Source organism: Acinetobacter lwoffii (genome assembly GCF_015602705.1).
Taxonomy (GTDB): Bacteria; Pseudomonadota; Gammaproteobacteria; order Pseudomonadales; family Moraxellaceae; genus Acinetobacter; species Acinetobacter lwoffii_E.
The window spans coordinates 2,302,300-2,359,970 of sequence record NZ_CP059081.1 but is presented as its reverse complement, the minus strand read 5'-3'; the positions used below and the strand labels follow the sequence as shown (position 1 = coordinate 2,359,970).

Here is a 57,671-nt window from a genome sequence, read left to right as displayed (position 1 = left end):
CCGATAATAATCTGGATGATCAGCTCATTTTGGAACGTGATTTACAGCGTCTGGCCGGACGTTCAAGTGATTATAAAGAAGGTGTACAAGCCTTTATGCAGAAGCGTACCCCTGAATATAAAGGATGCTAAATCATGCAACAGATCAATTTAGAGCAAGTCAAAGTTGCTGTGGTCGGTGCTGGAACCATGGGGATTGGCATTGCACAACTGGCAGCCATGCACGGGCATCCGACCTATGTGTTTGATCTCGATCGCAGCAAAGTTCAGAGTGCCTTGACTGCTTTAGAGGCGCAGCTGAGCAAGCGCGTACAAAATGGCAAAATGACCCAGCAATTGCTGGAGAGTACCTTCGCCAATCTGATTGTGGCAGAGGACATTCAGCAGCTTGCCGATGCGGGCTTAATTATTGAAGCCATTGTTGAAAAGAAAGAAGTGAAGCAAAACCTGTTTCAACAGCTGGCTGCCATTTGCCCGGAACAGACGATTTTTGCGTCTAATACTTCTTCAATTTCCATTACCGCAATTGCCTCGGCGATTCCACATCCCGAGCGAGTGATTGGTCTGCATTTCTTTAATCCGGCGCCGGTGATGAAACTGGTCGAGATTATCCGCGGACTGAAAACCTCAGCAGCGATTGCCGATGCAGTATTTGATCTGATGAAGGACTGGAACAAGGTTCCAGTGCGAGCCAAATCGACCCCCGGTTTTATCGTCAATCGTGTCGCACGACCTTATTATGCCGAGGCCTTTCGTGCCTTGCAGGAAAATGCCACCACCCCGGAACAGCTCGATTACATCATGCGCGAATGTGGCCGTTTTGCCATGGGGCCGTGTGAACTTACAGATCTGATTGGGCAGGATGTGAATTTCTCGGTCACACAAAGTGTCTATCAGGAATTTTTCTATGAGCCACGCTACCGCCCGTCCTTGATTCAAAAAGAACTGGTCGATGCCGGTTGTTATGGTCGCAAGTCCGGTCAGGGTTTTTATGATTACGCTCAGGCCAAGCCTGCACCTGTATATGAATTGCCAGTGTGTTATGCCAAGTCGCTGAATAAGCTCAAAGTCACAGTAAAAGGTGAATGGCTACATTCCTCAGTACTGATTGAACGTTTAAAACAGGCCTCTCATGTAGAGCTGAGTTTTCAGGCAGCAGAACAGAATGAAATCCTGATTGGTGACCTTTCTCTGCGATTATCGCTTGGCGAATCAGTTGAACTTACCTATCCGCATGAGCCTGTGGTGTTGATGGACTGGCATTCAGATTGGACAAATGCTCAAGCGATTCCAGTCGTTGCATCACCGGCGTGTAGTGCTGAACAGCGCCAGGCAGTGGAGCTATTCCTCATAGGTATGGATATGATACCTATTTGGTCTAAGGATCATCCCGGTCTTTATGTTATACGTAGTATTGCCATGTTGGTGAATGAAGCCTGTGAAGCAATATTGCATGATATTGCATCAGAACAAGATATTGATTCTGCTATGAAATATGGCGTTAATTATCCTTGTGGTCCATTCGAATGGGCAGATAAAATTGGATATTACACAATTTTACAAATTTTAGAAAATATGTATCGTATTTATGGTGAAGACCGCTATAGAACTAGTATATATTTAGCAAAGAAAGCGGTGCAGGGACATGCACAGAAAACTCAGCAGCAACCATTACGCGTTGCTGGCTAAAAGGAAGAATCATGGAACAGGTTTATATTTTTGATGGAATTCGCACCTCGATCGGACGCTATGCCGGTGGACTGAGCAGCATTCGTGCTGATGATCTGGCAGCGCTACCGATTCAATATCTGAAAGATCAGCATCCTGCCTTGCCATGGGCAGAACTGGATGAAGTGATCCTAGGCTGTGCCAATCAGGCCGGTGAAGATAACCGCAACGTGGCGCGTATGGCTGCTTTACTCGCAGGGTTGCCTGAATCTGTTCCAGCGCTCACCGTGAACCGCTTATGTGCTTCAGGTCTGGATGCCATTGGACTGGGAGCACGTGCCATCAAATCGGGTGAAGCACAATTTGTTTTGGCGGGTGGCGTAGAATCCATGAGCCGAGCGCCTTTCGTGCAATCCAAACCTACGACTGCCTTTAGCCGTACCCCTGAAATTTATGACACCACCATTGGCTGGCGTTTTATCAACCCAAAATTTAAAGCACAGTTTGGCGTTGACAGCATGCCGGAAACGGCCGAAAACGTCGCTGAAAAGTATCAGATTAGCCGTGCAGACCAGGACCTGTTTGCCTATCACAGCCAACAGAAAACCGCAGTAGCCCAGCAGAAGGGTATTTTTGCCGAAGAAATTCTGCCAGTAGAGGTCAAAGGTCCGAAGAAAAGCACTCTGACCATTTCCCAAGATGAGCATCCGCGCGCAGAGACGACGCTGGATAATCTGGCCGCCTTAAAAACCCCATTTCGTAAAGAAGGCGGCTCAGTCACCGCTGGCAATGCTTCGGGTGTCAATGACGGTGCGGCTTGCGTATTACTCGGCAATCAGCAATTTTCCGAGCAGTATGGTTTGCGCCCGAAAGCCAAAGTGATCGGGATGGCCAGTGCCGGTGTTGAAGCCAAATATATGGGCATTGGCCCGGTGCCAGCGGTACAGAAAGTCTTGAAACAAACCGGACTCAGCCTGGAACAGATGGACGTGATTGAGCTGAATGAAGCATTCGCAGCGCAATCGCTGGCTGTGATTCGGGAATTGGGCCTGCAAGACGATGATGCAAGAATCAACCCGAATGGCGGTGCCATCGCTTTGGGTCATCCACTGGGTATGAGTGGCACCCGTCTGGTGATTACTGCCATGCATGAACTGAAACGCCGTAAAGGCAAATATGCACTCTGCACCATGTGTGTCGGTGTCGGTCAAGGTGTTGCACTGGTTTTAGAAAATATGGATTAAACACATCATTCAATCAATGAATTAAACTGTGGTCAGGAAGACTGCGTCAGGAGTAAGAATATGAATAACAATGCAATGGAAAAAATTGAAAAAGTATCGGTTGATGAGTTACGCAGTGTTCAGCTACAGCGTATGAAAAAGACGTTGCAACATGCTTATCAGAATAGCCCGGTTTATAAAAAGAAATTCGATGATGCTGGCGTGCATCCAGACGATTTTAACTCTCTGGAAGACCTGGCCAAATTCCCGTTTACCACCAAACAGGATTTACGCGATAACTATCCGTTTGGCATGTTCGCTGTGCCACAGGAACAGATTGTACGTGTGCACGCATCTTCAGGCACCACCGGTCAGCCAACCGTGGTGGGTTATACCCAAAATGATATTAATGTCTGGTCAGATGTAGTGGCGCGTTCATTACGTGCAGCCGGCTTGAGCAGTAAAGATATCATCCAGGTGTCTTACGGTTATGGTCTGTTTACCGGTGGTTTAGGCGCGCATTATGGCGTTGAACGCTTGGGTGCAACCGTGATTCCAATGTCTGGCGGACAAACCGATAAACAGGCGCAACTGATTCATGACTTTAAACCGACAGCACTGATGGTCACGCCATCTTACTGCCTGAACATTATTGAAGCGCTTGAGAAGAAACTTGGCACAGCCAAAAACTGTTCGATTAAAACCGGCGTCTTTGGTGCAGAGCCATGGACCAATGAAATGCGCAAGGAAATCGAAGAGCGTCTGGGCATTGATGCACTGGATATTTATGGTTTATCAGAAGTCATGGGACCCGGTGTCGCGATGGAATGTCTGGAATCCAAAGATGGCCCAACCATTTGGGAAGATCATTTCTATCCTGAAATTATTCATCCTGAAACCGGTGAAGTGCTGCCAGATGGCGAACTGGGTGAACTGGTATTTACCACCATTACTAAAGAAGGCATGCCGGTAATCCGTTACCGTACCCGTGATCTAACCCGTTTATTGCCAGGCACGGCACGCACCATGCGCCGTATGGACAAGATTGTCGGCCGTAGTGATGACATGATGATTATCCGTGGGGTGAATGTCTTCCCATCACAGATTGAAGAGCAGATTTTACAAATCCAGCAACTGATTCCGAACTACCAGATTCAGATTTGCAAACAGGGACATCTGGATACATTGCATATCCGTACCGAAATGCGTAAAGATAGCAGTGACATTATGGCGCACCAGCTGGCAACTCAGCTGAAAAGCCAGATTAAAACTATGGTCGGAATCACCGTAAGTGTCGAAGTGTTGCCTGAAGGCAGTCTGCCACGCTCTGAAGGTAAGGCACAGCGCGTTTTTGATATCCGCAAGTCTGCATGAAGTACTATTGGATGATAGCCAAATGGTCTATCATCCAGTTTCTATAAGGTAAAGTTAAACGCAATGAATCCGAAATTAAAACAAATAATTGATGACTTTATTCAAACTGAAGTACTCAGCGGAACCTCATTAATCATGACCATCTTCGGTGACTGTATTTTTCACCGAGGGGGCATCATCAGTCTGGCCAGTCTGATTCAGCTCATGGATGTCTTCGGGTTTAATGAACGATCAGTACGGACTGCCGTATTCCGTCTGGTCCAAAATGGCTGGCTGATGTCTGAGAAAATTGGTCGCACCAGTTATTATCGCGTAACCGAAAGCAGCCGCCAGCGTTTTATTATGGCGGATCAAAAAATTTACAGTTTTCAGCATACCGAATGGGATCAGAAGTGGGATCTGGTGCTGCTCAGTTCAGTGGAACTGGAAAATAAACTGGTTCTGAAAAAAGAACTGGAATGGCTGGGCTTTGCCAATATCGCCACTAATGTCATGGCCTATCCGGGCTGTGATCATCAGAAACTGCAAAACCTGCTGCTGAACCTGAAAATGACCGACCAAGTCGTGGTGTTTAAAGCTGAAACTTTGCAGCTCTGGCAGGAATCCTATCCAACTGTAAAACGCATGGTTGCCACCAATTGGCCGGTGCAGGAACTGCATCAGCGTTATGAAAAATTCATTGCGGATTTCCGGGAATTCTTTCATCTGGTGGAACAGGAAGATGAACTGGATCCGGTTCAGGCTTTTCAGTTACGAATTTTACTGATTCATCAATTCCGCCGGATTTTATTAAAAGATCCAAATCTGCCTTTTGAATTATTGCCATCCAACTGGCTTTCCCTGAATGCCCGTAATCTGAGCAGTAATTTATATCAAACCGTGGTTGCGGCAGGGGATGAATTCTTTATGGAGATCGCCCGAACTTCGGAAGGTTCGATGCCGCCGGTACATCCACAATTTTATAAACGTTTTGGCGGTTTGCGACTGGAAGCTGTTAGCTAATCTAATTCTGCATTTTTAAAGGAATAAAATAATGCCGTGTTATGCCATTGATGGTGTGATTCCTGTGGTCAGCCCTCGCGCTTATGTGCATCCGCAAGCCGTTCTGATCGGGGATGTGGTGATTGAAGAGGGCGTATATATCGGGCCTTTCGCTACTTTAAGAGCCGACTTTGGCGGGATTTACATCCAGAAAAATGCCAATGTTCAGGATTCCTGTACCATCCATGGCTTTCCCGGTAGCGTCACGCTGGTCGAAGAATATGGTCATATCGGACATGGCGCGATTTTACATGGCTGTATCATTCGTAAAAATGTACTGGTGGGTATGAACAGCGTGATTCTGGATGAAGCCGAAATTGGTGAAAATACCATTATCGGTGCCAATAGCACGGTTAAAGCCAAGGCCCAAATTCCGGAAAATTCATTGGTGCTCGGTAGTCCAGCGCGGGTTATCCGTCCTTTAGAAGCTAAAGAAATCGCCTGGAAAAGCAAGGGAACGCAGGAATATATTCAGCTGACAGAACGCTGTCTTTCTTCAATGCAGGAGGTCAGTCCTTTAACAGAAGTCTCCACAGACCGGCTCAGTTACAAAGCGTTTAAGGCAGATTATCAGATCAAGCAGAATGGTTTGATGACTGAGTCAAGAACATGATTCTATCGAATAGATGAATTCTGCATTTTAAAAAAATGAAATGACTGAAACCAAATTCCAACTGCATTCCTTGACCGGCTATTTAGACTGAAATAAAACTGGTCTGGAAAGCATATATGGAAAATAGGGAATTTAAAGATCATTTCTCCCAGCAGTCACAGGACTATGCCTTGTTTCGTCCGCATTATCCGGATGCATTGGGAAAGCTATTGGCAGAGCTGTCACCAGGTACCAAATTGGCTGTAGATGTCGGCTGTGGTTCTGGACAGCTTTCAGAAGTTTTGGCGAATTACTTTGATCAGGTGCTTGCTATTGATGCGAGTGCTGAACAGCTTGCCCAAGCCAAACCGCATCCAAAAATTCAGTATGGTCAGGCATTCGCTGAAGAGATCCCGTGTGCTGACCAGAGTATTGATCTGATTTCGGTGGCTCAAGCAGCGCATTGGCTCGATCTGGAAAAATTCTACGCAGAAGCTCGCCGTCTTGCCCGGCCTAATGCCGTTCTGGCTTTAATTAGCTATGGCGTGTTCAGTGTGGATGAGCCCCATCTGAATCATTATTTTAAGCATTTTTATGAGGTAACGCTTGCATCGTACTGGCCGCCTGAACGTCGCCATGTAGATGAAGGATATAAAAATCTCCCATTTCCATTTCAGGAAATGGCGATTCAGCCACCGGTATTACAGGTTGAATGGAATTTTTATCAGTTAATTGGTTATATGAGTACTTGGTCAGCCGTGAAAGCAGCCACTCAAGCACTCGGACATAATCCACTGAACGTACTTGCAGATGCCTTATTGCCAGAATGGGAAGATCCAGAATTACCTAGAGTCATTCGCTGGCCATTGTCGGTGCGTGCGGGGCGTATAATCGTTTAAAGAATATTCAAGCTAAAGCCTGTTTATTGGACAATGAATTGAATATTTCAAGGCTCAGAATTATCGCCCTAGAATCATTTCCAGCACAAATTTAGAACCAATAAAACCCAGTGCCAGCAAGCCAAAACCGAGCAGGGTAAAGCGCACAGCTTTCTGGCCACGCCAGCCAAACTTCCAGTGTCCGATTAATAGGGAACCGTAAACCAGCCAGGAAATAATACTGAACGCCGTTTTATGTGCCAGATGCTGAGCAAAGAAATTGTCGATGGTAAAAAAGCCAAAGCCCAATGCGAGAGTAAGTAAAACAAAACCGGTCATCAGCATATCAAACAGCAATGATTCCATGTCTTGATAAGAGGGTAGCAAACTGACCCAAACGCGGCGTTTTTGCTTCTTTTTCAGCTCACGATCCTGAAAGCGTAAAATTACGGCCTGAATGGTCGCCATGAGCAATACCGCATAAGCAGACAAAGACAGGATAATATGAATATCCAGACCCAAAGAGTTTTGTGTGATGATTTTTGCAGGCTGAGTAAACGCAAAGCCAAGAATTAATCCGGTCGCAGCCACCGGAATCCCGATCAGGTTCAGGGCAATAATCGGACGATAAGTGCTGTAAATAATGCTGAGTAACAGCATCAGACCAGAGGTAAAGGAAAACAGGGCAAAGACATCATAATTGATGCCCAGCGGGGTATGCATATCGCCATATAAAACCAGCGCATGCAAGCCCAGTCCAAGCAGTGCGGTTAGCGAGACAAACCATTGATTAGGAGCACGTTTAGACATTAAATGAATGAACAGATACCAGAAGGAAGCGGTGTAAGCGACTAATGCTAAGATCGTATAAACCAAGGGGAGGCTAACCATGTCAAACCTTTTTAAGGGTGATGAATATTCATTTATATAAATTCGCTGCGAACTACAGTATCCTATAGCATTCTATGCATAAATTTTCTATTTTAAGAAACAATTTTTTGCTCATGGCTATTTTAAGCGGATTTTGCAATGTTTGATACCTTAACAGAACGACTCACGCAGAGTTTAAGAAATGTTACTGGCTCAGGGCAGCTAACCGAAGACAATATTAAAGATACGTTACGTGAAGTGCGTATGGCGCTTCTTGAGGCCGATGTTGCGTTACCTGTAACTCGTGAATTCATCGCGAAAGTTAAGGAAGAAGCATTGGGCCAGGAAGTGATGACTCAGTTATCTCCTGGGCAGGCTTTTGTCAAAATCGTTCATGACGAATTGACCAAAATGATGGGCGAGGCCAATGAAAGCCTCGACCTCGCTGCAAAACCACCTGTGGTTGTCCTGCTGGCAGGCTTGCAGGGTGCAGGTAAAACAACAACTGCAGCGAAACTTGCACGCTTCTTACAAGAACGTCAAAAGAAAAAAGTCGCGATGGTCTCTGCCGATGTGTATCGTCCGGCTGCGATCAAACAGCTACAGACTGTCGCAGGTGAAGTCGGTGCGATTTTCCTAGAATCCAGCGCAGACGAAAAACCGATTACGATTGTGAATCGCGCGATTGAACAGGCAAAAATCCAGTTTGCCGATGTACTGATTGTCGATACGGCAGGCCGTTTGCATATCGATGATGACATGATGGGTGAAATCAAAGAGCTGCATGCAGCGATTAACCCGACTGAAACCCTGTTCGTGGTCGATGCCATGACCGGTCAGGATGCGGCAAACACCGCCAAAGCATTCAACGATGCCTTGCCTTTAACTGGTGTGATCCTGACCAAAACTGATGGTGATGCGCGCGGTGGTGCAGCGCTTTCAGTACGCGCGATTACCGGCAAGCCAATCAAATTCTTGGGTATGGGTGAGAAACTCGATGCCTTGGAGCCATTCCATCCTGAGCGTGTTGCACAGCGTATTCTCGGTATGGGTGATGTACTTTCTTTGGTCGAAGAACTTGAACGCAAGGTCGACAAAGAAAAAGCCGAAAAAATGGCGAAAAAACTGCAAAAAGGCGGCAGCTTCAACTTTGAAGACATGCTGATGCAGTTTGAGCAGATGAACAAGATGGGCGGCATGATGGGCTTCCTGGACAAACTTCCTGGCATGAGCAATGCCGGTCTGCAAGATGCGTTGGCGCAAGCCAATCCTGAAAAGCAGGTCAAGAAAATGGAAGCGATTATCCAGTCGATGACTATCAAAGAGCGCCGTAACCCGGACTTGATGAACCCAAGCCGTAAAAAACGTATCGCAGCAGGTTGTGGTATGGAAGTGGCAGAAGTCAACAAGCTGATCAAGCAACATGCCCAAATGGCCAAGATGATGAAAAAATTTGCCAATCCATCCGGTATGGCAAAAATGATGAAGTCACTCGGCGGCTTGCAGAAACAGTTTGGCGGCGGCGGTGGTATGGGTCCATTGTTCGGCGGCAACGACAAGAAATAAGTTGTGTTTAAAAAAAAGGCGCAATATGCGCCTTTTTTTATTGCGAATAAATGGTCAAACTGGTTTAAACAAAACAACATTTACTTACCCAAAATAAAAATCCGATCAGGCAGACTCAGGAGCATGAGCACAAAATAAAGAGAAATTTCAAATGACCCAAGTGATTGTCGTACATGGTTATACTGCAAGCCCGGAAGAAAATTGGTATCCGTGGATTCAGGAAAAAGCCCAACAGGAAAACGTCAGTTTAAAAGTACTTCGGCTCGATCCATCGACCACACCGACACTGGACACCTGGGATCAGCAAATGCGTGAACAGATTGATGCAATTGACGAGGACAGTATCTTTATTGCACATAGCTTGGGAACTGTGGCCGCATTGCATTACTTATCCAGAGAATTAAAACAGCAGAAAATTCAGCAACTGGTATTGATCGCGGGATTTAATGGCCGGTTAGGTCGTCTGGATGAAGTAAACCCTTTTATTGATGCCGCTGATATCGATTTCGATTTACTCAAACAACAGGTTGCAGAACGTGTAGTGATCTATTCTGAAGGCGATGATCGGGTTGCACCAGAATTTAGTCTGGAACAGGCGGACAGTCTGGACGCGATTGTGGTGAATGCCAAGCATCACGGACATTTTATTGATTCACAAGGCTGTACTGATCTGCCGGAACTCTGGAAAGTGATCGAGCCTTATCTGATTAAATCCGAAGTTTAAGCATGTTATTGTGTTCACTAGATTTTAAAACTCAACATGAGATGGTGTTCAAAAAGGTACTTGAATTCCATCTCCAGACTGTTTAAAACTGATTTTTATCGACGCCGTTTGCGTTCAATGATAATAAGTAAATCACTATGAAAAATATAATAAAGAAAGTCTATATCGTGCCGGATTATCAGGCGACCTCCAATGATCACTGGTACCCTTGGCTCAGTCGCCAGCTTAAAAATACCGGTTTTGAGTCCAAGCGGATTATGCTGGCCAACCCTTTTCAGCCTGATTTAGAAGAGTGGCAGCAGAATCTGAAACTGCATATTCCGCACATGGATGAACATACCTTTTTAGTTGCACATGGCCTGAGTTGCGTCAGTGTTTTAAACTTTTTACAGGAACATTATATTCAGCAGCAACGCAAGATCGGTGGCATCATTCTGGTCTCAGCCTTTGATACACCCTTGGTTGCATGGTCAGAACTGAATAAAATACTGCAGGCTGTGCGACTTGATCTGAAAAACTTGCCGTATAGCTATAAACGTGCGGTGATGCTGATCTCCAGTAATGATCCTTATGTGCCTGCACCGATTTCCTTGCGTTTAGCACATAGCCTGAATGCACAAATTTTTGAGATCAAAAAAGCTGGACATTTTAACAAGGCTGATGGTTTTGCCGAATTCCCCCAATTGCTGGACATTATCAAACAGTGTCTGGCAAATGAGCTGCAAAATGCTGCAGGCCTTTAAGCAAGAGATCAGGTTCAATTCGGGGCTGATACTGAGCGAGATGTTGCGCAAACAGCGGCGCATCTCCACCAGTTAAAACCAGCTGTGCCGGGAAATCATGCAGGACTTTTTCGATGGTGCTGAGCAGACCGAGTAGGATGCCATGATGAACAGCATCGATAGTATTCCGTCCAGGATTAAGTTCAGAAAACGCGGCATCGGGAATTTTAATGCCTTTGGTGTTCTGAATCAGTGCATCGCGCTGCAAATACAGATTTGGCAGAATAAATCCACCCAAATGTTGTTGTCCTTGCGCCAGATCAATGGTCAGTGCCGTACCACAACTAATTACACAGTAATTTTCATGCGCTTGCGTCGCCACTGCAAGTACCTGTAACCAGCGGTCAATCCCCAGCTGAGAAGGTTCATCATAACCACAGATCAGACCGGCATATTCTGCTTGTACCTGAGCAAAAATCACTGGAATATGCAGACTTTCTAAAATGCCGAGAATACGCTCATTATTGATTTTATCCTGAACCGAGGATAGACCTACCTGATGCAAGCCCAGCGCTTTGAAATGCTGGATCAGGCCCAATAACAAATCGGCAGGAGACTGTAAATGTAATTCTGCTGCCTGTTCAATAATCTGATCATGCTCGGTAATCCAGTATTTAAGCCGGGTATTGCCGATATCCAACCATAATTTTTTCATTGCTGTATGCCTGTTCATCTACCATTTTTAAGGCGGAGCTGTCCCTGATAAAAGGTCTGGATTCCCTGATCGGTCAAAATCTTGACCGCACCATCGTCCTGAATCCCGAGAAAAGTACCGGAATATTGCCCTTGCACATCGGTAAATTCAACCGTTTGTTGCATAAATGCAGCCGATCGATTAAAACGCGCCGCCAGATTCTGACTGCCATAATTAAACCATTGCCCGGCTTGCTGAATCGCCAGATATAACTGGGCAATTAGTTCTACTTTTGAGGTATGTGATAATCCCAATTCGCTCAGGGAACTGACCTGCTGATCTGGAAGGTTGGTGGGCAGAGGATCAATATTTAGCCCGACCCCGACCACCACCTGTGTAGATGAAATCGGCTCGACCAGAATGCCGCCCCATTTTCCGTGCAGGCTATACAGGTCATTCGGCCATTTCACCTGTAATTCCAGGCCTTTTAGACTGGGCATTTGCAGGATATTTAACGCAATTTCTAGCGCCAGACGACCATCGATGGGTTTTTGTGTATGCAGCAATGTGCTTAAATAGATGTTCCCTTCAGGTGAAATCCACTGACGTTGACGCTGTCCACGGCCTTGGGTCTGCACATGACTGCATACCAGAACCTGCTGTACCCCCTTCGTTGCCAATTCGCGCACATCATCATTGGTCGATGTAGTAATCGGTTTGATGAGTAATACTTCCGGGAGTTGGCCTGCATCGCTTAATCGTTGTTGCAGTTCACGAGTTTCTACATCCATTTGAATCTAAACGTGGTAAATATCGTTATGGAGTTAATCATATATTTATTGATTGGTGCAATTGCCGGATTCACCGCAGGCCTATTTGGGGTCGGCGGTGGTTTGATTATTGTGCCGATCCTGTACATTGTTTTTACCCAGCTTCAGTACGATCCCAGCGTGATTATGCATATGGCGGTGGGTACTTCCTTGGCAACAATTATTGTGACTTCTATCAGTTCGGTGATGGCGCATCATCAACGAGGGGCAGTGCTATGGCCCGTGTTTCGTAATCTGGCGCCAGGTCTGATCATTGGTTCTTTCCTGGGGGCGGGGATTGCCGATTATTTATCTGGTCAGGGTTTGCAATTACTGATTGGCTTCTTTGCGGTCTGGGTGGCATTTAGAATGTTCAGGGGAGCGCATATTCAGATCGATCCGAATCAAAAATTGCCTTCAACCCCGGTACAAATTGCTGCAGGTGGTGGGATCGGTGTGGCATCGGCGATCTTTGGGATTGGCGGGGGAAGTCTGACAGTCCCATTTCTAAATCGCTGCGGAATCGTGATGCAAAAAGCAGTGGCGACCTCTGCGGCCTGTGGATTGCCGATCGCCGTCGCAGGTGCGCTGGGTTTTATCTGGTTTGGTAAACAGGCGCAGGTCACCGTGCCAAATACTATTGGCTATATTCATATTTATGCCTTTATCGGTATCAGCATGATGAGTTTTTTCACGGCCAAGCTGGGCGCAAAAGTGGCACATCTGCTTTCACCGGCCGTATTAAAAAAATGTTTTGCTGCACTACTGACCACCGTCGGCCTGTATTTTATTTATCAAGGGTTTATGGCCTGATTTAAACCTTTTCGGTTGGACTGATGTACCGTATAAGGAGAATAGCTCACTATTCTCCTTTTTTATGGGCCTAAGTTGGCTATATAGACATAAGATTGTCTGACAATGTCAAAGTATTTATGGATAAAAACCCGTTTAATAGCAACATAGCCCAAATGAAGGGCTAAACCAGTATCCATAAAAATAAAGACAGGAACGGTATGCCATTAGAACAAGCGCACAGTTTGTCTGAGCAGATTGCCAAGCACATTAGCGAACAGATTATTCGCGGTGAACTGGTCGAAGGCGAACGTATACAGGAACTCAGGATTGCCTCGGAGCTTGATGTCAGTCGGGGGTCGGTTCGTGAAGCCCTGCTTTTGCTGGAACGCACCCAGCTGATTGAAATTTTCCCGCGTCGTGGGGCGATTGTCTCGGAAATGTCGGCCTTGCAGGTACGTGCCTTATTTGACATGACCTCATTATTGCTCGGGCAAATGGTGCATCGCATGGCGGAAACCTGGCGGGTGCATGAAGCTGAGCGCATTCAGCTATTATTAGAGCAATTGGAAGCAGAAACCCGCCAAGGACACACTGAAAAGTTTTATGATCTGATCTTTCAGGGCATGGCCCAACAGCATGAGATGGTCGGGAATCCTTATCTGATGCGCTACTATCAGGAACTGCTGCCTTCTTTACGTCGGAGCTATTTTTTGACCCTGAATATTTCCAGACGCGAGTTACAGGAATCTTTCGACTTATTTAAACTGGTCACTGAAGCAATTTTGATACGAAAAACCCATCAGGCCACTTTATTTATGGAAGATTTTTGTCGACACTTGCGCAACCTTGTGTTGGAATCTCTGACACGGATGAAACAAATTGAACTCGCGTGGGCCAGACGCTCACGACGTTAAATCAGGACATTATGCGTTTAAGCAGTTTAAAACTTTCAGGCTTTAAATCTTTTGCCGACAGTACCACTTTACATTTTAAAGATAATCGTACTGCGGTCGTGGGACCGAATGGTTGTGGTAAATCCAACGTCATTGATGCCATACGCTGGGTCATGGGCGAGTCCAGTGCGCGCCAGTTGCGTGGTGGCAGCATGCAGGATGTCATCTTTACCGGAACTGCCAAGCGTAAACCGGTGGGTATGGCCAGTGTAGAACTGCGCTTTGACAATACCTATGGCAAGCTGGGCGGTGCTTATAATGCCTATAATGAACTGGCAGTACGCCGTCAGGTCAACCGCGATGGCAAGTCCGAATATTTCCTGAATGGCAGCAAATGCCGTCGTCGTGATATTACCGATATTTTCTTGGGTACCGGTCTTGGTCCGCGTTCCTATGCGATTATCGAGCAGGGCATGATTAACCGTCTGGTCGATGCCAAGCCCGATGAAATGCGGGTCTATATTGAAGAAGCAGCTGGAGTGTCGCGCTATCAGGCGCGTCGCCGTGAAACCATGCTGCATCTGGATCACACCACACAAAACCTGTCGCGTCTGGAAGATATCGCCTCCGAACTGAAATCTCAGCTAAAAACCCTGAAACGGCAGTCGGAAAGTGCAATTCAATATAAAGAACTGGAAGGACAGATCCGAACGATCAAGATCGAAATCCTGTCTTTTCAATGTGAGCAAAGCCAGCGTTTACAGGAAGAATATACCCTTGAGATGAATACGCTCGAGGAAAACTTTAAGCTGGTACGTTCCGAACTGACCACCGTTGAACATGATTTGGGCAGCACCAGTGAACTGTTCCAGCGCCTGATTCAGCAATCCACTCCTTTGCAAAGCGAATGGCAACAGGCCGAGAAAAAACTGGCTGAACTGGAAATGACCCTGCAACAAAAGCAGTCTTTGCTGGAGCAAAATTCCACCAGTCTGGTCAAGCTGGAACAGCAAAAAGTCCAGACCAAAGAGCGTTTGCAGTTGATTGAACTGCAACTCGATACGTTACAGCAGCAATTTGAAGATCAGCAGGCGCAATTGCAGCAACAAGATGGCCAGAATCAGACGCAAAGCCAGAATCTGACTGAGCTCAAGTCACAGCATAGCACTGTGGCAGCGCAATTTACCCAGATCAAAACCCAGGTCGAACAGCAGCAACAGCGTAAATTACAGATGCTGGCTCAAAGCGAGCAACTGGCAAAGAATATTGAACGGATTGAACAGCAGAAACAGACGCTACAACAGCAAAGTGCACAGATTCAGCAACAGGCGCAGCAAGATGAGCTGGAGCAGTATCAGGCAGATAAAGTCCAGGCTGAACAGCAAATCGCTGACTATGAAATTCAATTAACAGATTTAAAAAATCAATTCGAGCAGATGCAGGCAGAGCAGGCGACCCATCAGCAGCGCTTGATGCAGCTCAAATCTGAAATTCAGGTACTTCATTCGGAAAAGAAAAACCTGAGTCAATTGCTGACCAAAGCCAATCCAAATGCCAAGAGTGATACGGTCCAGTTGATGCAGGTGCTGAAACTCAATCTGCAGGCGAAAGCACATGCCAGCCTGATCGAAAAGTTTTTGGCCAAGTGGCTGTCTGCCCAGATTCTGGCCGAGGGCGAGCACTTCCTTGAAGATTGTGCACGTCAGCTAAAGCAACAGGCTGTGCAGGATAAAATTCAGATTGCCAATACGATGTGTCTGGCCAACTGGATTGAATCTCCGCATTATTCACTGTGGCAACAAGTCGCGGTCGTAGATACATTAGCACAAGCATTACCGCTTCAAACTGAGCTATTACAAGGCCAGTCAATCCTAAGTCTGGATGGCTATCATGTTGGGGCAGACTGGGTCATTGCGCTGGAGTATGATGAAGCCAGTCAGGCCGGACAAGGCGCATTGAGTCATCGAATCCGTCTGGATGAAATTGAGCAGCAGCTTGCGGAACTTGAACCTAAGTTTATGCAGCTGGAGCAGCAGTTACCTGAATTCGCCGATCAGGTTAAAGCTTTGCAAAATCAGATTCAGAGTATCAGCGAGCAGCAGAAACAAGCTCAAAAGCAGCTGCAGCAACTCGATGTCAATATTGCTAAAGTACAAAGTAGTGCGCAGGCTTTTGCATTGCAAAAGCAGCAATTACAGCATCAGCTGCAACAACTTGATGAGCAGCTTGAAGAAGATGCCATGCAGAAAGATGATCTGGAAATTGACCTGCATGCCTTGAATATCAAGCTGGAACAGGCGTTACCAAATTATAAAACCCTGCAATTCCAGCTGGAAGAATTGAGCGCTCAGTTAGATGACTCGCAGCAGCTTAGCCAGCAAGCGCAGCAGGAACTGGAATTGCTGCGCCGTCAATGTGTGCAAAGCCAACAGCAGATCGAATTACTGGAAAAAGATCAGGTATTCCTAAAAGAACAGTCTCAACAAATTACTGCACAAATCGAGCAGGCCAAGAAATTTGTTGATCCGGTACAGCTGGAATTGCCTGCTTTACAGAGCCAGTTTAATGAACAGGCGCAGATCACTGAAAAGCTGCAAAAAACCTGGGTCGACTGGCAGGTTGAATTAAATCAGGTGCAGAGCAAACAGCAGCAGCTGACCGAACAGCGTCACAGCTTCCAGCAGCAGGATGAAAAACTTCGCAGTACACTGGAAGAAAAACGTCTGGCCTGGCAGGCAGCCAAATCTGATTTGCAGCATTATTCTGAACAACTGAAAGAGTTGAATAGTGAAGTAATTTCCGGGCTGGATATTGATGTTAAAGCACATCAAGCCAAACTGGAAAAAGCTCAGGCTCAGTTCGATAAACTTGGTGCAGTCAATCTGGCGGCTTCTGAAGAATATGAAGAAGTGTTAAAACGTTATGAGGAACTGAGTCACCAGATGCAGGATCTGGAAAATACGGTTGAACAGCTACAGGCTGCGATGAAAAGTATTGACCAGGAAACCCGTAAACTGTTTATGCACACGTTTGATCAGGTCAATGCTGAACTGCAAAACCTGTTCCCGAAAGTGTTTGAAGGTGGTGAGGCGAGTTTAAGCCTTGAAGATGGCTGGCAGTCGGGTGTAAAACTCATGGCCCGACCACCGGGTAAACGAAACAGCTCATTGGCCTTACTCTCTGGTGGAGAAAAGGCCTTAACTGCATTAGCATTGGTATTCGCGATTTTTCGCTTAAACCCGGCACCATTTTGCGTACTGGATGAAGTCGATGCACCGCTGGATGATGCCAATGTGGGACGCTTTTGTAATTTAGTCAAAGAGCTTTCTGAACACGTGCAATTTATTTATATTACCCATAACAAACTTGCAATGATGATGGCGACTGATCTTTTAGGTGTAACCATGCCTGAACCGGGAACATCAAAATTAGTGACAGTTAATTTGGAACAGGCAAAAGAATACGGCCTAGCTGCGGAGGTATAATATGGAAATCACCACCATTATCGGGATTGTTATCGCAATTGTGATTATGCTGTTTGGTATAAGAATGCTGTTCAAAAAACCTGTAGAGGCTGTGCCTTCACTGGATGCCAACCTGCATATCGACCCGGATAGCCAGACACCGATCATTCCAAGGCATGTACGTTCTCAATTGGCACAACAGGATGTCGAATCTGATCGTATCGAGCCAAGCTTGGGTATAGATGAACCGGCTCCTGAAAAGCCTTCCGCCTTTCGCAAGGCTGAATCAACTCCGGTTGAGCCGGCAGCGGTCGAAACTCTTGCAGTTGTCCCGTCAACAGAAGCTGAAGGAGTGGCAAATTCGGTAGCAACAGCAGCAGATGTTCAACAGGTAGAAGCCGAACAGAAGAATAGCCAGACTGAAACCAAGGAAGAAATGCCTGAATTCAGCCTGAACAGCAACATCGAAAAAGCAGAAATTTCTGAATTTAATGATGAAAGCAGTATTCTGGATGCACATCTGCATGAGCAAAAAATAGTGGATGAAGAAAGTGCTTTGTCCAATGCTGAAACCATTATTTCTTTGCATATCTATCCGCAAGGCCGTGTACTTTCAGGTGATAAGACTTTGAAAGTTCTACTGAAATATGGCCTGCGTTATGGCGAACTGGCCTGTTTCCACCGTTATAGTGAAGATGGTTCAAAACTGCTGTTCTCGGTACTGCAAATGACTGACACCGGCATGGAAGGCTTTGATCTGGAAACACTTTCAACTCAGGAAGTGAAAGGTCTGGCATTCTTCCTGGCTTTACCGCATAGCGATGTACAAAATGCGTTTGATACCATGGACAGTATTTCACGTCTGATTGCCCGTGAAGTGGATGGTCTGGTCTATGATCAGAACCAGCAGGAATTTACCCCACAATTACGTGAATTCTGGCGCCATCAGGCAATTGATTATCGTGCTGGACAAGGCACGGAAGTTTAAGGCTGCTTTGTTCAATCTCCAAGTTGAATCTGTAGACTGCAATTTTTATAATAGCCAAAAGCTGAATATTCTACAGGGCGGATTTTCCGCCCTTTTTTATGGTGAAATTATGACCCAAGATGCCACTGTCATTGCGCAAATGCGTCAACTGATTCAACTGCTTGCCAAGCATAACCATGCTTATTATGTGATGGATCAACCGAGCATTGAAGACAGTGAATATGATCAGCTCTTTCATCAGCTCAAAGCCCTAGAACAACAATATCCTGACCTGATCCAGTCCGATAGCCCAACCGATAAAGTGGGTGGGCAGGCGCTTTCAAAATTTGTGACCGTAACACACGCCGTGCCGATGCTGTCATTGGGCAATGTCTTTCATCAGGAAGATCTGCTGGCTTTTGCCCGCCGTATTGAAGAACGTTTGCCAAATCAAAAAATTGAATATGATGTTGAACTGAAATTTGATGGTCTGGCCATCTCACTCTGGTATGAGCATGGCGTATTGACGCGTGGGGTGACGCGCGGCGATGGGGAAACCGGTGAAGACATCACCCAGAATGTCAGAACCATTCGCAACCTGCCGAAACTTTTATCTTCGGTGAATGGCATCATTCCCGATTTGCTGGAAGTACGCGGCGAAGTGTTGATGCCAAAATCCGGTTTTGAAAAACTGAATGCAGCCAATGCCGCCAAAGGTGAAAAGACCTTTGCTAATCCGCGTAATGCTGCGGCAGGAAGTTTGCGTCAGCTGGACCCGAATATTGCTGCCTCGCGGCCATTGGCTTTTTATGCTTATGGGATTGCTCAGTGCGTGCCGCATCATGGACAAACCACTATGTCCGCCAGTCTGGAATGGTTACATCAGTTCGGTTTTGCGGTTGGCGAGCGTCACTTTATCTGTGACAGTATTCAGGACGTGCAAAAGGTCTACGAACAGATCATTGATGAGCGTGCCAGTCTCAGTGTCGAAATCGATGGCATGGTAATCAAGGTCAATGACCTGAAACAGCAACAACAGCTTGGTTTCCTGAGCCGTGAACCGCGTTGGGCCACCGCCTATAAATTTCCGGCAGTTGCAGCACTGACTACGGTAGAAAATATTAACTGGCAAGTGGGTCGTACTGGAACATTGACGCCGGTTGCGCGTTTGAATCCGGTCGCTGTTGGTGGAGTAACAGTCTCCAATGTGACGCTGCATAATATTGGGGAAATTCACCGTCTGGATGTGCGTATTGGCGATACGGTCAGTGTTTATCGTAGTGGCGATGTAATTCCTAAGGTGGAAAAAGTCTGGCCGGAATTCCGCCCAGTCGATGCAGTAGAAGTGCATTTACCTGAACAATGTCCAGTATGTGATTCACCAGTAGTGATGCCGGAAGGTGAAGCATTGGCCCGCTGCTCTGGCGAACTCTATTGTGCTGCGCAGCGAATCGAAACCATTCGTCATTTTGTGTCGCGTAAGGCCATGGATATAGAAGGGCTGGGTGATCGCTGGGTAGAGTCACTGCTACATTTAAATCTTCTGAAAGATGTATCAGATATTTACCATCTGCATGAACATCGTGAGACTTTGCTGGGTATTGAAAAGATGGGGGCCAAATCGGTTCAGAATCTTTTAGATGCTATCGAAAACAGCAAGAAAACTACACTGGCTGCTTTTATCTATGCTCTCGGTATTCGTGGGGTGGGTGAAACCACGGCGCGGATGCTGGCCAATACTTTCCAGACGCTGGAGGCATTACGCAATGCTGATATTGAAGCATTAAAGAAAACACCGGATGTCGGTGATATTACTGCGGAATGGATTCTGGATTTCTTTCAGGCACCGCATAATCTGGAAGTTTTGGATCGTTTGCTGGCTGCCGGTATTCACTGGGATGCACCGATTGCACCAACGCGTCAGCCATTGAATGGCGAAAGCTGGGTGGTCACCGGAACTTTAAGCAGTATGGGGCGGGATGACGCAACCCAGTTATTGCAAGCCTTAGGTGCGCGAGTCAGTGGCAGTGTATCCAGCAAAACCAAATGTGTGGTTGCGGGTGAAAAAGCTGGCTCAAAACTGGATAAGGCAGAAAAACTGGGTATTCCAGTGATCAATGAACAACAGTTTATTGGCTTGATGCAAGATTATGGTCAGCTTGAGGCCTAAATCTCTGCACATTTCATGAAAGAATAAGAATTAAAAAAGCCACCTTCGGGTTAATGCCAGTCAGTTAAGAAATTGACTGGCATTTTCTTGGATATTTTTGTGCTTTAATTTTCACTACTCGCGGACATTGCCTTTGCCTTTTTTCAGGTAATACAAATATTTTAGATTGTTCAAATAATTGCGCTAAATGTTTGGGTAGGTTTCCTGCTGATTCTAAAGGTGTGTGCCTTAAGATATTGATAATACTCATAGATGCAATATGGAAACTGATCCTTAAAGGACTCACCTTTGCATGTTCAGCGATAAACCTCATCTGTCTTCTTAAGATATTATATGCAATAAATACCCCCCACAATTCTTGATAGACCAAATCAGGTTGTTTGCTTCTTAAAATCCTTGCATCCTGTAAATCACTTTTAATTTCCCGATAACACATTTCTATTTCCCAACGCTGGATATAAAGCATTGCAAGGTCTTTGAATGGATAAACTTTAGAATCTGTTAATGATGTAATGTAACGTCTTATTTTTCCTGCATATTCAACTTCAATTAAACGTGCTTCCCAATAGTCACCCAATGACGGATTTATCTTTTTTGCTCTTGCTGAAACAGGCATTTTGATCTGAAAGTCATGGGCCGCATTATGATGAATCACTTCATAACGCAGGTTGTCCTTTGCTCGCATCAACCAATGACTCTCTTCTGCCTGAGATTGCCAGCTCACTAAAAAATCAGCAGAGAAGTAAGCACGATCAAATAGGGTAATACTGCGAACTGGTGCTTTTAATTGACTGGCTAAGGTTAATTCACCTTGATCCATACTGCCCATTTGGGCATCAATCATTTCATGGGTATTGGTATTCACCAGGCAAGTCGCTCTAACTTGTGGGTAAGGTGCAGCTGCTGTTTTGCCTTTGGATGAACCAAAGTGCTTAAAGTTTTCTTCTGTATGAGGCATAGACCAAACCACACCATCTACAGCACAAACGCATAGACCGTGAAAGTTGCTATATTGTTGTTGTGAGTCTTTAAACCATGCCTGACTTAATGTCGAAAATAAAGCACTCATGGGTTCTAAGCCTAAGCGTTGTCTTGCTTGTACGGATGCACTCGGTACATAGTATTCTGCCGTACCGAAAACAAGTTGCAATTGTTGAACCACATACCAAATCGGTTGATTTCGAGATAGAGCAAGTCCGATTACCAGCCAAACAACATGTTCAGCAGGCAGTTTTCTTTTTCGAATTGATGCTTTACCTGTTTGGTCTAAGCAATCTTCAATCCAGTTTAAATCAATCAATTCACTGAATTGTGAAAGTGAAGGTAGGGTTTGTTTTAATGTTAAATCTAGATTCTGAGATAAATTCATAAAAAAAGAGCGTATTTACATACGCTCTTTTTACAGCATTTTAACTTTTTTTGCTTAACTGACTGGCATTACACCTTCGGGTGGCTTTTTCGCATAAAAAGATTAAGGAATATATTTTTTTACGACGCCATCATCGAGCAATTGCTGGAAATGTTCAACCAGACTTTCTTTCACCGGACGATACTCAATGCCGAGCTCATTTTTACTTTTCTGGGCATTAAAGAAAATTGGATAACCCATATTTAGCTCTACAAATTTGCGGCTAAAACCTGCTACAGGTCCGAACATTTTGAAAGCTGCCTTCGGCAATTGATTGCGCGGGAACGGAAACTTATTGCCAAAATATGCCCGTAGAATTTGGCCCATTTCCAGCAGGCTCAAGCTTTCACTACAAATGATATAACGGCCATGCGCTTCTGGATTAAACGCCGCACGGATATGCGCTTCAGCAACATCCTGAACATCGACGACGCCATTCCACATCGGCGGGACACCAAGCAAAGTCATGCCGTTGGCAAACTGTTGCAGGACTTCTACACTACCGGATTGGGTATTTGGCGTTAAGGATTGACCAAAAACCAGTGCCGGATTGATACAGACCAGATCCCAGCGATCCTGTGCTTCAGCCATTTCCCAGGCTTTGCGCTCTGCCATGACTTTGGAATAAGGATAAGGCTGATGTGTGGCCGAACTGGTGGTATTCCAGTGTGATTCATCAAAACTGTTATTTTTAGTTTGTAGAATATCAATGGCATCGCCATAGGTGGATGCGATACTCGATGTGACGATCACGCGTTTCACTGCTTCAGTCTGATTGACACTATTCAGTACATTTTCAGTGCCTAACACCGCAGGTTCGATAATATCTTTGACTGCATCTTTATAGTTGGTGACCACAAAAGGTGAGGCCATATGAAAGACAATTTCACAACCTTGCATCGCCTGATCAAAAGAACCCGGGCTTAATAAATTGGCCTGAAATAACTTGAGAGTTCCCGGAGTGCTGTCGGCAATTTTTTCTAAATGGGCAAAGCTTTTACTTTTATTCAGGTCACGCACCGTGGCATGTACGGTATAGCCTTGCGTGAGTAATTTCTGGATGACCCAGCTGGCAATATAACCCGATGCACCGGTAACCAGAACAGGCGCTGTTGTTTGTGGATGTGTCATATCGGAACCGTTGTTGTTTTAAATTTGTGTGAATGATAAGCGAAATTTAAGCATGAAGTACGCCAATGCAGTGATGTTTATACAAAAAGAATGAATCTGTCTGGTCAAAATTAAGATTTACAAATTTTAACGCATGTGTTTATTCGCCAGTTTTAGGTTATTGCCAAGCGTAATGAAAGTGCAAAGTGTTGTTTTATAAATGGGATTTCATTAAGAACAAAGTGTAAATGCAAGTACTTCTCATTTTAATTATATAAAAATCAAATATTTAACCATGGTTAAGCTTTGCAAATTCAATTGCTTTTCGCCATAATAGCAAAATACAGGTAGGGAGTTATTCAAATGCGCGGAAATCCAGAAGTCGTAGATTATTTAAATATGTTGATCGGTGGCGAACTGGCTGCTCGTGACCAATACTTGATTCACTCTCGTATGTATGAAGATTGGGGATTGACCAAAATCTTTGAACGTATCGATCACGAAATGCAAGAAGAGTCCCAGCATGCGGATGCGATTATCCGTCGTGTTCTGTTCCTTGAAGGAACGCCAAACATGCAGCGCGATGACGTTGAGATTGGCGAGGATGTGGTGAGCTGCCTGAAAGCCGATCTAAAACTTGAATATCATGTGCGGGAAAAACTGGCGCAGGGCATCAAACTGTGCGAAGAGAAAGGTGACTATATCAGCCGTGATATGTTACGCCAGCAAATGTCGGATACCGAAGAAGACCATACTTACTGGTTAGAAAAACAATTGCGCTTAATCGAACTGATTGGTCTGCAAAATTATATTCAGTCACAGATGTAAAACCGGATGAATAAAAAACCCAGCACATGCTGGGTTTTTTATATCTTGAAAATACTTAGTTGTTATTACTCATAATGCCAATTTTTTTGACCTCCAGCCTTTGAGCTGCCGCCATGACCATAGCGATATGTTTATATTCAGTGGCACGATCCGCCTTGATTTTAATCTGATCCTGATCCGCTTTTTGCGCTACTGTCTTGAATAAGTTTTCCAGAGCTTGGGTATTTGCTACCGGCTGTTCATTCCAGAAAATCTTACCTTGTGCATCCAGACGTAATTCCACCAGCTCAGGCGGTTTTTCATCGGTTACAGGAGGCGTTCCATTCGGTAGATCGATATTAATCGAGTTATTCGGCAAAGGAATTGTGATAATAAACATAATCAGCAAGACCAGCATGACATCAATCAGTGGCGTCATGTTGACATCTAACATCACATCATCATCTTGATTTGAACCAACATTCATACCCATAAACTTAATCCCTCTTTGTGCTTAAGGTGTAGCGGGCGGAGTGGTGACAAAAGCAATTTTGCCGATACCGGCCTGTTGGGTGGTACTAATCACCTGATCAATTGCCTCATAAGGTGTTAACTGATCACCACGAATATGCACTTCAGGCTGCGGACGTTTCTGGGCTTCTGCCTGTAAACGACTCAGTAAAACTGTTTTATCTGCGATATAGATTTCGTTCCAGAAAATATCGCCAGTTTTATTGACAGCCAGCTGAACATTTTCCGGTTTGGTTTCATACGGTACATTTCTTTCTTCGGGTAGATCGACTGGTACGGTATGAATGGCAACCGGTACAGTAATCAGGAAGATAATGAGCAGAACCAGCATAATATCAACCAAAGGGGTGGTATTAATGGTTCCAATTACCTCATCATCGCTGTCGTTTGAATTGACCATCATTCCCATGGCTGATGCCTCACTCTTACTTCACGTCACGATTAACAGGATTATTGGTTGTAATTTCACCGCTGAGTAATACTGCGTGTAAATCAGAACCAAAAGTACGGACTTCTTCCATGACCGCTTTATTACGGCGAGTCAACCAGTTGTAGCCAAGTACTGCAGGTACTGCTACGGCCAGACCGATAGCTGTCATAATCAGTGCTTCACCCACTGGACCTGCTACTTTATCAATCGAAGCCTGACCTGAAACACCAATGGCAGTCAGTGCATGGTAAATCCCCCAAACCGTACCGAAAAGTCCAACGAAAGGTGCGGTAGAACCGACTGTGGCAAGGAAGGCTAGACCGCCACTCAGATGGTTCTGGATTTTGTCGATCGCACGGGAAATCGAAATGGTGACCCAGGTATTGAAATCAATACGTTCAAGTAAATTGCCACCATGATTTTTGGTTGATTTAATCCCTTTTTCTGCAATAAAACGGTAAACGCTGGCTTCATTAAGGTTTTGGGCTGCGTTATCCAGAGAAGACGATTCCCAGAACTGGTGTTCAGCTTCCTTGGCTTGCTTGCGAATCTTGCCTTGTTGCAGGCATTTGCTGATCATGATGTACCAGGTACCAATCGACATAATCAATAGAATGAACAAGGTAACTTTCGAAACAATATCACCTTCTTTCCACATGGCTTCTAGGCTATAAGGATTATATCCAGCCTTTTCATCCTTAGCTTCAGCTGGTAATGGCGGTGGGGTCCGTGTAGCCGCTGTTGCAGGTGTTGTTACCGCTGTTTCAGTAACAGCACTGGTATTTGGTGTAGCGGACTGTTCTGCAAAAACTGCTTGTAGAGGTAATAAAGTGCTCATGGCAATTACACCGGCAGCAGTCATGTTTTTTAAAGGTTTTAGTGATTTTTTCATCATAGATCTCCTGATTTTTTTCTTTATCTGTTGTATCTGTTAGTCAAGGACAAATTCATAGGGAATGTCATACCAAGATTCTTGCGGCTCGCCATTTTTCATTGCTGGCTTGAAAGTACATAAACTAAAGGCCTTGGATGCTGCACGATCCAGCGCACGACTACCGCTCGACTTTTTCACTTTGGCATCCTGGACCTTGCCGGTGGTATTTACATATACAGAGATCAAGACTTCACCTTGTTCTTCATTCATTAGTGCATCACGTGGATAGTCTGGGCGTTTACAACCTGCTTCACCTTGTGAAACACCACGAGTGACACCAGCGGGTGGAGGGGCTGGTGCTGGAGCGGCTGCGACTACTGGAGCCGGTGCTGCTATCGGACTTGGTGAAGGATTCGCTGCAACGGGAGTAGGCACTGCAACAGTTGTCGGTTGGGTTGGCGTTGGAAGTGTTTTCTGTACAGGAACTACTTTTTCAACCGGTTTCACCTCAGGCACTTGTGCCACTTTTTCCACGATTTTTGGTGGTTCAGGGGGTGTTTCTTTTGGTGGCTCAGGTTCAGGCGGTTTGATATCCTGAATGATCATCAGTTCTACCGGCTGTTCCGTTGGTTTAATAATGTCTTTTGCCATACCAGCCATGAGTACCAGGCCCACCAGGATATGCAAAAAAACAACGACCCCAATACCAGTCAGTTTTTTGGCGGAGTTTTTTTCTAAGTCTTCAAACTTTGTGCCCATCATGACTCCTAGAATTTAAGACAAACAGGAAATAGTGCACTGATGAGAATTTTTTTTGATTACAGGCAGCATTATTTTTTGTTTGGCTAAAATTAAACGGGGAAAACCGCAAACACCGCTTGGCAGCAGTGTTTGCGAAGTAATTAATTAAAAGAATTTATAGGTACCACGTAAGAAGTAAGCGCGGCCTGTTGGATCGCTATAACGTGGGTCATAACCGTATTGGAAGTTATCCATTACGTCAGAGGCAGGTGGTTCTGCATCGAACATATTTTTAATACCGGCAGTTAGCTCCAGATTTTTAAATCCTTTGTAAGTGCCAGAAATGTTGTATACGGTGTAGTCAGCAACATCGCGTTCTTCTGAATAGTCTTCATAACCACGAACGAACTGTTGTTCAAACACCATTCTCCAGTTTTCATAAGACCAGTTCACGTTTGCAGTATGTTTCCAGCGAACCACTGCTGGGTCATCATAAACACCGACATAACCTTCCCACTCACCGCCTGGTTCATCCTGGTAATCCATTTGAATCACATAAGTACCGTCAATACCGAAACCGAAGCGGCCAGTTGACGTCATTGGAGAAAGATAGTTCAAACTCAAATCAATACCTTGGGTTTTCAAGCCACCGGAGTTAATCAAGTTAGTTGAGATATGGTCAATACGCCCTTCTGCATTACGAACAAAGTATTGAGCATACTTTTCTGGATCACCAAAAATTGATGATTCACCAATCGTTCCAATTAGGTTTTCAATTTCGATATTGTAGTAATCGGCAGTGAAAACTAAGTTTTTGATCGGTTCAAAGACAAAACCAGCCATGTAAGATGTTGACTCTTCTGGACCTAGTTCAGAATTGCCGCCTTGTGTACGGATAAACTGGGTATTACATTCAGTTTGGTATCTGGTTTCAGTTGGTGTACCACCCGGGCAAAGAATCGGGTCGTTATATCTTGCACCAGTCCAGGTTCTGACCGAAGGAGCATTGACGTCATATAAGCTTGGTGCACGGAAACCGGTACTGTAAGAAGTACGGAACATGAGTTCTTTAACTGGTTCCCAGCGTAAGGCCACTTTAGGATTAAAGGTGTCACCAAAATCGCTATAGTCATCATAACGAGCAGCCAACTGTAATTCCAGGTTGGTCAATAAAGGTACTTGGAATTCAGTGAATACTGCGCTAATGTCACGATCGCCTGAGCTTTTTGGTTTATTTGGATCAATACCAGAACCTGGAACTTGAGCAACAATTTCAGAATTTACAGTTGCTTCCCAGTCTTGTTTGGAGAAACTACCGCCGAAAGCAAAACCAACATCACCTGCAGTAAGTGTGTAGATTGGACGACTCACGGTAAAGTCAATTGTAGTTGAATCTAAAGATGCCTGATTGGTATCGCCTTTGACATCAAAAGTGTTCCAAAGACCTTGATCCTCTGGCGCTTGTGGTCCAAATGGGTTCAAAGTTCCATTATCAAGTGCAGCCTGAACTCGACTACGGTTTAAATACCCACTTACGAAACTATCGGTTGCCTCACTTTTTGTGTAAGTGATACCCCCGTTCATGTCCCAACCGTATGCTTCACCTTCGATCCCAGCAAAGATACGGTTCGATTCGTTAATTGACTTAGAAACACGGTTGCCGCCTTGTGAACGTAGATACAGTTGCAGGGTGTTAGTCGTCAAACCATCAAATGCTGGGGTAATGCCTTTACCTGGATAATATTTACTAGCATAAGGCAAGGTCACACTACGGCTATAAACATCAGGCGCGATTGAAGTGGTTACTTCATCACGTGCATAGATATATTCACCAATTGCATTAAAGTTGTCTGATAGTTTGAAGGTTGCACGACCTAATGCAGAAAGATTTTCTTGTTCAGGCACAATACCAATAACAGTTTGGGTATTTAGATAACAGAAGCCATCTTCAGGTACAGTATCTTTGGTATTTAAACAGTCATCGCCATAAGGGTTGCCTAATATCCCTTCAGGATTACCATCTTCATCCAATGGACCACCATTAGGATCGTAGAAGTTTGCAGGGAAAGCATTTGCTGAACTGCCATCAATTCCTAATTCAGGAAGTACCCCACCACGGCGGCTGACTTTACGGTCTTTTGCCCAAATCGCATCTTGTTTTCGGTAATCGATCACACCGTAGACATTAAAACCCTGTTCATCTAGATCGCCATATCCCCCAAAAATCGAAACGTCAATTTTTTCGCCGCCTTTTTCTTCAGGAATTTGACCACCTAAAGTAATGCCCACGCCTTCATATTGCTTTTTCGTAATAAAGTTGATTACACCACCCACTGCATCTGCACCATAGACTGCAGATGCGCCGTCACGTAAGACTTCAATGCGCTCTACCAATGCGAGAGGGATGTTGTTTAAGTTGGTTGAATCGGTACCAAATGCACTGCTTGCAACACGGCGACCATTAATTAAAACTAAAGTTTTATCCGAACCAAGACCACGTAAATTTGCTGTTGAACCACTGGTATTACTGGCACCGACATTTTGTGCTGTGACATAACTTGCTTGGTTGGCACTGACTTTCATCAATGCTTCTTCTACAGTGGTTACCCCCTGATTCACCAGATCTTCACCTTTAATAATCGTGATTGGTGAGGCGCTTTGTGCGGCTACACCTTTAATAGATGATCCAGTAACTCGCACTTTCTCTACCTTGGTAGGTTGTGCAGCGGAGTTTTCTGGTTCATCTGCTGCATGTGCCAGCGAAAGACACATCATGCTTAAGCTTAACGCGCTTAATTTGATGAGTTTTTTTCCAACGGTTGGAGCCCCCATAGATCCGACCAATTTGTTTTTTTTCATCGTAATTTTCACCCTTTTGTTATGTGAAGTAGTGCTGGGAGGACTTAAGCAAAGCGAATGCCAACTTATAAATTATTAATTTTAAAAAATATTAAGTGATTGAAAAAATTATATTTAATTTAGTTTTTTGGGAGGTTTACTAAGTTTTGATGAAGAAAAATTAAGAGAGTGGGGTTTAAAATCTGAAGAAAGTCTCTATAGGAAACCATGAGAAAGTAAAAAATAAATATTTAATGAATAAGAAAGGAATCTAAAACTGAAAGATAAATTGAATAAAGTTTAATCATGGTGCATGATTTTTACATAAAATATACAATAATTTAATAAGATAATAATTATATATTTCATTTACTTATGTGTGTATTTTCTTGGGTTGAAACAGTGGGAGGATGCAATAATATGAAACAGGTCTGGTTTATTTTTGTGCAGACTAGGCTTGAAGCTAGATTTTAAGAATAAACATTAAATTAATGATTCATGGAAAATATTATGTTATTGATAATGTTTTAAATGATTAATAAAAATAAGCTTTTTTGAGTTAATAACAGGAAAAAATCGTTATTTTTCGAGGATGGCATGAAATTCGCTTTGTTCAGTTTATTCCATCTGTCCAGCTTTGACCCATCCATTGAAGCAAATATGGGATGATGTGTTAAAGACTTCCTATAGCAATAAAACTTCAAGATCAAGAATAGGTACAAATTTGAAATCAGCATTTTTCAGTATGACAATTTTGGCCTTGGCCATGACTACGGGGCAAACCTCCTGGGCAAAATCATCTGCACATCCGGATAAAGTTTTAAACTTGGCTTTCGAAGCACCTGATGATGGTTTTGATATGGTCAAAACCTATAATTTTTATAGTGGTAGCGTTGCTGAAGCTATTTTTGAGCCTCTATTGCGTTATGACTATCTGGCGCGGCCGGCAATCTTGGCTCCAAATACAGCTGAATCTTTACCCAAGGTTGAGCAGGATGGCAAAGTTTATACCTTTAAAGTCAAGCCAGGAATTTATTTCAGTGATGATCCGGCATTTCAGGGCAAAAAGCGTGAACTGGTGGCGCGTGATTATATCTACTCCATGCAAAGGATCATGGATCCCAAAAATCATTCTCCTTCTTTTTCTTTTATTGAGGGGAAAATCCTTGGGGCAGATCAGGTCATCCAGCAGGCTAAAAAAACGGGAAAATTTAACTATGATGCTCCGATTGCCGGTTTAAAAGCCCTAGATAAATATACCTTACAAATTACCCTGACCCGTTCAGACCTGAACTTTCCTTATATTCTGGCCTATGTCGCTTTTGCTGGTACTGCACGCGAAGTCATCGAACATTATGGCGATCGGGTAGGTCAGCATCCAGTCGGAACAGGGGCATACCAGTTACACAAATATGTGCCGCGTAGCCGTATTGAGTTAACTGCTAATCCAAATTATCGCGGTTTTGTCTGGAACTTTAAGGGGGATGGTTCAGAGTGGGATCAACGGATTGTCAAGGTCATGCAAGGCAAGCAGATGCCACAAATTGGCAAGGTCAAAATTAGTATTATTGAAGAAGAACAATCACGCTGGCTGGCCTTAAAATCTGGACAATTAGACTATGACAAACTGACTGCAAGCGGCGCTGAACAGGCACTGGAAAATAAACAGCTGAAAAGTGAATACAAGAAAAAAGGCATTCTGCATTATCCGAATAAAGAACCGGAAATCACCTATACCATCATGAATATGCGTGATCCGGTGATTGGTGGGAACTCCCTGGAAAAAATTGCACTACGCCGTGCTATTGCCTTGTCCTATAACCAGAAAGAAGCCATCCAGCAGCTATATAAAGGGCATGCTGTTAAAGCTGAAATGATTCTTCCTGAAGGTGTGGGTGGATATAACCCGAATTATAGAAGCAGCATTGCCTACAACCCATTGCTTGCCAATAAACTGCTCGATCGTTTTGGCTACAAGAAAGGCGCCGACGGTTACCGCACCTTGCCTGATGGCAAGCCATTGGTTCTGAAAATGAACTCGACCAGCTCAAGCTCTTCGGTGATTTCTGCGGAGCTATGGAAAAAGAACTTGGATGCAATCGGGGTGAAAGTTGAGTTTAAGGTCAGTAATTTTGCTGACAATCTAAAAGAAGCCACCCAATGCAAACATATGATGTGGGGGGGAGCCTGGATTGCGGACTATCCGGAAGGGGAAAACTTTGCCCAGTTACTGTATGGGCCAAATGCGCAGCAAGGCAACCTGAGTTGCTATACCTCAAAAGCCTACGACGCATTGTACCAGACCGCGATGAAACTGCCGCCGCAGCAGCGGACGCCATATTATGAGCAGATGAACCGTCAGATGGAAGCCGATAATCCATGGATTCTGCACAATACCCGTATACGCAACTGGTTGATTCATCCGCATGTACAGGGCTTTAAGGCCCATCCGGTGACCAGAGCAGTTTGGCAATATATGGATATTGAACCTGTTAAAAAATAACTTGAGAAGATTAAGAACCAGTATGAATGTGAATAAAAATACTTTAAAAAAACTGGCCAGTGGGGTGTTAGTAGCCGGTTTGATGATGGCAGGGAGTGCATCGACATGGGCTGCCAATCCTGCCAACCCGAATAAGGTTTTAAAAACAGTATTTCTGGCAGCTGAAACCGGTTTTGATCCGGGTTATATCCATGACCGTTATTCGGCCAAGATTAATTCGGCGATTTTTGAGACCTTATTTACCTATGACTATCTGGCCTCGCCGGCAAAATTAGTGCCATTGACTGCAGTCAGTCTGCCTCAAGTGAGTGCAGATGGCCTGACTTATACCATCAAAATAAAAAAGGGTATTTACTTTGCCGATGATCCGGTCTTTGCGGGAAAAAAACGTGAACTGACCGCTTATGACTATGCTTATAGCTTGAAACGTCTACTGGACCCAAAGCTGCATTCACCGAACAGCTGGTTGCTGGATGGTCGAATCAAGGGGCTGGAAGCATGGACGGCCCTAACCAAAAAGAATGGCAAAGCCTATGAAAATCCGTTTGAAGGGATTCAGACCCCAGACCGCTATACCTTGGTCTTAAAGCTGAATAATCCGGATCAGAACTTTCCGATGTTGCTAGCACATGGGCCGGCCGCTGCGGTAGCTCGTGAAGTGATTGAAAAATATAAAGACAAGGCGGGTTGGGTCATGAATAGACCAGTGGGAACTGGTCCTTATGTGCTCAGCCGCTGGACACCAGGCTCACGGATTATCTTAAAACCAAATCCGGCTTATCGTGGTTTTGTCTGGGACTTTAAAGCCAGTGGTGCAGAAGATCAGGCGATTGTAAAAGCCATGCAGGGCAAAAAAATGCCTCAAATCGGCACTATTGATGTGCGTGTTATTGAAGAAGCGCAATCCCGGATGCTGGCATTTAAGAAAAATGAACTGGACCTGCTCGAAATTGAGGGCGATATCGTCGTACAGGCCCTCGATGGTGACAAATTAAAGCCTGAGCTGGCTCAGCAGGGAGTGAAGCTGTCACGTATTTTAGAGCCCTCCATTAGCTACCATTACTGGAATATGCAAAACCCGGTTGTGGGTGGTTTCGCGCCAGAAAAAATTGCCTTACGTCGTGCCATGGCGATGGCATTTTCTGTAGAAAACATGATCAATGTATTACTTAAGGGAGATGGAGCAAAACTGCACATGCCTATTCCCCCAGGAGTAGCAGGCTATTCACCGTCCTATAAAAGCAGTATTCCCTATTCAGTCAAAGCAGCCAACATGTTGCTCGACCGCTATAACTACAAGATCGGTGCAGATGGCTGGCGGAAAACGCCTGAAGGTAAACCTCTGGTGATTGAACTGATTACTGGGAATACCAGTCGGGGCCAGCAGCAGGGTGAATTCTGGAAAAAGACCCTGGACAGTATCCATATTCAGCTGACCAGTAAGGCCATGCCATTCGCTGAAGGCATCAAGCTGGAAAAGCAATGTAAAACCATGTTCAAGAGTTCTGCATGGATTGCCGATTATCCAGATGCCGACAACTTTATGCAGCTGTTCTATGGCAAGAATGTCAATGTCACCAACAATGCTTGTTTCAAGCATCCTGAATTTGACCGTCTTTACGAACAAACCCAGAGCATGCCACCAGGTCCGGAGCGTGATCTGCTCTACCGCAAAATGACCCGGATTCTGGAAGTCAACATGCCGACCCTGATGCTCTATAGCACCTACCGTAATGCCTTGACCCAACCCCAAATTATTGGACATAAGTCCCATCCGATTCTGTCTTCAGAATGGATGTATATCGATATTAATACGAAAAAGTAAGAAAAAATCTGGAGATGAATATGAAATCAAAGTCTTTAAAATTAAGTACCTTATGTTTAATGATAATGGGGGGATATCAAGGTGTAGCGGCAGATACCCAAGTACAGCTGCTGCCATTGTTCAAGGCTGCAGAAATTCCGTCTTTATGTGATGCCAGTCTGGCTTCCATGCAAAAAGATATCCAGATATTTGAAAATAAGAAAATTAAAAATAAAGCCAAGGCAGGGCCTTATCTGGCTGAATGGGATGAGTTGCATGCCAAAGCCCGGGATTTCGGTGCTGCAGTAGGACTATATAGTAATGTCGATCCGGATCCTGCATTGCGTCAGGCAGCCGATGACTGTGAACTTAAAATCAGCAAATACCAGACCACCCTGTATCAGAATCCTAAACTGTATGCCCAGTTCAAGAAACTGAAAGCCAGCGATCCGATTGATCAGAAATTTTTAGAAGATATTCTGGAACAGTTTGAGAATACCGGGGTACAACTCAGTGCAGAAAAACAGAAACGACTGAAAGAAATTATTGAAGAAAGTACCAAACTGGGGCAGGATTTTTCCAAAAATGTGCGGGATAACCCTGAAAAAGTTGAATTTACTCCAGCTGAAATGAAAGGCCTGCCAGAAAGTTACATCGCAAATTTAAAGAAAAATGAAAAGGGCAATTATCTGCTTGGCTTTGATTATCCGGAATACCAGCCTTTTATGGAGCTGGCAGAAAGTGATGAAGCACGCAAACGTTACCAGACCGCTTACACGCGTCGCGGGACCGAACAAAACCTGCAATTCATGAAAAAAGCCATTGATCTGCGTTATGAAATGGCACAACTTTTTGATAAGGAAAGCTATGCCCATTCTGCGCTTGAATTCCGCATGGCCAAAACTCCGGAAGCAGTGAACGGTTTTCTGGATGAGGTTTATGCCAAAGTTGCACCTTTAGAAAAGCAGGATGTAGAACAATTACGTCAGTTCAAGGCTGAAACTTTAAAAGTTCCACTAGAAAAAGCAGAAATTACACGCTGGAATCAGGGTTACTGGAGTGAAAAACTGCGTCAGGCCAAATACAAGGTTGACCAGGAAAAATTGCGGGATTATTTCCCGACAGAAGCATCGCAAAAATGGTTATTCGCTATTTCTTCGGAACTCTATGGCATTGAGTTCAAGCCGGTGAAAGTCAAGGCCTGGCATGATGAAGTGGAATATTATGCGGTACATGACAAAGCAACGGGCGAATTCTTGGGCGGATTATATGTCGATAAATACCCGCGTGAAGGTAAATATGGGCATGCAGCTGTCTGGGGAGCTTATGGCGGCAGTACCCTGAATCAGCGTCGTCCGGTATCGGTACTGGTGACCAATTTTAACCGTAAGGGCTTGAATAGCAACGAGCTGGAAACCTTTGTGCATGAAATGGGTCATGCCTTGCACGGGATTCTATCGAAAACCCGCTATACAGAACAGTCTGGTACCTCGGTAGAGCGTGACTTTGTAGAAGCACCATCACAGATGTATGAAGAGTGGGCACGCCGTCTGGAAACCTTGTCAAAAGTAGCGGCTTACTGTGAGCCGGCATGTCCTCGGGTGGATGCTGCCATGACCGAGCGCTTAAAGAATGTGAAGAATTACGGCCGAGGCCTGCATTATGCCCGTCAGGCTTTATATGCCCAATATGATATGGCCTTGCATGGTAAAGATGCAAAAAACATTGAGCCTTTAAAACTCTGGCAGGATATGGAAGGCAAGACCGCCTTGGGTTATGTCAGCGGTCAGCAGTTCCCGGGACAGTTCGGGCATCTGATGGGCGGCTATCAGGCAGGTTACTACAGCTATATGTGGTCTGAAGTCATTGCCCTGGATATGCTTTCATCCTTTGGTGATCAGCTCATGGACAAGAAAGTCGGTGCGCATTATCGTAATACGGTCCTGGCTCAAGGCGGACAAAAGCATGGCGAGCAAATGGTGAAAGACTTCTTGGGTCGTGATCCGGACAGCAAAGCTTTCTTTAATGAAATCTCTGGAAAAAATTAAGGAAGGCAAGCGATGCTGGCATATATTATTCGACGGCTTTGGCAAATGATCCCGACCATGCTTGGGGTGATTTTGCTGATATTCCTGCTGTTTAACTGGGTAGGTGGAGACCCTGCCTATATTCTGGCCGGTAAAATGGCCAATGCGGAACAGATTGAAAACATCCGTCAGCAACTGGGTGTGGATCAACCGTATTACGTACAACTCTGGATCTTTATCAAGCAGATTTTAACCTTTGATTATGGGGTGAGCTGGAGCACCGGGGAGTCGGTGGCACAGATTATCACTACCCGTTTGGGGCCCTCACTGACCATTTTGATTCCACTGACCATTCTGCAAACTATTATTTCTATCATTTTGGCTTTGGGGGTGGCTTCGGTTCGTGGTTCTTTGACTGATCGCATGATCATGATGCTGTGTACGATCGGTATGTCGATCAGTATTCTGGTATACATCATCGTGTTCCAGTATTTCCTGGCTTATGAATTGAGCTGGTTTCCGGTACAGGGCTGGAGTGATAATTTCGCCGATAATCTTTTCAAATATGCCTTGTTACCTGTGCTGATTATGTTGGTGGTCAGTATCGCACCAACACTACGCCTGTATCGTAGTTTCGTACTGGATGAAGTTAATCAGGACTATGTACGTACTGCGCGTGCCAAAGGCCTGGGTGAAAACCGTATCATGGGCGTGCATGTCTTGCGCAATGCCTCGATTCCGATTATTACCGATGTCATGGCAGGACTTCCGGCACTGCTGATCGGTGCTTTCCTGATTGAACGTTTTTTTGGTATTCCTGGAATTGGCCGTGAAGTCATTATTGCGGTAGAACGTTCCGATTTTCCTGTGATTAAAGCCATTACGGTCTATGTTGCTGCTGCGACCATGATATTCAACCTGATTGCCGATCTGATCTATAAATGGGTCGATCCGCGTGTACAGTTGAAGTAGGTGAATTATGCTGAGTGCGATATTTAAAAAAGAACAAGCGGCTGAAGTAGCACCTGAATCGGCTTCAACAGGATTATGGCAACTGGCCATGCGCCGTTTGAAACGTGACCGGATTGCCATGTTTTCCCTGTATGTGGTGCTGTTTTATCTGCTGCTGCTGGTACTGTCAATGAGCGGCCTAATTGCCAAAGACTGGAATAAAGAAGTGGCGGTCAGCTATGCACCGCCGAGTTTTATCAGTGCAGCGCCAGTTCCGGCTGGATCTGATGCAGAACAGGGTACAGAATCTGTTGCTGTACCGGTCAATCCAGTTGATCCTTTAAAAGATGTCATTGCTGAATTGAATGCTGAAATTGCTGCTGAGCAGGGTGCTGGTGCAGGCATCGATTATTATGGCGTGGTCGATCCGCTGGCAGAAGACATGAAGGCCATTAATCAGGAGCTCGGCGGCCAGCTGATGGATGAAAGTGGGGAACTCAAGCAAAGTCTGGTCTTCGGCGCCGATAAATGGGGACAGGATGTTTTACAGAAAACCATCAAGGGGGCTGAAACCTCGATTCTGGTTGGATTGATTGCAGCCTTTGTCGCTGTACTGATTGGGACTGCACTGGGTGCAATAGCAGGGTATTTTGGTGGTTGGGTCGATGATGTCCTCAACTGGTTTTATAATATCTTTACCTCAATTCCCTATCTGTTGCTGGTTTTGGCCATTGCCGCAGTGTTACAGCAGAAAGGTATTTTATCAATCATCCTGATTTTAGGTCTGACTGGCTGGACCGGGGTCTTCCGTTTGGTTCGTGCCGAATACATGAAACATACGGCACGTGAATATGTGCTGGCTGCCAAGGCGATTGGCGTGAGTAATATGCGTCGTATGTTTGTCCATATTTTTCCCAATGTCAGCCATATTGCCCTGGTACAGATGTCTATTCTGGTGGTGGCATTTATCAAGTCTGAAGTCATTTTGAGCTTCCTTGGTTTCGGTGTGCCTATCGGGGTAGTGTCATGGGGCAGTATGCTAAATGAAGCGCAAAGCGAGCTGATTTTGGGTAAATGGTGGCAACTGGCGGCAGCCTCAATCGCCATGGCGGTATTGGTAACTGCTTTCTCGATGTTTACCGATGCACTCCGTGATGCATTAGATCCAAAACTGAAATAGGAGCGCAACGATGTCTGAAATCAATCCAAGCACAGCACCTGCGCTACTTCGCGTAGAAAATCTGCGAGTTAGTTTTAAAGGTGAAAATAAAGAATATATTGAGACTGTAAAAGGGGTTTCTTTCGAGATTCCGGCCAATACCACAGTTGCACTGGTAGGCGAATCGGGAAGTGGCAAGTCGGTCACTTCCCTCGCCACTATGGGCCTGCTTCCGGCAGAAAGCGCACGTATTTCAGAAGATAGCCAGATCATCTTTGAAGGGAAAAACCTGCTCAAGCTTAAAACCCGTGAAATGCGCAAGATGTGCGGCAAAGACATTGCCATGATTTTTCAGGAGCCAATGTCTTCGCTAAATCCGGTATTTACGGTAGGCATGCAGATTGCAGAAATCTTGCAACTACATTTAGGCATGAATAAAAAACAGGCGCGGCAACGTACCCTGGAGCTCCTCAAAGAAGTGGGGATCCCTGCGCCAGAAACTAAAATTGATGCCTATCCGGGGCAGCTTTCCGGTGGACAGCAGCAACGGGTCATGATTGCCATGGCTATTGCCTGTGAACCGAAACTGTTGATTGCAGATGAACCGACCACCGCTCTGGATGTGACTATTCAAAAGCAGATTCTGGACTTGCTGGAATCGCTACGTCAGCGTCGCCAGATGTCGATGCTGTTTATTACCCATGATCTGGCATTGGTTGGTGAAATTGCCGATCAGGTGATTGTAATGCGCCATGGGGAAATCCGTGAACAGGGTCCGGTTCGGGAGGTGCTGGACCGGCCTCAGGACATGTATACCAAAGCCTTGTTACATTGCCGTCCACAATTGTCGCAACGTCCGTTACGTTTGCCGATGATTAGTGATTTTATGAAACAGGATGGTTCAACCTGGCTGGAAGATATCCGTCTGAATACTCAGCTTCCGCAACGTTCACGTGGGCTAAAGGGTGGAGAGGAAATTATTCTGGATGTACGGGATCTAAAGAAATCTTTTTATAGTCGTAAAGGACTGTTTGGCAAAGATGAATTTCAGGCAGTAAAAGGGGTTTCTTTCCAGCTGGCCAAAGGCAAGACCTTGGGGCTGGTCGGGGAATCCGGTTCGGGTAAAACCACCATTGGCTTGTTGCTGATGCGTCTGCAACAGGCTACGGGTGGTAAGGCACTGTTTCAGGGTCGGGACATTCTGGACATGTCGGAACAGGAGTTTACCCAGTATCAACGTAAAATCCAGATCATTTTCCAGAATCCCTATGCTTCGCTGAATCCACGTTTTACTGTTGGACAAATCCTGATGGAACCGATGCAGATTCACAAGATTGGTCAGGATGATGCTGAACGCAAACAAATGGCCTTGGACCTGCTGGAGCGGGTCAGCTTGCCTGCACAGGCTTTTTATCGTTACCCGCATGAGTTTTCCGGTGGTCAGCGCCAGCGGATTGCAATTGCACGTTGCCTGACCTTAAAACCCGAGATTTTAATCTGTGATGAATCGGTTTCGGCGCTGGATGTATCAGTACAGGCGCAGGTGCTGAATTTACTACAAGATTTACAGGATGAATTTGGACTGAGCTATATCTTTATTTCGCATGATTTGTCGGTAGTAAAATATATTTCTGATCAGATCATGGTGATGAATCATGGGGAGCTGGTGGAAATTGCCAATTCGGATGAGCTGTATCAATCCCCACAGCATGAATATACCAAGCGTTTACTCGGTGCCATTCCGCAAGGGATTCCACAAAGTGCCTGATACATAAGGCATAAAAAAAGTCAGGCAATGTGCCTGACTTTTTTTATTTATCTTAATTAAAACTTTTTAAAGCCTTTGTTGACACCGTATGGACGACGCGGCGCATTTTCATCACGCTCTTCGCGGCGACCAAAACTTTGATCAGGACGGTTTTCACGACGCACAAACTGAGTGCCATTCTGGTTTTCAGCTCTGTCACGACGACCATAAGCATTTTCATCACGACGCTCACGGCCAGTGTTGTTTTGTGGTTGCTCATCGCTGTCACGACGTTGCTGACGCAAGAAACCGCCACGGCGTGCAGCCATCGGCTTGTCCTGCATACGTTCATTACGGCGTTTCGCCATACCAAACAAACCTGTACCTTGACGTGGTTTCAATTCCACAGCTTTGGTCAGGTTGTCGATATCGTTTTTATCCAGTTCAATCCAGCGACCGGTACGCAGTTCACGTGGCAAAATCACAGTACCATAACGGGTACGCAGTAGACGGCTAACTTTCAGACCTTGCGATTCAAAGATACGACGTACTTCACGGTTACGACCTTCTTTTACTACTACCTGGAACCAACGGTTGATCCCGTCACCGCCCAATTCAGAGAAAGATTCGAATTTTGCCGGACCATCGTCAAGCACTACGCCTTTGAGCATGTTGTTGCGAATTTGTGGTGTAACTTCACCCATGACACGAACTGCATATTCACGTTCGATTTCATTCGATGGGTGCATCAAGCGGTTGGCAAGTTCGCCATCATTTGTGAACAAGAGCAGACCGGTCGAGTTAATATCCAGACGACCGACCATCACCCAGCGATCGCCCGGAATAGCAGGCAGCTGTTCAAACACGGTCGGACGGTTTTCAGGATCGCTACGTGAGCAGATCTCGCCTTCAGGCTTGTAATAGATAATGACACGACGACGGATTTCGTCTTCAATCTGGAAGGCAACTTTACGACCATCGATGCGAAGCTCATCACCTGGTTCGATTCTTTCACCCACTTGGGCAATTTGCCCGTTGACACTTACACGACCCGCGGCAATGACTTCTTCCATATAACGGCGAGAACCCAAACCAACGCGTGCAAGCACCTTTTGCAACTTTTCACTCATGACAGCATAACCTTAGAAATAATTATCAACAGTTCACCTATTTATGACTTCGGTGCATTCGCATCGAGGGCCATAAAAGCTTCCTTGGCATCCTGCAGGGGAGGCAATTGGCCCAAACTATTCAGGCCAAACGCATTTAAAAATTGTGGCGTTGTCATTAACAACGCAGGTCTTCCAGGGAGTTCACGAAATCCGGACTCTATAATCCAGTTCCAGTCAAACAGCGTACGCAGGTTTTGACTGTTATTCGTAACACCACGAATCTGTTCAATATCCGCTCGAGTCACTGGCTGGTGATAAGCAATCACTGCAAGCGTCTCCAGTAATGAAGGCGATAAGCGAGCCGGTCGCTCAGGCCAGGTCTGTGCAATAATATTACGATATTTTGCACGCACTTGAAAACGATAACCTTGTGCTGTTTCAATCAGTTCGATCGAACGGCCATGCATCAGCATGGAAAGTTGTTGTAAATACTGACGTAATTCCTGTTTGTTATAGCGATCCTGAAAAGCTTCTTTCAGACGAGCCAATGAAACAGCAGAGTCACTAGCGAAAATAATGGCTTCAAGTTGCATCAGGACTTCATGCCGATTATCTTCTGCAGATAACAGCGTATTTTGATTGAGTGTCATTGACTGGCTCCTTGAATTGCGAGCGGGGCTTCAATACCTGTAGCAATAATCTGAATTTTTTGTTGTCGGGTCAGTTCCAGTACCGCCATAAAGGTCACCACCATACCCATACGGCCTTGGCTCGGTTTTAACAAGTCCTTAAAGCTGAGTACTTCGCCAGTTTCAATACAACTTTCAATATAGGCAATCCGTTCTTCCAGCAATACCGGTTCCTGTTGCACCTGATGAATCACGGGTTCAGGACGGTTAAATATACAAAGCAAGGCATCACGCAATAAATCGCTTGAATACCCTTCATTCGGCTGCTGGATTTCGCCCAAACTGACGTTGGTGGTGAAAGTGTCACGTTCCAGAATTGGCATTTGGCCCAGACGTTCTGCTGCCTGTTTAATTCTTAAATAATTTTCTAAACGGTCAATCAGTTCTTGTTTTGGATCCTGCTCAATCGCAGCCAGACTTTTCGGTTTCGGCAAGAGCAAACGTGATTTCAGATCTGCCAGTAAGGCCGCCATCACCATATAATCGGCTGTCAGCTCGATATTCAGGGATTTCATTGCGTCCATATAAGACAAATACTGTGCTGCAATCGGCGCGATATCGACCTGTAACAGATCAAAACCGTTTTTTTGAATCAGGTAAATTAAAAAGTCGAGTGGGCCTTCAAAATGTTCTAATAAGATTTCAAATGCCGCTGGAGGAATGTACAGATCCTCTGGAATTGTATCCTGCCATTCATCCAGAACCCGAATGTGCGGAGCAGATTCCATAGTGTTATGGATAATTTGAGTCATTACAATTATAGGCCACGCGAATTTTCAAAGGCATGCAAAGGCTTGATTTTCGGTATCTGATCGAAAGAAAAGCACAGGATTAAGCGTTGTCATTGTACTGGAAAAGTAACTTTAAATAAATTAAATAAGCCGTCAAAGCCATAAAAACTTAAAAAAATAATGGAATTTATCTACGATTTAAAAATAGCAACGAGAAAAATGACAAAACATAGCTGGAAATGCTACTGTGATTTTTAGGTTAAATTGGTTCTCATAATTAAGCGTATCTGGTAGATGATATCAGTTGATTCACTTCAAAACTCGATCAATACAGTGATTCTCCTCAAAAGAGTAAATAAGCTAGCTGGCAGATATCGAATGATTTTCAAACGGATTTCCCATTAAAAAACATAAAATTAATAAGTATTAATAAAATATCTCCCTATAATTTTTGGTCAAAAATACCGCTATACTCTCGAAAAATAGTCAAGAATCACAAAAATTAATAAAAAGGTGAAGAAAGCATGCCACTTATTCTGGTTGTTATTGGGATGATCGCATTCGGGGGATTTTGGGCTTATCCCAAATATCAGATTATGCAGCTTGAAGATGAAGCACGCACAGGACTGAAATCAGGCGGATTTTCAGCTTTTGCGGAACAGGCCCGACCTGTCATGCAGGCCATGAAAATGGATTTTAGTGTGCTGGACCAATATCCCAATATCCGTTTTTACATGCGGCATATGGCTTATGAGGGTGATCAGCTGGATGAACGGATTAAACTGGATATGCAAGCCATGTCTTGTGAGTCGATCAACTCCTTTAAAGTCATGGAACCCAAGGCACGTACAGCGATGCTGAATGTACTGGAAGAGGATCAGATTATTTTTCATGTGTATCTGAAAAATAAACTGGGTGAAGAGCTCATGCATCATGAACAGAAGCTATCGCAATGTCCAAATTTCATTGCGGTTCGTCATTATGAACGTAGTTCAGATTCCTAAACTGTCTTTGCCAGCCACTGCATATCTGCCGAATTGAAAAGAATAGAACTGCAACCTCTCACCATATGCTGTTTTAGATTTTCATGGTGAGGAATGGCTGTATTCCTTGGTCGCAAATTCAATGATACGTTGGCAAGTTTCTGCCAGGCATACATTTTGGTTGGAGTAGATCTGTAACAACTGTCTCACTAGAGCCAACGTCAGGAAAAATTGGTACTCAGTATGATCAATATTTATAGTGAGATGGGGAGAAGGATGTGCTTCGACCAGAACTGCCTTGGATTGCAGTGTCCAAGGCAGTTCTGCATAGATCAAATCCTGTGCAGAAAATTCATGCTGATTCAGTAGGAGATAAAATAAATCCATTCATTCTGACTCCCTCAATGTTTGTAGGAATTTCTCAAGCGTCATTTATTCAAAGGCGCTGACATCTCCCATACCACGACGAATCACTTCTGGATGATCACCTGATAAATCTACAATAGAGGTCGTGCTTAACGTGCCTAAACCACTATCTACAAACACATCAATGCGTTTGCCCAGTTGCATTTCAATATCATAAGGATCATCGAGTGGGTCAGTCTGACCCGGTAAAATCAGGGTAGAGGTCAACAACGGTTCACCGAGTTCTTTGAGCAGCATCTGGCACACCGGATTATTCGGAATGCGTAGACCAATGGTTTTCTTCTTGGGATGCATCAACCGACGCGGCACTTCACTGGTCGCAGGTAAAATAAATGTCGTGATGGCAGGTGTATTATTTTTCAGCAAACGGTACATGGCATTATCCACCTTGGCATAAGTGGCAATATCGGATAAATCACAGCACAGAATCGCATATTGATGCTTTGGGCCCAGACCACGAATTTGCGCAATCCGCTCCATGGCACTCTTGTTCCCAATCTGGCAACCAATCGCATAGGCCGCATCAGTGGGATAGACCACCACATCACCCGCACGGATACGTTCCACTGCCTGACTGATTAAGCGGGGTTGCGGATTGTCTGGGTGTACGCGTAAATGCAGCATAGAGACTACTCCAAGCTTGGGCTGATGGCTTATTATGTGGCGCTCAGGCAAGATCTGGCAATCATAAAAAAGGTAGATTTGTGTAATTTAATCAAGTATTTCACGTATAAATTCATCAGATTGTAAACTTTTGCCACCTCTGATGCAGATACAGATACATTGGATAAAACGCGCTGCATCACGTGGAAGTTTGGCTGTACCATTAAAATAAGCCTGCACTTGAGCGTAGACATTGTCTTTAAAGCTGGCACCATCACCGCCGTCGCCAGTCAGGTTATCCAAAGAAACCCGGAATTTACGGCCAAAAGCCTGGGCAAACATCCACTCAATTGCCTGTGGCTTGATTTCGACCTGTTCAAATAAAGCCTGCTGTTCACGGGTCCGCCCATCCGGGGCATACCAGTAACCCAGATCAGGCAGCAGGCGGCGTTTGTCTCCGGCAATGGTCCAGTGGCTGATTTCATGCAAAGCGCTATTAAAGAAACCATGGGCAAACTGGATCCGGGCAGGACTGTTTGTACTTGCAGGGAAATATTCTGGTTCAAATTCGCCGCGCACTAAAGTGACATTTAAATGGGAAAACCAGTGATTAAAGTGTAAGATGAGCCAGTCCACCTGCTGCGCTTCTGACGATAAATTCGCCCATGGCGAGAGTTGCACTTGTTGTGTTGAACTGTCAGAATCAAGGCTTGGAATTGTGCTAACGAGTGATGAAACATTCACTTCTGTTTGCGGCTGCAACAGATGCATGACTTGAGTTACCCAAATGGTCTGTCGAAATAAGTACAAAATTGTATCTTAATCTTTGACAGAGTACTGATGAATTTGTAGAATTGCCGCCTTAATTATGTCAGCAAATACCTTTCCGGCACAGATTGAGCCGTTTAAATGGGCTGAACAGGGCTTTAAATGGTCAGGTCAACTGCCTTTATCCCGCTTTGTTCGTATCGCTCGTGAAGCTGTTGGATCAATTGATGATCAATTGATTAACATAGACTGTAAGCTATCAATGGATGCCTATCATCGTATTGCATGGCTAGATGGTCACGTTGAAACAAAAGTTCCTATGGAATGCCAGCGTTGTCTGGAAACTGTAGAAATTGAACTGGTTTCATCGTTCCATTTGGCACTTGTGGATGATGAGTCACTGATAGAGCGCTTGGATGAGGATGCTGATTTCATCGTCCTAGGTGAAAGTGAAGCAACGACCAAAGGTGATTATGATGCACCTGCGACCGCTGATTTACTCGCGCTGATAGAAGATGAACTGTTATTGTTGATGCCGTTGTCGCCTAAACATGAGTTTTGTGAACATAAGCATCAACCTGCCGTAGAAGAAGTGGCTGAAGAAAAACGGGACAACCCGTTTGAAGTTTTGGCTGCTTTGAAGGGTAAACTTAACTAATTTTTGTGTTATACTCTTGTGTATAAGACAATCGAATTTGTTCTGATCCATTTTTTCGATCTTTGTAAGGAGCCATCATGGCCGTTCAGCAAAACCGTAAAAGTCGCTCTCGCCGTGACATGCGCCGTTCACATGACGCTTTAACCGAGAATGCATTAACTGTAGACCAAGCTACTGGCGAGACTCACCGTCGTCACCACGTATCTAAAGATGGTATCTACCGTGGTCGTCAATTATTCGCTAAAGCATCTGCTGAATAATTGGTGATGTATTAAGCGTCAAGCTTAGTAGAAAAAATGGGAGCATTTAGCTCCCTTTTTTTTGTCTTCGATTTTTAGCGGTATCGGTTTTTTGTTGTATTTGGCAATTACCGCCAGCAAAATTACATGCTAAATTGCGCTCCACAATGATTTAGGTGGTCTTATTGGTCAGTCTTCTTGTTAGGATTGAAGAAGCACACCTCTTGAATGAAAGGATTTTATTATGTCTGCTACACCACTCGAACAAGCAGCGCCAGCAACAAAAACTGCATTTGTGTTTCCGGGTCAGGGTTCACAAAAGGCCGGTATGCTGGCTGAGCTTGCAGAACAGTTTGCGAGTATTCGCGAGACATTTGCAGAAGCATCTGAAGCCGTCGGTTTTGATCTGTGGCAGATTGCGCAAACTGGCGAAAACTTAAATCAAACCGAATTTACCCAACCGGTATTGCTGACTGCAAGTATTGCCTTATGGCGCGTGTGGTTAGAATCTGGCGGTGTAGCACCGAAATATCTGGCAGGCCATTCATTGGGCGAATACAGCGCACTGGTCGCATCGGGTGCTTTAAGCCTGGGCGATGCTGCGAAGTTGGTGAACCTGCGTGGCAAATTGATGCAGACTGCAGTACCTCAGGGTGTGGGCGCGATGGCTGCCATTTTGGGTCTGGATGATGCCAAAGTGATTGAGCTGTGTACACAAGCAACTGCAGCAGGCGAAGGTTCTGTCGAAGCAGCCAACTACAATGCGCAAGGGCAGGTTGTGGTTGCAGGCAATAAAGATCGCGTTGAAGCAGTGATGGCATTGGCCAAAGAAAACGGCGGAAAAGCCATTGCATTGCCAGTATCAGTTCCATCGCATTGTTCATTAATGAAACCTGCTGCTGAACAGTTTGCTCCGGCATTGGAACAAACCGCCATTGAGCTACCACGCATTCCTGTATTACAAAATGTGGGCGCGCAAGCGGCAACCAATGTAGATGAATTGCGTCAGGCGTTGACCGCGCAACTTTATGAGTCAGTACAATGGACCAAAACCTTACAATACCTTCAAGATGAAGGCATTGAGTACATCGTAGAATGTGGTCCGGGTAATGTATTGACCAACTTGGCGAAACGCTTGCCGAATATTCAAAAAGCACTTCCACTGGACAGTCAATCCCGTCTGGAAGATGCATTAAACACCGTATTGGCGGCAGAAGGGAAAAGTGCATGACACAGGAACGTAAAGTTGCTCTGGTAACAGGTGCAAGTCGTGGTATTGGTGCTGCGATCGCACAGCAATTGATTCAAGACGGTTATTTTGTCATAGGTACTGCAACGTCTGAAGCAGGTGCGGAAAAATTATCTGCACAGTTTGCTGAAAATGGTGCTGGAAGAGTACTAGATGTACGTGACGGTGCAGCGATTGATGGGCTGGTAACGGACATCGAACAGAACTATGGTCCAGTCCTTGCGTTGGTCAATAATGCCGGTATTACCAAAGACAATTTGCTGCTGCGTATGTCTGAAGATGACTGGGATGATATTTTAAATATTCACCTGAAAGCAGTTTACCGTTTGTCTAAGCGTGTACTCAAAGGCATGACCAAGGCGCGTTTCGGTCGCATCATTAATATCAGTTCTGTTGTGGCACACTTTGCCAACCCGGGCCAGGCCAACTATTCTGCCGCCAAAGCAGGTATTGAGGCATTTAGCCGCAGCTTGGCCAAAGAAATGGGTAGCCGTCAGATTACCGTAAACTCGGTAGCACCAGGTTTTATTGCGACTGAAATGACTGAGCAGCTAAGCGAAGAAATTCGTAAAAAAATGACTGAACAGGTGGCGTTAAACCGTTTAGGTGATCCGCAGGATATCGCAAATGCCGTAAGTTTCCTGGCTTCAGATAAAGCCAGTTACATTACTGGTACAGTTATGCATGTAAATGGGGGCTTATACATGAGCTAAGCTCAAGTATAAACTTTCCAAATTTTTTAGATTCAATTAAACTAACGGCATTAAAAACGCCACAAGCAATGAGGAGAATTCCTGTGAGCGATATCGAACAACGTGTTAAGCAAGCAGTTGCAGAACAACTTGGTATCAAAATCGAAGAGATTAAAAACGAAGCATCTTTCATGGATGACTTAGGTGCAGATTCTCTAGATCTAGTTGAACTTGTTATGTCTTTCGAAAATGACTTCGACATCACGATTCCTGATGAAGATTCTAACGAAATCACAACTGTTCAATCTGCAATTGACTACGTTTCTAAGAAACTAGGTTAATCGCCGATTTCAGCTTTGCTGAACATAAAGACCACCCTTGAGGTGGTTTTTTTGTGTCTGCATTTCACATGAATGGAGGTTTTACAATCCATTACCTTTCTGTCACCAATGACTAACTATCTCTCTAGAGTTTTCATTATAAAAATAAGAGTGATGTGACATTAACAACAAGAATGGAGTCCGCTATGGGTCTTTTTGATTTTGTAAAAGGTATCGGTAAGAAGAATACAGCTGCTGCAGAACCACAGGCTGCACCTACAACGACAACGCCGACTGTAGCACAACCTGCAGAGCCTTCTGCTCAGGAAGTGGCAAATAAACTACTCGGCCATGTGAAAAGTCTGGGCCTTCCGATCACTGGCTTATCCATCAGTTATAACTCCGCTTCTGATCTGGCGACGATCAGAGGTCAGGTACAAAGTCAGGCCGATCGTGAAAAGATCGTCCTGGCCGTGGGTAATATTGATCATGTCGCCAAAGTGGATGATCAGCTTACAGTGAGCAGTCCTGAGCCGGAAAGTAAGTTCTACACAGTGAAATCAGGTGACAGCTTGTCAAAAATTTCAAAAGAATTTTATGGTGATGCCAATCAGTATAATAAAATTTTTGAAGCCAACCGTCCGTTGCTCAAAGATGCAGATGATATTTTCCCGGGACAGGTGCTACGCATTCCTGCTTAAGGTTTAATAAGTTCAATCAATGTTCGATCTCAAAGCCCCGTTTGGGGCTTTGTTGTTTTTGTCCGTGGCTTTAAAAAGCCATCATTACTAAATACCTAGGTCCAGATATAAACTTTCTTTGACTTCTTCCATCACTACATAACTGTGGGATGAAGCAGAAGCGGGCAGTTTTTTTAGTAAATCTCCCAACAGGCGGCGATAGGCACTCATTTCCTTTAAACGCGCTTTGACCAGATAATCAAAATCACCGGAAATTAAATGGCATTCCAGGACTTCCGGAATCTCAGTCAAATTGCGTGCCACCTGATCAAAGACATCACCTGATTTGGCTGAGAGTTTGATTTCCAGAAATACCAGCAAACTACGTTCTAGCATTTCCGGATTTAGACGGGCGTAATAACCCATGATGATGCCTTCGCGTTCCAGCCGTTTTACCCGTTCTGAACAGGGTGTGGTTGATAGATTGACGAGTGCTGCCAGTTCGCTAATGGCAATCCGGCCATCGCGTTGCAGGATGTCTAGAATCATGCGATCAATGCGGTCTAATTTGCGCATTAATATTTCCCTCTTTTTTTTAATTCTGCCCGAAAAAATATTTATTTCACTGAATATACAGTCTGAATATAGTGAATTTAACTATTAAAGCAAAAATATACTAGTGAAATAAACTGAAAAGATGTTTGAGGGTTAAGGTAATGCGCGTATTAGTTTTGGGTAGTGGTGTGATTGGTGTGGCAAGCGCTTACTATCTGGCGCAGCAGGGAGCAACCGTGACTGTGCTGGATCGTCAGGCAGGTCCGGCGCAAGAAACCAGCTTCGGTAATGCTGGGCAGATTTCTCCAGGATACTCGACCCCTTGGGCCGCACCAGGTATTCCGTTTAAGGCAGTCAAATGGATGTTTCAGCATCATGCACCGTTGGCGATTAATGTCGATGGCAGCTTGTGGCAATTGCAGTGGATGGCACAAATGCTGAAAAACTGTAATGCCCAGCATTATGCAGTCAATAAAGAACGTATGGTGCGTGTGGCTGAATACAGCCGTGACTGTTTACGTAATTTGCGCCGTGACATTGGCATTTCTTATGAGAACCGCTCGAAAGGCACTTTGCAGATTTTCCGTAAAGATGCACAGCTGGATGCGGTGCAGCGCGATATTGAAGTTCTGAAAGAAACCGGTGTGGAGTTTGAGCTGCTTGACCGTGATGGACTGGCGCGTGTAGAGCCGGCATTGGCACAGGCTAAAGATAAACTGGTGGGTGGTTTGCATTTACCCAATGACGAAACGGGTGACTGCTATCTGTTTACCAATGCCCTGGCAGAACATGCCAAAGGGATGGGTGTAGAGTTCAAGTTTAATCAGAACGTTGAAAAGCTGATTGTAGAAGGTGACCAGATCAAAGGTGTTCTGGTGAATGGTCAGGTACTCACGGCAGATAAATATGTGCTGGCCTTTGGTAGTTATTCACGTGATTTCCTCAAACCGCTTGAACTGAATTTACCGGTCTATCCGGTGAAAGGTTATTCACTGACCATTCCGATTTTAGATCCGGCCTATGCACCACAATCTACAGTACTGGATGAAACCTATAAAATTGCGATTACCCGTTTCGACCAGCGCATCCGCGTAGGGGGAATGGCTGAACTGAGCGGTTTTAATTTGGGTCTGAATGAAGATCGTCGCGGCACGCTGGAAATGGTGACCCGTGATTTATTCCCTGGAGGAGACATGAATCAGGCCAGTTTCTGGACAGGACTGCGTCCAATGACCCCGGACAGTACGCCAATTATTGGGAAAACCCGTTTTAAAAACCTGTTCCTGAATACTGGACATGGCACGCTGGGTTGGACCATGGCCTGCGGTTCAGGAAAATTAATCAGCGATCTGGTTTTGGCACGTGATCCTGAAATTAGTACCGAAGGATTGTCATTGGCGCGCTATCACCAGGCGGCTTAAGACTATCTGAGGCGGAATATTCAAGGAGGAATGTATGCCACGTCCCATTACTGCAATTATCCATCAACAGGCGCTTGCGCATAATTTAAGTGTGGCGCGCCAATGTATGCCCAATAGTCAGGTATTTGCCGTGGTCAAGGCCAATGCCTATGGGCACGGGATTGAACGTGTCTATGCTGGACTTGAAGGTGCAGACGGTTTTGCCTTTCTGGATATTGAAGAGGGCGCGCGGCTACGTGCGCTGGGATGCAAGAAGCCGCTAATGTTGCTCGAAGGTATTTTCGCTTTTGAGGATTTATTTGCATGTGTGAAGCATGAAATGAGCTTTGCCATTCATTCCCGACATCAAGTGCAATGGTTGAAACAGTTTGCCGAAATAGCGCCGGATGCACAGTTTGATGTGTATTTGAAAATGAACAGCGGCATGAACCGTCTGGGTTTCGAGCCGCAGCAATATGCAGAGATCTGGCAGGAGCTGCAACAGCTGAACACTGTCCGTTCCATTACCCATATGACCCATTTCTCCGATGCGGATGGCCAGCGTTTTGGCGTGGACGGGATTCAGTATCAAAACCTGATTTTTAGCCAGTCCATTCAGGGGCTTGAAGGTAAAATCTCGCTCAGTAATAGCGCAGCCATTCTGCGGCATCATCAAACCCTTCATTCAGACATTGTACGTAGCGGCATCATGCTGTATGGCAGTTCACCAGATTATCCAACACACACGATTCAAGACTGGAATCTGCAACCGAGCATGAGCTTACGCAGTGAAATTATCGCCATTCAAATGATCCAGACAGGTCAGAGCATTGGCTATGGTTCCAAATTTATTGCCACGCAGGAAATGCGGATCGGGATTGTGGCCTGTGGCTATGCCGATGGCTATCAACGTCTATCGGCGACCGGTACGCCCGTGCTGGTCGATTCAATCAAAACACAGACATTGGGTCGAATCAGTATGGATATGCTGGCCGTAGATCTGACTGCGCTGCCGCACGCAGATATAGGTAGTGAAGTGGTACTTTGGGGCCAATCTTCCCAAGGTGTGGTTTTGCCGATTGATGACGTGGCGGCCAGTTCAGGTACCATCGGCTATGAGCTGATGTGTGCAGTGACCGCTCGGGTTCATTTCCAGATTGACGCTTAAATTTTTAATTTAAATTTTATTTCAATATCCCAAACAAGGAAGATCAACATGACACAGGACAATACAGCTATTCAGCGACTCAACAGCAATCAAATCATGAGTGCGGTGACGATTCATCAGCAAACCGTGTATCTATCGGGTCAGGTGCCGAATAGCACGGATCTGGATGTACGCGGACAAACACTGGAAGTCTTTGCAAAAATTGAGGAATTGCTTGCATTGGCCAATACTGATAAAAGCCAGCTGCTTTCTGCACAACTGTTCGTGAAAAATCTGGATGATTTTCAAACTGTGAATCAGCTTTGGGTAGAGTGGTTACAAGGTCATGGCACGCCGGCACGTGCCACGATTCAGGCAGATTTGGTTAATCCGGACTGGCTGATTGAAATTGCAGTCATTGCAGCTCAAGCTTAATTTAATTTTTAATGTTGAAATCTCCCATGCAATGATTTAAGTCGTTTTAGTGCAGTAAATCTCACTGAACAGCGCAGTAAAAAGTATGAAAATGTCATAATAAGCGTTCGAGGACTGAACGTTGTAAATTCAGCTTGATGCTGTTGTAAAGATTAAAAAGGATGTAAAAATGAAAACCACCCCGGGCACAGAAGACGTAAAATCGTCGCCGCATGAGTTGCAACGAAAACTCTCTAACCGACATTTGCAGTTAATCGCCATTGGTGGCTGTATCGGTACTGGCCTGTTTATGGGATCGGGAAAAACCATCTCCCTGGCAGGTCCTTCAATTTTGATCATTTATATGATCATTGGTGGCATGTTCTTCTTCCTGATGCGTGCGTTGGGTGAAATGCTGCTGTCCAATCTGCATTACAAATCCTTTATTGATATGGCCCATGACCTGATCGGGCCGGGTGCTGGCTATTATATTGGTTGGTCATACTGGCTGGGTTGGGTGCTGGTAGGGATTGCCGATCTCGCGGCGATTATTAACTACTTGAGTTTCTGGCTGCCCGAAGGCATGGCTTTTACCCCGATTGGGCAGGCGATGATTAGTGTGGGTTGTGTGCTGTTTATTCTCGCGATTAACCTGGTGACGGTCAAACTGTTTGGTGAGATTGAATTCTGGTTTGCACTAATCAAGATTTTAGCCATCCTTGGTTTGATCTTTGTCGGTGGCTATATGGTGTTTAGCGGTTTTCAGGCACCGAGTGGCGCCGTCGCCAGCTTTAGTAATGTCTGGGCACATGGTGGCTTATTTCCCAAAGGCTTTACTGGTTTTCTGGCAGGTTTCCAGATTGCCATGTTTGCCTTTGTCGGGGTGGAACTGCTCGGTACGATGGCGGCAGAAACCAAAGATCCGGAAAAGAACTTACCCAAAGCGGTCAACGCTATTCCTACGCGGATCATTCTGTTCTATGTATTGTCATTGCTGATGATCATGTCGGTCACACCGTGGCATCTGATTCCTGCGGATCAAAGTCCTTTTGTGAGTTTGTTCCTGTATGCCGGTATTCCAACTTCAGCCATTATCATGAACCTGGTGGTGTTGTCGTCAGTGATGTCCTCTATGAACAGTGGCGTATTCTCGACCAGCCGTATGTTGTTTGGTCTGGCACGTGACGGACAAGCACCTCAAGCTTTGGCGCGGTTATCTAGCAGAGCTGTACCAGCCACAGGGTTATTTTTCTCCTGTGCTTTTATTATGTTGGGGGCAGCATTTCAGTATTTTGTGCCAAACACCATGGAAGCCTTTACTCTGGCGAGTTCGCTGTGTGTGATCCTGTTTATTAGTATCTGGAGCATCATTATGGTGTGCTACATCCGTTACCGTAAGCAGCAACCGCAAAAGCATGCCGCCTCGACCTTTAAAATGCCGGGTGGAGTGTGGATGTCTTATGTGGTATTGGCATTCCTGTTATTCGCCTTGATTATTTTAAGTCTGGAACCCGATACCTTAAAGGCTCTGATGATCAGTCCTTTATGGTTAATTATTCTGGCAGTGACCTATCGTTTGCTGTATAAGCCGCGTATGCGTCAGCGTGGTAATCCTTAAATATTCAGACATAAAAAAATCCCCGACTGATCGGGGATTTTTTTATTATGCAGGTGAATTAGAAAGTAGGTTTAACCACGACTAAAATCACCACTGCAAATAAGATCAAGGTTGGCGTCTCATTAAAATAACGCCAAAACTTGTGTGACTTGTAGTGTGCATTACCAATCAGCTTCTTGCGGTAATAACCACACACCAGATGGTAAATCACCAATAAGCCGACCAGGCCGACTTTAAGGTAAAACCATAAGGCTTCATGGTAATGACGCGTTGCATCACCCCAATCCACCAGAAAGTGTGCCGTAATCAAGGTGGCCAACATGGCTGGCCACATGATGCCACGGTACAACTTGCGTTCCATGACTTCAAAGCGTTGATGACTGATGGCATCTTCGCTCATGGCATGATAAACATATAAACGTGGCAAGTAGAACAAAGCCGCGAACCAGCAAACTACTGCAATAATATGTAATGCTTTTACCCACAAGAAAGCATCAGAAGGAGCATCCATCAAGTCACCCTAAACTGGGCAGCTTAGCCTTCCCATTTTTTGAAAATGAGACAAGCGTTTACGCCGCCGAAACCGAAACTGTTACTCATCACAGTATTCAATTTTGCGTCACGTTTTTCAAGCACGATATCAAACGGTTTTGCGCCTTCATCCAGCTCAGTCACGTTGATGTTTGGAGCAATAAAGTCATTTTGCATCATCAGAACCGAATAAATCGCTTCCTGAACACCAGCAGCACCCAGACTGTGACCCGTCATTGACTTGGTTGAGCTGAGTGGAGGAACCTGACCTTCACCGAAAGCACGTTCCATTGCTTTAAGTTCTGTGATGTCACCCGCTGGAGTAGAAGTACCATGTGTATTTACATAGTCAATTTTATCGACACCGTGTTGTTTGGCTTCTTCTAAAGCCATCAGTACGCAACGTGTTGCACCTTCACCAGATGGTGCAACCATATCAGCACCATCACTGTTTGCAGCATAACCAACCACTTCAGCTAAGATATTTGCGCCACGCGCTTGCGCATGTTCCAAAGACTCAAGGATCACAAAACCGCCACCACCCGCAATCACGAAACCGTCCCGGTCCGCAGAATAAGGGCGTGATGCTGTTTCAGGGCTGTCATTGTATTTAGAGCAAAGCGCGCCCATGGCATCAAACAACAAGCTTTGTGACCAGTGATCTTCTTCACCGCCACCTGCCAGCATTAAATCTTGTTTGCCGAGTTGAATCAGGTTATAGGCATAACCAATCGCATCCGCAGAGGTTGCACATGCACTGGTAATGGTATGTGCCACGCCTTGTAATTTGAATGCAACGCCAACGTTAGCTGTAATAGTGTTGGTCATATTACGCGGTACAAAGAAAGGACCGACTTTACGCGCACCTTTGGTTTGCAATAATTCGTTCATTTCAATAACGGAAGCTGTTGAACCGCCACCTGAACCACCCGCAATACCATAGCGTGGGTTGCCAGCTAGGTCTTCAACCTTTAAACCGGCATGTTCCACTGCAGCAAGGGCTGAGTTATATGCATACATTGCACATACGCCCATAAAGCGTTTCAGTTTGCGGTCGATCCCGTCAAAATCCTGCTCGGCTGCAGCACTGACATGACTTTTGAAATTGAGTTCAGCATAAGTCGGATTAAAACGTGTTCCTGAAATCCCGTTTTGTAAAGAATGGTTTACATCCTCTAATGTATTACCAATACATGAGTTAATACCCATGCCAGTGATGACAACACGTTTCATCTACAGATCCTTATAGTTTGCTCTATGCTCAGCGGCAGATATCTGGGTTTTAAAATCGCCCAATCCAGCGCTTAGCCTTATTTCATGATGGGGAACATGATAGCAGAAAGACTTTTGAAATCTTATGGCAAATGTTATGCCGTGTGACAGTCGGTTGAGTTTGTGAGTCGGCGTGTACGGGTTTTACTAAATGAAACAGAATAAAGTTGAGATAAACGCTGACTACACCTAGTATTTATACCAAATACAAGCACATGAATGCTGAGGTAAAAAATGGTAAATGCTAATAATAAACAATCTAATGGTCTGATTTCGAATGCCTTTGGAGTGGCGAAAAAGTTCAGTTCAACTGGATTGGATTTATTGAATCATGTTGCGCCGGATTCGGTGACTAAAGCGCTGAAGCCTTCCAGCTCCGATCAGTTGATTGATGGTTCGGCGAAGACGAAAAGCGCTTTTTCAGCTAAAAAATATGATAATCCTCAGCAAATGCTTCGCGAGCATCTTCCAAATGTATCGCGCCAACTTCTCGGACGCCGTTTTAATACCGTGAATAATGTCGCGCATTTTGTTTCTCCCGATTTAACCGAAAAAGTGTCTAACTACTTTTATGATCGTCTGAATCAATTTAGTAATCAAACCAGTTCGGTTGATGCCATTCTGAATGAAGCGGGAGCGAAAGATTTAGAGGAATTGACTCAGGACGTCGATCGATCCAAGCGAATTTCACAGGCTTTGGGTGAACAAAACAAATGGATTGCGACGGTTCAGGGGGCAGTGAGTGGCGCTTCAGGGATGCTTGGCACCGCGATCGATATTCCTGCTTCTTTACTGATGGCATTGCGCACCATCTATCAAGTCGGTCGCTCTTATGGTTTTGACCTGAGCAAAGAAGATGATCAGGAAATCGTCCAGCATATCTTTAGACAGATTGACCTGAGCCTGATTGCGGAAAAACAGACCTTATTATTAGGTTTAAAAGCTTTAAGTAATACACTTAAAACTCATGATATCTCGCAGTTACAAGCCATGCTAGGTTCTGATAATGATGTCAGCGCCATCAAGCAATGGTTAAGTCGTCATGAGGGAGAGGCTAAATGGGAATGGATGAATCATCTGCCAAAAATTTCGATTCTGGAGCGATTAACCAAACTGACGCCTCTGGCGAGTGCTGGTATTGGGGCTGTATATAGCCATCGTTTTGTCGAGGATGTAAATCAGAAAGCTCAGGAAGCATTCTCGCATGCACGCCAATACCTGATTCAGCATCAGGATTCGCAATTGTCTCCTTATGCTGCCTATGAAAAAGCAGTCAGTTTGTTGCAACAGGCAACTCCGAAACTCCTAAATGGTGCCTCTCACGAAGTTGAGCCTGCGAAAGATAATCTGATCATGGATAAAGATATTGCGATTGAAGGCAATAACACGATTACCCAAGTCAAGCTGGTCAAAAAAGAGCAGAATGATCTGAGTTCTGAAGAAGCAGAAGTGAAGAAAGATGAAAAGGTGAGTGAAGGGCTGGAGGCGCTCAACGATGAGTTGGTTGAACCTGCGGCAGACAAGCAGTCGCAACAGCCGGCTTTAACCAAAACTTCATTTGACCCGGAAATCGAAGCTGAACTGCATCCAGAAGCTGCTGACGAGGGAGAAGCTGCTACAGAGACTTCACAGCAGGGTGCAGAGGATCAAGAAAACTCGGAAACTAAATCTGAAGCTCAAGACGTGATCAAAAAAGCTGGTAAAAATTCAAAAAAATAAGCGAATTTTGAAGGTAAATAAAAGCAAGCAAATGTCGTGAGAAACGGCATTTGCTTGGCTTGAGTAGGTTGACCAATTTTGCATCTTGAATTACAATTGCATGCCCTCAAAAAGTAGTAGTTTTTTGGGGCTTTTTATTAACGGGAGAATTGCCAAATGGCAACAACAAATCAGTTGATCCGCAAGGGTCGTACGACTTTAGTTGAAAAATCTAAAGTTCCTGCGTTGAAGGCTTGTCCACAGCGCCGTGGTGTTTGTACACGTGTTTACACAACTACACCTAAAAAACCTAACTCAGCAATGCGTAAAGTTTGCCGTGTTCGCTTAACTTCAGGTTTCGAAGTTTCTAGCTACATCGGTGGTGAAGGCCATAACCTACAAGAGCACAGTGTTGTTCTTATCCGTGGTGGTCGTGTTAAAGACTTACCAGGTGTACGTTACCATACCGTTCGTGGTTCTTTAGACTGTGCTGGTGTTAAAGATCGT

At 45.0% G+C, this 57,671-nt stretch carries 54 protein-coding genes (2 of these 54 only partly in view); 35 read left to right on the top strand and 19 right to left on the bottom strand.

Annotated elements, in window-relative coordinates; all coding sequences use genetic code 11:
- The 7 genes from paaG to H0S56_RS11280 form a co-directional block, all read left to right on the top strand.
- A protein-coding gene (paaG, locus tag H0S56_RS11310; RefSeq protein ID WP_195725100.1) for a 2-(1,2-epoxy-1,2-dihydrophenyl)acetyl-CoA isomerase PaaG crosses the window boundary here: on the top strand, positions 1 to 131 show its 3' portion. 661 nt of this gene lie to the left of the window's left edge; the window shows 131 of its 792 coding nt (coding positions 662–792); the start codon falls outside the window, past its left edge; the stop codon is at positions 129 to 131.
- Positions 132 to 134: 3 nt separating this feature from the next.
- Positions 135 to 1,688: a 3-hydroxyacyl-CoA dehydrogenase gene (locus H0S56_RS11305; protein WP_195725099.1), complete on the top strand. Its 1,554-nt coding sequence runs from the start codon at positions 135 to 137 to the stop codon at positions 1,686 to 1,688.
- Positions 1,689 to 1,699: 11 nt separating this feature from the next.
- Complete coding sequence (pcaF, locus tag H0S56_RS11300; protein WP_195725098.1) at positions 1,700 to 2,911, top strand: 3-oxoadipyl-CoA thiolase; 1,212 nt, start codon at positions 1,700 to 1,702, stop codon at positions 2,909 to 2,911.
- 60 nt (positions 2,912 to 2,971) lie between these two features.
- On the top strand, positions 2,972 to 4,264 hold the full coding sequence (gene paaK / locus H0S56_RS11295; protein WP_195725097.1) for a phenylacetate--CoA ligase PaaK: 1,293 nt from the start codon (positions 2,972 to 2,974) through the stop codon (positions 4,262 to 4,264).
- Positions 4,265 to 4,327: 63 nt separating this feature from the next.
- Positions 4,328 to 5,266, top strand: a complete 939-nt coding sequence (gene paaX, locus H0S56_RS11290) for a phenylacetic acid degradation operon negative regulatory protein PaaX (RefSeq protein WP_195725096.1) — start codon at positions 4,328 to 4,330, stop codon at positions 5,264 to 5,266.
- Positions 5,267 to 5,297: 31 nt separating this feature from the next.
- Complete coding sequence (locus H0S56_RS11285) at positions 5,298 to 5,918, top strand: gamma carbonic anhydrase family protein (RefSeq protein ID WP_195725095.1); 621 nt, start codon at positions 5,298 to 5,300, stop codon at positions 5,916 to 5,918.
- A gap of 116 nt (positions 5,919 to 6,034) precedes the next feature.
- Positions 6,035 to 6,796, top strand: coding sequence for a class I SAM-dependent methyltransferase (locus H0S56_RS11280; protein WP_195725094.1), 762 nt, complete (start codon positions 6,035 to 6,037; stop codon positions 6,794 to 6,796).
- A 60-nt stretch (positions 6,797 to 6,856) separates the two neighbouring features.
- Here the strand turns inward: H0S56_RS11280 and H0S56_RS11275 are convergent, their stop codons facing one another.
- Positions 6,857 to 7,666 carry a cytochrome C assembly family protein gene (locus H0S56_RS11275; protein WP_004730673.1) on the bottom strand — a complete coding sequence of 270 codons (810 nt, stop codon included), beginning with the start codon at positions 7,664 to 7,666 and terminating at the stop codon, positions 6,857 to 6,859.
- Between the two features lie 138 nt (positions 7,667 to 7,804).
- Between H0S56_RS11275 and ffh the strand changes: the two genes are divergently transcribed.
- The 3 genes from ffh to H0S56_RS11260 all read left to right on the top strand — a co-directional run bounded on the left by ffh (position 7,805) and on the right by H0S56_RS11260 (position 10,678).
- A complete protein-coding gene (gene ffh, locus H0S56_RS11270) occupies positions 7,805 to 9,211 on the top strand; it encodes a signal recognition particle protein (RefSeq protein ID WP_004279196.1) in 1,407 nt (468 codons plus the stop codon).
- Positions 9,212 to 9,362: 151 nt separating this feature from the next.
- Entirely contained in the window at positions 9,363 to 9,935 is a 573-nt protein-coding gene (locus tag H0S56_RS11265) for an RBBP9/YdeN family alpha/beta hydrolase (RefSeq protein ID WP_195725093.1), read from the top strand.
- A 137-nt stretch (positions 9,936 to 10,072) separates the two neighbouring features.
- Complete coding sequence (locus tag H0S56_RS11260; protein ID WP_195725092.1) at positions 10,073 to 10,678, top strand: RBBP9/YdeN family alpha/beta hydrolase; 606 nt, start codon at positions 10,073 to 10,075, stop codon at positions 10,676 to 10,678.
- On the opposite strand, the gene H0S56_RS11255 is transcribed toward H0S56_RS11260, so the two are convergent.
- Both H0S56_RS11255 and H0S56_RS11250 read right to left on the bottom strand, forming a co-directional pair.
- Positions 10,632 to 11,372, bottom strand: a complete 741-nt coding sequence (locus tag H0S56_RS11255; RefSeq protein ID WP_195725091.1) for a type III pantothenate kinase — start codon at positions 11,370 to 11,372, stop codon at positions 10,632 to 10,634. The genes H0S56_RS11260 and H0S56_RS11255 overlap by 47 nt on opposite strands.
- Positions 11,373 to 11,386: 14 nt before the next feature.
- Positions 11,387 to 12,142, bottom strand: coding sequence for a biotin--[acetyl-CoA-carboxylase] ligase (locus H0S56_RS11250; RefSeq protein ID WP_195725090.1), 756 nt, complete (start codon positions 12,140 to 12,142; stop codon positions 11,387 to 11,389).
- A gap of 27 nt (positions 12,143 to 12,169) precedes the next feature.
- On the opposite strand from H0S56_RS11250, the gene H0S56_RS11245 reads away from it, so the two are divergent.
- The 5 genes from H0S56_RS11245 (at position 12,170) to ligA (ending at position 20,449) form a co-directional block, all read left to right on the top strand.
- Positions 12,170 to 12,973 (top strand): sulfite exporter TauE/SafE family protein, encoded by an 804-nt coding sequence (locus H0S56_RS11245; protein ID WP_005247146.1) that lies wholly within the window; start codon positions 12,170 to 12,172, stop codon positions 12,971 to 12,973.
- Positions 12,974 to 13,173: 200 nt separating this feature from the next.
- Complete coding sequence (locus H0S56_RS11240) at positions 13,174 to 13,869, top strand: GntR family transcriptional regulator (RefSeq protein ID WP_195725089.1); 696 nt, start codon at positions 13,174 to 13,176, stop codon at positions 13,867 to 13,869.
- Positions 13,870 to 13,880: 11 nt separating this feature from the next.
- Complete coding sequence (smc, locus tag H0S56_RS11235; RefSeq protein ID WP_195726086.1) at positions 13,881 to 17,333, top strand: chromosome segregation protein SMC; 3,453 nt, start codon at positions 13,881 to 13,883, stop codon at positions 17,331 to 17,333.
- A gap of 1 nt (position 17,334) precedes the next feature.
- The gene (locus H0S56_RS11230) at positions 17,335 to 18,300 is read left to right on the top strand and encodes a cell division protein ZipA C-terminal FtsZ-binding domain-containing protein (protein ID WP_195725088.1); all 966 of its coding nucleotides are present in this window, start codon (positions 17,335 to 17,337) and stop codon (positions 18,298 to 18,300) included.
- Positions 18,301 to 18,409: 109 nt separating this feature from the next.
- Entirely contained in the window at positions 18,410 to 20,449 is a 2,040-nt protein-coding gene (gene ligA, locus H0S56_RS11225; protein WP_195725087.1) for an NAD-dependent DNA ligase LigA, read from the top strand.
- Between the two features lie 64 nt (positions 20,450 to 20,513).
- Here the strand turns inward: ligA and H0S56_RS11220 are convergent, their stop codons facing one another.
- Both H0S56_RS11220 and H0S56_RS11215 read right to left on the bottom strand, forming a co-directional pair.
- Entirely contained in the window at positions 20,514 to 21,818 is a 1,305-nt protein-coding gene (locus H0S56_RS11220) for an IS4 family transposase (protein WP_195725086.1), read from the bottom strand.
- 102 nt (positions 21,819 to 21,920) lie between these two features.
- Entirely contained in the window at positions 21,921 to 22,988 is a 1,068-nt protein-coding gene (locus tag H0S56_RS11215) for an SDR family oxidoreductase (protein WP_195725085.1), read from the bottom strand.
- 342 nt (positions 22,989 to 23,330) lie between these two features.
- Between H0S56_RS11215 and ftn the strand changes: the two genes are divergently transcribed.
- Entirely contained in the window at positions 23,331 to 23,795 is a 465-nt protein-coding gene (gene ftn, locus H0S56_RS11210; protein WP_004279207.1) for a heteropolymeric bacterioferritin subunit Ftn, read from the top strand.
- A 55-nt stretch (positions 23,796 to 23,850) separates the two neighbouring features.
- Here the strand turns inward: ftn and H0S56_RS11205 are convergent, their stop codons facing one another.
- From H0S56_RS11205 to H0S56_RS11185, 5 genes are all read right to left on the bottom strand, one after another.
- On the bottom strand, positions 23,851 to 24,267 hold the full coding sequence (locus H0S56_RS11205; RefSeq protein WP_004279208.1) for an ExbD/TolR family protein: 417 nt from the start codon (positions 24,265 to 24,267) through the stop codon (positions 23,851 to 23,853).
- A gap of 21 nt (positions 24,268 to 24,288) precedes the next feature.
- Positions 24,289 to 24,714: an ExbD/TolR family protein gene (locus tag H0S56_RS11200; RefSeq protein ID WP_004279209.1), complete on the bottom strand. Its 426-nt coding sequence runs from the start codon at positions 24,712 to 24,714 to the stop codon at positions 24,289 to 24,291.
- A gap of 16 nt (positions 24,715 to 24,730) precedes the next feature.
- On the bottom strand, positions 24,731 to 25,630 hold the full coding sequence (locus tag H0S56_RS11195; protein ID WP_195725084.1) for a MotA/TolQ/ExbB proton channel family protein: 900 nt from the start codon (positions 25,628 to 25,630) through the stop codon (positions 24,731 to 24,733).
- 36 nt (positions 25,631 to 25,666) lie between these two features.
- The gene (locus H0S56_RS11190) at positions 25,667 to 26,368 is read right to left on the bottom strand and encodes an energy transducer TonB (protein WP_005107731.1); all 702 of its coding nucleotides are present in this window, start codon (positions 26,366 to 26,368) and stop codon (positions 25,667 to 25,669) included.
- Positions 26,369 to 26,515: 147 nt separating this feature from the next.
- Positions 26,516 to 29,209, bottom strand: coding sequence for a TonB-dependent receptor (locus H0S56_RS11185; protein WP_195725083.1), 2,694 nt, complete (start codon positions 29,207 to 29,209; stop codon positions 26,516 to 26,518).
- 724 nt (positions 29,210 to 29,933) lie between these two features.
- Here H0S56_RS11185 and H0S56_RS11180 point away from each other — a divergent pair.
- From H0S56_RS11180 to H0S56_RS11155, 6 genes are read left to right on the top strand one after another with little or no spacing between them, the layout of a single operon-like run.
- Complete coding sequence (locus H0S56_RS11180) at positions 29,934 to 31,691, top strand: ABC transporter substrate-binding protein (RefSeq protein ID WP_195725082.1); 1,758 nt, start codon at positions 29,934 to 29,936, stop codon at positions 31,689 to 31,691.
- 22 nt (positions 31,692 to 31,713) lie between these two features.
- Complete coding sequence (locus H0S56_RS11175; RefSeq protein WP_195725081.1) at positions 31,714 to 33,516, top strand: ABC transporter substrate-binding protein; 1,803 nt, start codon at positions 31,714 to 31,716, stop codon at positions 33,514 to 33,516.
- Between the two features lie 20 nt (positions 33,517 to 33,536).
- Positions 33,537 to 35,543, top strand: a complete 2,007-nt coding sequence (locus H0S56_RS11170) for a M3 family metallopeptidase (RefSeq protein WP_195725080.1) — start codon at positions 33,537 to 33,539, stop codon at positions 35,541 to 35,543.
- Between the two features lie 12 nt (positions 35,544 to 35,555).
- Positions 35,556 to 36,494, top strand: a complete 939-nt coding sequence (locus tag H0S56_RS11165) for an ABC transporter permease (protein ID WP_004279216.1) — start codon at positions 35,556 to 35,558, stop codon at positions 36,492 to 36,494.
- Between the two features lie 7 nt (positions 36,495 to 36,501).
- Positions 36,502 to 37,653 carry an ABC transporter permease gene (locus H0S56_RS11160; RefSeq protein WP_195725079.1) on the top strand — a complete coding sequence of 384 codons (1,152 nt, stop codon included), beginning with the start codon at positions 36,502 to 36,504 and terminating at the stop codon, positions 37,651 to 37,653.
- Positions 37,654 to 37,663: 10 nt separating this feature from the next.
- The gene (locus H0S56_RS11155) at positions 37,664 to 39,400 is read left to right on the top strand and encodes an ABC transporter ATP-binding protein (RefSeq protein WP_195725078.1); all 1,737 of its coding nucleotides are present in this window, start codon (positions 37,664 to 37,666) and stop codon (positions 39,398 to 39,400) included.
- A gap of 56 nt (positions 39,401 to 39,456) precedes the next feature.
- Here H0S56_RS11155 and rluB read toward each other — a convergent pair whose 3' ends face one another.
- Genes rluB through H0S56_RS11140 form a run of 3 tightly spaced genes read right to left on the bottom strand, consistent with a single transcriptional unit; the run spans position 39,457 to position 41,932 of the window.
- Positions 39,457 to 40,509 carry a 23S rRNA pseudouridine(2605) synthase RluB gene (gene rluB, locus H0S56_RS11150; protein ID WP_195725077.1) on the bottom strand — a complete coding sequence of 351 codons (1,053 nt, stop codon included), beginning with the start codon at positions 40,507 to 40,509 and terminating at the stop codon, positions 39,457 to 39,459.
- A gap of 41 nt (positions 40,510 to 40,550) precedes the next feature.
- Positions 40,551 to 41,141 carry an SMC-Scp complex subunit ScpB gene (gene scpB, locus H0S56_RS11145; protein WP_195725076.1) on the bottom strand — a complete coding sequence of 197 codons (591 nt, stop codon included), beginning with the start codon at positions 41,139 to 41,141 and terminating at the stop codon, positions 40,551 to 40,553.
- The gene (locus tag H0S56_RS11140; RefSeq protein ID WP_195725075.1) at positions 41,138 to 41,932 is read right to left on the bottom strand and encodes a segregation and condensation protein A; all 795 of its coding nucleotides are present in this window, start codon (positions 41,930 to 41,932) and stop codon (positions 41,138 to 41,140) included. The genes scpB and H0S56_RS11140 overlap by 4 nt, the downstream gene beginning before the upstream one ends.
- A 503-nt stretch (positions 41,933 to 42,435) precedes the next feature.
- Here H0S56_RS11140 and H0S56_RS11135 point away from each other — a divergent pair.
- On the top strand, positions 42,436 to 42,915 hold the full coding sequence (locus tag H0S56_RS11135) for a hypothetical protein (protein WP_071851463.1): 480 nt from the start codon (positions 42,436 to 42,438) through the stop codon (positions 42,913 to 42,915).
- Positions 42,916 to 42,996: 81 nt separating this feature from the next.
- On the opposite strand, the gene H0S56_RS11130 is transcribed toward H0S56_RS11135, so the two are convergent.
- The 3 genes from H0S56_RS11130 to H0S56_RS11120 all read right to left on the bottom strand — a co-directional run bounded on the left by H0S56_RS11130 (position 42,997) and on the right by H0S56_RS11120 (position 44,694).
- Positions 42,997 to 43,281 (bottom strand): hypothetical protein, encoded by a 285-nt coding sequence (locus tag H0S56_RS11130; protein ID WP_168386737.1) that lies wholly within the window; start codon positions 43,279 to 43,281, stop codon positions 42,997 to 42,999.
- A 45-nt stretch (positions 43,282 to 43,326) separates the two neighbouring features.
- Complete coding sequence (locus H0S56_RS11125) at positions 43,327 to 43,944, bottom strand: L-threonylcarbamoyladenylate synthase (RefSeq protein WP_004646095.1); 618 nt, start codon at positions 43,942 to 43,944, stop codon at positions 43,327 to 43,329.
- Between the two features lie 87 nt (positions 43,945 to 44,031).
- Positions 44,032 to 44,694 (bottom strand): elongation factor P hydroxylase, encoded by a 663-nt coding sequence (locus H0S56_RS11120; RefSeq protein WP_195726085.1) that lies wholly within the window; start codon positions 44,692 to 44,694, stop codon positions 44,032 to 44,034.
- Between the two features lie 97 nt (positions 44,695 to 44,791).
- On the opposite strand from H0S56_RS11120, the gene H0S56_RS11115 reads away from it, so the two are divergent.
- From H0S56_RS11115 to lysM, 6 genes are all read left to right on the top strand, one after another.
- Positions 44,792 to 45,349, top strand: coding sequence for a YceD family protein (locus tag H0S56_RS11115; protein ID WP_004279226.1), 558 nt, complete (start codon positions 44,792 to 44,794; stop codon positions 45,347 to 45,349).
- Between the two features lie 77 nt (positions 45,350 to 45,426).
- A complete protein-coding gene (gene rpmF, locus H0S56_RS11110) occupies positions 45,427 to 45,609 on the top strand; it encodes a 50S ribosomal protein L32 (protein ID WP_004279227.1) in 183 nt (60 codons plus the stop codon).
- A 223-nt stretch (positions 45,610 to 45,832) separates the two neighbouring features.
- Positions 45,833 to 46,819 carry an ACP S-malonyltransferase gene (gene fabD, locus H0S56_RS11105; protein WP_195725074.1) on the top strand — a complete coding sequence of 329 codons (987 nt, stop codon included), beginning with the start codon at positions 45,833 to 45,835 and terminating at the stop codon, positions 46,817 to 46,819.
- A complete protein-coding gene (gene fabG, locus H0S56_RS11100; RefSeq protein WP_004279229.1) occupies positions 46,816 to 47,550 on the top strand; it encodes a 3-oxoacyl-ACP reductase FabG in 735 nt (244 codons plus the stop codon). Before fabD ends, fabG begins: the two co-directional genes overlap by 4 nt.
- A gap of 83 nt (positions 47,551 to 47,633) precedes the next feature.
- On the top strand, positions 47,634 to 47,870 hold the full coding sequence (gene acpP, locus H0S56_RS11095; RefSeq protein ID WP_004646101.1) for an acyl carrier protein: 237 nt from the start codon (positions 47,634 to 47,636) through the stop codon (positions 47,868 to 47,870).
- A 185-nt stretch (positions 47,871 to 48,055) separates the two neighbouring features.
- Entirely contained in the window at positions 48,056 to 48,550 is a 495-nt protein-coding gene (gene lysM, locus H0S56_RS11090; RefSeq protein ID WP_195725073.1) for a peptidoglycan-binding protein LysM, read from the top strand.
- Between the two features lie 87 nt (positions 48,551 to 48,637).
- Here the strand turns inward: lysM and H0S56_RS11085 are convergent, their stop codons facing one another.
- On the bottom strand, positions 48,638 to 49,105 hold the full coding sequence (locus H0S56_RS11085) for an Lrp/AsnC ligand binding domain-containing protein (RefSeq protein WP_195725072.1): 468 nt from the start codon (positions 49,103 to 49,105) through the stop codon (positions 48,638 to 48,640).
- 140 nt (positions 49,106 to 49,245) lie between these two features.
- Between H0S56_RS11085 and H0S56_RS11080 the strand changes: the two genes are divergently transcribed.
- The 4 genes from H0S56_RS11080 (at position 49,246) to H0S56_RS11065 (ending at position 53,663) form a co-directional block, all read left to right on the top strand.
- Positions 49,246 to 50,505 carry a D-amino acid dehydrogenase gene (locus H0S56_RS11080; RefSeq protein ID WP_004646103.1) on the top strand — a complete coding sequence of 420 codons (1,260 nt, stop codon included), beginning with the start codon at positions 49,246 to 49,248 and terminating at the stop codon, positions 50,503 to 50,505.
- A gap of 34 nt (positions 50,506 to 50,539) precedes the next feature.
- Positions 50,540 to 51,652 carry an alanine racemase gene (alr, locus tag H0S56_RS11075; RefSeq protein WP_195725071.1) on the top strand — a complete coding sequence of 371 codons (1,113 nt, stop codon included), beginning with the start codon at positions 50,540 to 50,542 and terminating at the stop codon, positions 51,650 to 51,652.
- 48 nt (positions 51,653 to 51,700) lie between these two features.
- Positions 51,701 to 52,066 carry a RidA family protein gene (locus H0S56_RS11070; protein WP_195725070.1) on the top strand — a complete coding sequence of 122 codons (366 nt, stop codon included), beginning with the start codon at positions 51,701 to 51,703 and terminating at the stop codon, positions 52,064 to 52,066.
- A gap of 169 nt (positions 52,067 to 52,235) precedes the next feature.
- The gene (locus tag H0S56_RS11065) at positions 52,236 to 53,663 is read left to right on the top strand and encodes an amino acid permease (RefSeq protein WP_195725069.1); all 1,428 of its coding nucleotides are present in this window, start codon (positions 52,236 to 52,238) and stop codon (positions 53,661 to 53,663) included.
- A 58-nt stretch (positions 53,664 to 53,721) separates the two neighbouring features.
- Here H0S56_RS11065 and H0S56_RS11060 read toward each other — a convergent pair whose 3' ends face one another.
- Together H0S56_RS11060 and H0S56_RS11055 are read right to left on the bottom strand one after the other, a co-directional pair.
- On the bottom strand, positions 53,722 to 54,174 hold the full coding sequence (locus H0S56_RS11060; protein ID WP_195725068.1) for a CopD family protein: 453 nt from the start codon (positions 54,172 to 54,174) through the stop codon (positions 53,722 to 53,724).
- A 23-nt stretch (positions 54,175 to 54,197) separates the two neighbouring features.
- Positions 54,198 to 55,427, bottom strand: a complete 1,230-nt coding sequence (locus H0S56_RS11055; RefSeq protein WP_004730606.1) for a beta-ketoacyl synthase N-terminal-like domain-containing protein — start codon at positions 55,425 to 55,427, stop codon at positions 54,198 to 54,200.
- Between the two features lie 273 nt (positions 55,428 to 55,700).
- Between H0S56_RS11055 and H0S56_RS11050 the strand changes: the two genes are divergently transcribed.
- Positions 55,701 to 57,185, top strand: a complete 1,485-nt coding sequence (locus H0S56_RS11050) for an EcsC family protein (protein ID WP_195725067.1) — start codon at positions 55,701 to 55,703, stop codon at positions 57,183 to 57,185.
- 156 nt (positions 57,186 to 57,341) lie between these two features.
- On the top strand, positions 57,342 to 57,671 hold the 5' portion of the coding sequence (gene rpsL / locus H0S56_RS11045) for a 30S ribosomal protein S12 (protein WP_002050319.1). The gene runs 45 nt beyond the window's last position; the window shows 330 of its 375 coding nt (coding positions 1–330); its start codon is at positions 57,342 to 57,344; the stop codon falls past the right edge of the window.

Bases quoted from the DNA above. Each gene is read 5' to 3' on its own strand.
- H0S56_RS11305 (WP_195725099.1), top strand. From the start codon at position 135: ATGCAACAGATCAATTTAGAGCAAGTCAAAGTTGCTGTGGTCGGTGCT.
- pcaF (WP_195725098.1), top strand. From the start codon at position 1,700: ATGGAACAGGTTTATATTTTTGATGGAATTCGCACCTCGATCGGACGC.
- paaK (WP_195725097.1), top strand. From the start codon at position 2,972: ATGAATAACAATGCAATGGAAAAAATTGAAAAAGTATCGGTTGATGAG.
- paaX (WP_195725096.1), top strand. From the start codon at position 4,328: ATGAATCCGAAATTAAAACAAATAATTGATGACTTTATTCAAACTGAA.
- H0S56_RS11285 (WP_195725095.1), top strand. From the start codon at position 5,298: ATGCCGTGTTATGCCATTGATGGTGTGATTCCTGTGGTCAGCCCTCGC.
- H0S56_RS11280 (WP_195725094.1), top strand. From the start codon at position 6,035: ATGGAAAATAGGGAATTTAAAGATCATTTCTCCCAGCAGTCACAGGAC.
- H0S56_RS11275 (WP_004730673.1), bottom strand. From the start codon at position 7,666: ATGGTTAGCCTCCCCTTGGTTTATACGATCTTAGCATTAGTCGCTTAC.
- ffh (WP_004279196.1), top strand. From the start codon at position 7,805: ATGTTTGATACCTTAACAGAACGACTCACGCAGAGTTTAAGAAATGTT.
- H0S56_RS11265 (WP_195725093.1), top strand. From the start codon at position 9,363: ATGACCCAAGTGATTGTCGTACATGGTTATACTGCAAGCCCGGAAGAA.
- H0S56_RS11260 (WP_195725092.1), top strand. From the start codon at position 10,073: ATGAAAAATATAATAAAGAAAGTCTATATCGTGCCGGATTATCAGGCG.
- H0S56_RS11255 (WP_195725091.1), bottom strand. From the start codon at position 11,372: ATGAAAAAATTATGGTTGGATATCGGCAATACCCGGCTTAAATACTGG.
- H0S56_RS11250 (WP_195725090.1), bottom strand. From the start codon at position 12,142: ATGGATGTAGAAACTCGTGAACTGCAACAACGATTAAGCGATGCAGGC.
- H0S56_RS11245 (WP_005247146.1), top strand. From the start codon at position 12,170: ATGGAGTTAATCATATATTTATTGATTGGTGCAATTGCCGGATTCACC.
- H0S56_RS11240 (WP_195725089.1), top strand. From the start codon at position 13,174: ATGCCATTAGAACAAGCGCACAGTTTGTCTGAGCAGATTGCCAAGCAC.
- smc (WP_195726086.1), top strand. From the start codon at position 13,881: ATGCGTTTAAGCAGTTTAAAACTTTCAGGCTTTAAATCTTTTGCCGAC.
- H0S56_RS11230 (WP_195725088.1), top strand. From the start codon at position 17,335: ATGGAAATCACCACCATTATCGGGATTGTTATCGCAATTGTGATTATG.
- ligA (WP_195725087.1), top strand. From the start codon at position 18,410: ATGACCCAAGATGCCACTGTCATTGCGCAAATGCGTCAACTGATTCAA.
- H0S56_RS11220 (WP_195725086.1), bottom strand. From the start codon at position 21,818: ATGAATTTATCTCAGAATCTAGATTTAACATTAAAACAAACCCTACCT.
- H0S56_RS11215 (WP_195725085.1), bottom strand. From the start codon at position 22,988: ATGACACATCCACAAACAACAGCGCCTGTTCTGGTTACCGGTGCATCG.
- ftn (WP_004279207.1), top strand. From the start codon at position 23,331: ATGCGCGGAAATCCAGAAGTCGTAGATTATTTAAATATGTTGATCGGT.
- H0S56_RS11205 (WP_004279208.1), bottom strand. From the start codon at position 24,267: ATGGGTATGAATGTTGGTTCAAATCAAGATGATGATGTGATGTTAGAT.
- H0S56_RS11200 (WP_004279209.1), bottom strand. From the start codon at position 24,714: ATGGGAATGATGGTCAATTCAAACGACAGCGATGATGAGGTAATTGGA.
- H0S56_RS11195 (WP_195725084.1), bottom strand. From the start codon at position 25,630: ATGATGAAAAAATCACTAAAACCTTTAAAAAACATGACTGCTGCCGGT.
- H0S56_RS11190 (WP_005107731.1), bottom strand. From the start codon at position 26,368: ATGGGCACAAAGTTTGAAGACTTAGAAAAAAACTCCGCCAAAAAACTG.
- H0S56_RS11185 (WP_195725083.1), bottom strand. From the start codon at position 29,209: ATGAAAAAAAACAAATTGGTCGGATCTATGGGGGCTCCAACCGTTGGA.
- H0S56_RS11180 (WP_195725082.1), top strand. From the start codon at position 29,934: ATGACAATTTTGGCCTTGGCCATGACTACGGGGCAAACCTCCTGGGCA.
- H0S56_RS11175 (WP_195725081.1), top strand. From the start codon at position 31,714: ATGAATGTGAATAAAAATACTTTAAAAAAACTGGCCAGTGGGGTGTTA.
- H0S56_RS11170 (WP_195725080.1), top strand. From the start codon at position 33,537: ATGAAATCAAAGTCTTTAAAATTAAGTACCTTATGTTTAATGATAATG.
- H0S56_RS11165 (WP_004279216.1), top strand. From the start codon at position 35,556: ATGCTGGCATATATTATTCGACGGCTTTGGCAAATGATCCCGACCATG.
- H0S56_RS11160 (WP_195725079.1), top strand. From the start codon at position 36,502: ATGCTGAGTGCGATATTTAAAAAAGAACAAGCGGCTGAAGTAGCACCT.
- H0S56_RS11155 (WP_195725078.1), top strand. From the start codon at position 37,664: ATGTCTGAAATCAATCCAAGCACAGCACCTGCGCTACTTCGCGTAGAA.
- rluB (WP_195725077.1), bottom strand. From the start codon at position 40,509: ATGAGTGAAAAGTTGCAAAAGGTGCTTGCACGCGTTGGTTTGGGTTCT.
- scpB (WP_195725076.1), bottom strand. From the start codon at position 41,141: ATGACACTCAATCAAAATACGCTGTTATCTGCAGAAGATAATCGGCAT.
- H0S56_RS11140 (WP_195725075.1), bottom strand. From the start codon at position 41,932: ATGACTCAAATTATCCATAACACTATGGAATCTGCTCCGCACATTCGG.
- H0S56_RS11135 (WP_071851463.1), top strand. From the start codon at position 42,436: ATGCCACTTATTCTGGTTGTTATTGGGATGATCGCATTCGGGGGATTT.
- H0S56_RS11130 (WP_168386737.1), bottom strand. From the start codon at position 43,281: ATGGATTTATTTTATCTCCTACTGAATCAGCATGAATTTTCTGCACAG.
- H0S56_RS11125 (WP_004646095.1), bottom strand. From the start codon at position 43,944: ATGCTGCATTTACGCGTACACCCAGACAATCCGCAACCCCGCTTAATC.
- H0S56_RS11120 (WP_195726085.1), bottom strand. From the start codon at position 44,694: ATGCATCTGTTGCAGCCGCAAACAGAAGTGAATGTTTCATCACTCGTT.
- H0S56_RS11115 (WP_004279226.1), top strand. From the start codon at position 44,792: ATGTCAGCAAATACCTTTCCGGCACAGATTGAGCCGTTTAAATGGGCT.
- rpmF (WP_004279227.1), top strand. From the start codon at position 45,427: ATGGCCGTTCAGCAAAACCGTAAAAGTCGCTCTCGCCGTGACATGCGC.
- fabD (WP_195725074.1), top strand. From the start codon at position 45,833: ATGTCTGCTACACCACTCGAACAAGCAGCGCCAGCAACAAAAACTGCA.
- fabG (WP_004279229.1), top strand. From the start codon at position 46,816: ATGACACAGGAACGTAAAGTTGCTCTGGTAACAGGTGCAAGTCGTGGT.
- lysM (WP_195725073.1), top strand. From the start codon at position 48,056: ATGGGTCTTTTTGATTTTGTAAAAGGTATCGGTAAGAAGAATACAGCT.
- H0S56_RS11085 (WP_195725072.1), bottom strand. From the start codon at position 49,105: ATGCGCAAATTAGACCGCATTGATCGCATGATTCTAGACATCCTGCAA.
- H0S56_RS11080 (WP_004646103.1), top strand. From the start codon at position 49,246: ATGCGCGTATTAGTTTTGGGTAGTGGTGTGATTGGTGTGGCAAGCGCT.
- alr (WP_195725071.1), top strand. From the start codon at position 50,540: ATGCCACGTCCCATTACTGCAATTATCCATCAACAGGCGCTTGCGCAT.
- H0S56_RS11070 (WP_195725070.1), top strand. From the start codon at position 51,701: ATGACACAGGACAATACAGCTATTCAGCGACTCAACAGCAATCAAATC.
- H0S56_RS11065 (WP_195725069.1), top strand. From the start codon at position 52,236: ATGAAAACCACCCCGGGCACAGAAGACGTAAAATCGTCGCCGCATGAG.
- H0S56_RS11060 (WP_195725068.1), bottom strand. From the start codon at position 54,174: ATGGATGCTCCTTCTGATGCTTTCTTGTGGGTAAAAGCATTACATATT.
- H0S56_RS11055 (WP_004730606.1), bottom strand. From the start codon at position 55,427: ATGAAACGTGTTGTCATCACTGGCATGGGTATTAACTCATGTATTGGT.
- H0S56_RS11050 (WP_195725067.1), top strand. From the start codon at position 55,701: ATGGTAAATGCTAATAATAAACAATCTAATGGTCTGATTTCGAATGCC.